At 32.9% G+C, this 57,671-nt stretch carries 50 protein-coding genes, 1 other RNA gene and 1 pseudogene (1 of these 52 running past the window's edge); 33 read left to right on the plus strand and 19 right to left on the minus strand.

Annotation, left to right across the window (positions count from 1 at the left end):
* Window positions 1–3,653 (minus strand): annotated as a pseudogene (locus tag I3217_RS13555) (hypothetical protein); the annotation flags it as partial.
* Between the two features lie 844 nt (window positions 3,654–4,497).
* Between I3217_RS13555 and I3217_RS13560 the strand changes: the two are divergent.
* The 9 genes from I3217_RS13560 (at window position 4,498) to I3217_RS13600 (ending at window position 16,466) form a co-directional block, all read left to right on the plus strand.
* Window positions 4,498–5,490, plus strand: a complete 993-nt coding sequence (locus I3217_RS13560; RefSeq protein WP_435050312.1) for a glycosyltransferase — start codon at window positions 4,498–4,500, stop codon at window positions 5,488–5,490.
* Complete coding sequence (locus I3217_RS13565; protein WP_435050313.1) at window positions 5,483–7,015, plus strand: lipopolysaccharide biosynthesis protein; 1,533 nt, start codon at window positions 5,483–5,485, stop codon at window positions 7,013–7,015. Before I3217_RS13560 ends, I3217_RS13565 begins: the two co-directional genes overlap by 8 nt.
* Window positions 7,012–8,100 (plus strand): glycosyltransferase family 4 protein, encoded by a 1,089-nt coding sequence (locus I3217_RS13570; RefSeq protein ID WP_435050314.1) that lies wholly within the window; start codon window positions 7,012–7,014, stop codon window positions 8,098–8,100. The genes I3217_RS13565 and I3217_RS13570 overlap by 4 nt, the downstream gene beginning before the upstream one ends.
* Before the next feature lie 5 nt (window positions 8,101–8,105).
* On the plus strand, window positions 8,106–9,320 hold the full coding sequence (locus tag I3217_RS13575) for an O-antigen ligase family protein (protein WP_435050315.1): 1,215 nt from the start codon (window positions 8,106–8,108) through the stop codon (window positions 9,318–9,320).
* Between the two features lie 13 nt (window positions 9,321–9,333).
* Complete coding sequence (locus I3217_RS13580) at window positions 9,334–10,851, plus strand: DUF2264 domain-containing protein (protein ID WP_435050316.1); 1,518 nt, start codon at window positions 9,334–9,336, stop codon at window positions 10,849–10,851.
* A 321-nt stretch (window positions 10,852–11,172) separates the two neighbouring features.
* On the plus strand, window positions 11,173–12,276 hold the full coding sequence (locus tag I3217_RS13585; protein WP_435050317.1) for a glycosyltransferase: 1,104 nt from the start codon (window positions 11,173–11,175) through the stop codon (window positions 12,274–12,276).
* Window positions 12,266–13,414: a glycosyltransferase gene (locus I3217_RS13590; protein WP_435050318.1), complete on the plus strand. Its 1,149-nt coding sequence runs from the start codon at window positions 12,266–12,268 to the stop codon at window positions 13,412–13,414. The genes I3217_RS13585 and I3217_RS13590 overlap by 11 nt, the downstream gene beginning before the upstream one ends.
* Window positions 13,415–13,419: 5 nt before the next feature.
* Window positions 13,420–15,321 carry an asparagine synthase (glutamine-hydrolyzing) gene (gene asnB, locus I3217_RS13595; protein ID WP_435050319.1) on the plus strand — a complete coding sequence of 634 codons (1,902 nt, stop codon included), beginning with the start codon at window positions 13,420–13,422 and terminating at the stop codon, window positions 15,319–15,321.
* Between the two features lie 8 nt (window positions 15,322–15,329).
* Window positions 15,330–16,466, plus strand: coding sequence for a glycosyltransferase family 4 protein (locus I3217_RS13600; protein WP_435050320.1), 1,137 nt, complete (start codon window positions 15,330–15,332; stop codon window positions 16,464–16,466).
* 37 nt (window positions 16,467–16,503) lie between these two features.
* Here I3217_RS13600 and I3217_RS13605 read toward each other — a convergent pair whose 3' ends face one another.
* The 3 genes from I3217_RS13605 to I3217_RS13615 all read right to left on the minus strand — a co-directional run bounded on the left by I3217_RS13605 (window position 16,504) and on the right by I3217_RS13615 (window position 19,561).
* Window positions 16,504–18,078 (minus strand): FAD/NAD(P)-binding protein, encoded by a 1,575-nt coding sequence (locus tag I3217_RS13605; protein ID WP_435050321.1) that lies wholly within the window; start codon window positions 18,076–18,078, stop codon window positions 16,504–16,506.
* 203 nt (window positions 18,079–18,281) lie between these two features.
* Window positions 18,282–18,947 (minus strand): NeuD/PglB/VioB family sugar acetyltransferase, encoded by a 666-nt coding sequence (locus I3217_RS13610; protein ID WP_435050322.1) that lies wholly within the window; start codon window positions 18,945–18,947, stop codon window positions 18,282–18,284.
* A gap of 5 nt (window positions 18,948–18,952) precedes the next feature.
* Window positions 18,953–19,561 carry a sugar transferase gene (locus tag I3217_RS13615; RefSeq protein ID WP_435050323.1) on the minus strand — a complete coding sequence of 203 codons (609 nt, stop codon included), beginning with the start codon at window positions 19,559–19,561 and terminating at the stop codon, window positions 18,953–18,955.
* 370 nt (window positions 19,562–19,931) lie between these two features.
* Here I3217_RS13615 and I3217_RS13620 point away from each other — a divergent pair, with 370 nt between their 5' ends.
* From I3217_RS13620 to I3217_RS13635, 4 genes are all read left to right on the plus strand, one after another.
* A complete protein-coding gene (locus I3217_RS13620) occupies window positions 19,932–21,008 on the plus strand; it encodes a GNAT family N-acetyltransferase (RefSeq protein WP_435050324.1) in 1,077 nt (358 codons plus the stop codon).
* A gap of 40 nt (window positions 21,009–21,048) precedes the next feature.
* The gene (locus tag I3217_RS13625) at window positions 21,049–21,663 is read left to right on the plus strand and encodes a sugar transferase (RefSeq protein WP_435050579.1); all 615 of its coding nucleotides are present in this window, start codon (window positions 21,049–21,051) and stop codon (window positions 21,661–21,663) included.
* Window positions 21,664–22,043: 380 nt separating this feature from the next.
* The gene (locus I3217_RS13630; RefSeq protein WP_435050325.1) at window positions 22,044–23,732 is read left to right on the plus strand and encodes a carbamoyltransferase family protein; all 1,689 of its coding nucleotides are present in this window, start codon (window positions 22,044–22,046) and stop codon (window positions 23,730–23,732) included.
* 10 nt (window positions 23,733–23,742) lie between these two features.
* Window positions 23,743–24,468 (plus strand): class I SAM-dependent methyltransferase, encoded by a 726-nt coding sequence (locus I3217_RS13635; protein WP_435050326.1) that lies wholly within the window; start codon window positions 23,743–23,745, stop codon window positions 24,466–24,468.
* 15 nt (window positions 24,469–24,483) lie between these two features.
* Here the strand turns inward: I3217_RS13635 and I3217_RS13640 are convergent, their stop codons facing one another.
* Window positions 24,484–25,089: a sugar transferase gene (locus I3217_RS13640; RefSeq protein WP_435050327.1), complete on the minus strand. Its 606-nt coding sequence runs from the start codon at window positions 25,087–25,089 to the stop codon at window positions 24,484–24,486.
* A 358-nt stretch (window positions 25,090–25,447) separates the two neighbouring features.
* Between I3217_RS13640 and I3217_RS13645 the strand changes: the two genes are divergently transcribed.
* The 10 genes from I3217_RS13645 (at window position 25,448) to I3217_RS13690 (ending at window position 38,441) form a co-directional block, all read left to right on the plus strand.
* Window positions 25,448–26,569, plus strand: a complete 1,122-nt coding sequence (locus tag I3217_RS13645) for a DegT/DnrJ/EryC1/StrS family aminotransferase (RefSeq protein WP_435050328.1) — start codon at window positions 25,448–25,450, stop codon at window positions 26,567–26,569.
* Window positions 26,562–28,472 (plus strand): polysaccharide biosynthesis protein, encoded by a 1,911-nt coding sequence (locus tag I3217_RS13650; RefSeq protein WP_435050329.1) that lies wholly within the window; start codon window positions 26,562–26,564, stop codon window positions 28,470–28,472. Before I3217_RS13645 ends, I3217_RS13650 begins: the two co-directional genes overlap by 8 nt.
* A 7-nt stretch (window positions 28,473–28,479) precedes the next feature.
* The gene (locus I3217_RS13655) at window positions 28,480–29,271 is read left to right on the plus strand and encodes a polysaccharide biosynthesis/export family protein (RefSeq protein WP_435050330.1); all 792 of its coding nucleotides are present in this window, start codon (window positions 28,480–28,482) and stop codon (window positions 29,269–29,271) included.
* Window position 29,272: 1 nt separating this feature from the next.
* Window positions 29,273–31,636 (plus strand): GumC family protein, encoded by a 2,364-nt coding sequence (locus tag I3217_RS13660; protein WP_435050331.1) that lies wholly within the window; start codon window positions 29,273–29,275, stop codon window positions 31,634–31,636.
* 267 nt (window positions 31,637–31,903) lie between these two features.
* Window positions 31,904–32,575: a Crp/Fnr family transcriptional regulator gene (locus I3217_RS13665; protein WP_435050580.1), complete on the plus strand. Its 672-nt coding sequence runs from the start codon at window positions 31,904–31,906 to the stop codon at window positions 32,573–32,575.
* A 308-nt stretch (window positions 32,576–32,883) separates the two neighbouring features.
* A complete protein-coding gene (locus tag I3217_RS13670; RefSeq protein ID WP_435050332.1) occupies window positions 32,884–34,278 on the plus strand; it encodes a CmpA/NrtA family ABC transporter substrate-binding protein in 1,395 nt (464 codons plus the stop codon).
* Between the two features lie 27 nt (window positions 34,279–34,305).
* Window positions 34,306–35,403, plus strand: coding sequence for an ABC transporter permease (locus tag I3217_RS13675; protein ID WP_435050333.1), 1,098 nt, complete (start codon window positions 34,306–34,308; stop codon window positions 35,401–35,403).
* Window positions 35,404–35,423: 20 nt separating this feature from the next.
* Complete coding sequence (locus I3217_RS13680; protein WP_435050334.1) at window positions 35,424–36,269, plus strand: ABC transporter ATP-binding protein; 846 nt, start codon at window positions 35,424–35,426, stop codon at window positions 36,267–36,269.
* 9 nt (window positions 36,270–36,278) lie between these two features.
* A complete protein-coding gene (locus I3217_RS13685; protein WP_435050335.1) occupies window positions 36,279–37,103 on the plus strand; it encodes an ABC transporter ATP-binding protein in 825 nt (274 codons plus the stop codon).
* Window positions 37,104–37,133: 30 nt separating this feature from the next.
* The gene (locus I3217_RS13690; RefSeq protein ID WP_435050336.1) at window positions 37,134–38,441 is read left to right on the plus strand and encodes an alginate export family protein; all 1,308 of its coding nucleotides are present in this window, start codon (window positions 37,134–37,136) and stop codon (window positions 38,439–38,441) included.
* Between the two features lie 73 nt (window positions 38,442–38,514).
* Here the strand turns inward: I3217_RS13690 and fsa are convergent, their stop codons facing one another.
* The 3 genes from fsa to ffs all read right to left on the minus strand — a co-directional run bounded on the left by fsa (window position 38,515) and on the right by ffs (window position 40,268).
* Window positions 38,515–39,168 carry a fructose-6-phosphate aldolase gene (gene fsa, locus I3217_RS13695; protein WP_435050337.1) on the minus strand — a complete coding sequence of 218 codons (654 nt, stop codon included), beginning with the start codon at window positions 39,166–39,168 and terminating at the stop codon, window positions 38,515–38,517.
* 113 nt (window positions 39,169–39,281) lie between these two features.
* Window positions 39,282–40,085: an SDR family oxidoreductase gene (locus I3217_RS13700; protein ID WP_435050338.1), complete on the minus strand. Its 804-nt coding sequence runs from the start codon at window positions 40,083–40,085 to the stop codon at window positions 39,282–39,284.
* Window positions 40,086–40,169: 84 nt separating this feature from the next.
* An RNA gene (gene ffs / locus I3217_RS13705) (signal recognition particle sRNA small type) lies at window positions 40,170–40,268 on the minus strand.
* A gap of 87 nt (window positions 40,269–40,355) precedes the next feature.
* Between ffs and I3217_RS13710 the strand changes: the two genes are divergently transcribed.
* The 3 genes from I3217_RS13710 (at window position 40,356) to I3217_RS13720 (ending at window position 43,422) form a co-directional block, all read left to right on the plus strand.
* On the plus strand, window positions 40,356–41,393 hold the full coding sequence (locus I3217_RS13710; protein WP_435050339.1) for a glutaminyl-peptide cyclotransferase: 1,038 nt from the start codon (window positions 40,356–40,358) through the stop codon (window positions 41,391–41,393).
* A gap of 3 nt (window positions 41,394–41,396) precedes the next feature.
* The gene (locus I3217_RS13715) at window positions 41,397–41,786 is read left to right on the plus strand and encodes an acyl-CoA thioesterase (RefSeq protein ID WP_435050340.1); all 390 of its coding nucleotides are present in this window, start codon (window positions 41,397–41,399) and stop codon (window positions 41,784–41,786) included.
* Window positions 41,787–41,865: 79 nt separating this feature from the next.
* Window positions 41,866–43,422, plus strand: coding sequence for a hypothetical protein (locus I3217_RS13720; protein WP_435050341.1), 1,557 nt, complete (start codon window positions 41,866–41,868; stop codon window positions 43,420–43,422).
* 4 nt (window positions 43,423–43,426) lie between these two features.
* Here I3217_RS13720 and I3217_RS13725 read toward each other — a convergent pair whose 3' ends face one another.
* Together I3217_RS13725 and I3217_RS13730 are read right to left on the minus strand one after the other, a co-directional pair.
* The gene (locus I3217_RS13725) at window positions 43,427–44,122 is read right to left on the minus strand and encodes an ATP-binding protein (RefSeq protein WP_435050342.1); all 696 of its coding nucleotides are present in this window, start codon (window positions 44,120–44,122) and stop codon (window positions 43,427–43,429) included.
* Between the two features lie 3 nt (window positions 44,123–44,125).
* The gene (locus I3217_RS13730) at window positions 44,126–45,610 is read right to left on the minus strand and encodes a S41 family peptidase (protein ID WP_435050343.1); all 1,485 of its coding nucleotides are present in this window, start codon (window positions 45,608–45,610) and stop codon (window positions 44,126–44,128) included.
* A 125-nt stretch (window positions 45,611–45,735) separates the two neighbouring features.
* On the opposite strand from I3217_RS13730, the gene I3217_RS13735 reads away from it, so the two are divergent.
* From I3217_RS13735 to I3217_RS13750, 4 genes are read left to right on the plus strand one after another with little or no spacing between them, the layout of a single operon-like run.
* Window positions 45,736–46,245 carry an RNA polymerase sigma factor gene (locus I3217_RS13735; protein ID WP_435050344.1) on the plus strand — a complete coding sequence of 170 codons (510 nt, stop codon included), beginning with the start codon at window positions 45,736–45,738 and terminating at the stop codon, window positions 46,243–46,245.
* The gene (locus tag I3217_RS13740; RefSeq protein ID WP_435050345.1) at window positions 46,232–46,720 is read left to right on the plus strand and encodes a hypothetical protein; all 489 of its coding nucleotides are present in this window, start codon (window positions 46,232–46,234) and stop codon (window positions 46,718–46,720) included. The genes I3217_RS13735 and I3217_RS13740 overlap by 14 nt, the downstream gene beginning before the upstream one ends.
* Before the next feature lie 6 nt (window positions 46,721–46,726).
* The gene (locus I3217_RS13745; protein WP_435050346.1) at window positions 46,727–47,326 is read left to right on the plus strand and encodes a DUF4252 domain-containing protein; all 600 of its coding nucleotides are present in this window, start codon (window positions 46,727–46,729) and stop codon (window positions 47,324–47,326) included.
* Window positions 47,327–47,384: 58 nt separating this feature from the next.
* Window positions 47,385–47,945 (plus strand): DUF4252 domain-containing protein, encoded by a 561-nt coding sequence (locus tag I3217_RS13750; RefSeq protein ID WP_435050347.1) that lies wholly within the window; start codon window positions 47,385–47,387, stop codon window positions 47,943–47,945.
* A 77-nt stretch (window positions 47,946–48,022) separates the two neighbouring features.
* Here the strand turns inward: I3217_RS13750 and yajC are convergent, their stop codons facing one another.
* From yajC to I3217_RS13770, 4 genes are all read right to left on the minus strand, one after another.
* Window positions 48,023–48,325, minus strand: coding sequence for a preprotein translocase subunit YajC (gene yajC, locus I3217_RS13755; protein WP_435050348.1), 303 nt, complete (start codon window positions 48,323–48,325; stop codon window positions 48,023–48,025).
* 2 nt (window positions 48,326–48,327) lie between these two features.
* Complete coding sequence (locus tag I3217_RS13760; RefSeq protein ID WP_435050349.1) at window positions 48,328–48,825, minus strand: DUF1573 domain-containing protein; 498 nt, start codon at window positions 48,823–48,825, stop codon at window positions 48,328–48,330.
* A gap of 42 nt (window positions 48,826–48,867) precedes the next feature.
* Window positions 48,868–49,812: a transcription antitermination factor NusB gene (gene nusB, locus I3217_RS13765; protein ID WP_435050350.1), complete on the minus strand. Its 945-nt coding sequence runs from the start codon at window positions 49,810–49,812 to the stop codon at window positions 48,868–48,870.
* Between the two features lie 132 nt (window positions 49,813–49,944).
* The gene (locus I3217_RS13770; RefSeq protein WP_435050351.1) at window positions 49,945–51,048 is read right to left on the minus strand and encodes a Glu/Leu/Phe/Val family dehydrogenase; all 1,104 of its coding nucleotides are present in this window, start codon (window positions 51,046–51,048) and stop codon (window positions 49,945–49,947) included.
* Between the two features lie 139 nt (window positions 51,049–51,187).
* Here I3217_RS13770 and I3217_RS13775 point away from each other — a divergent pair, with 139 nt between their 5' ends.
* Together I3217_RS13775 and I3217_RS13780 are read left to right on the plus strand one after the other, a co-directional pair.
* A complete protein-coding gene (locus tag I3217_RS13775) occupies window positions 51,188–52,948 on the plus strand; it encodes an ABC transporter ATP-binding protein (protein ID WP_435050352.1) in 1,761 nt (586 codons plus the stop codon).
* A gap of 117 nt (window positions 52,949–53,065) precedes the next feature.
* Window positions 53,066–53,455: a PUR family DNA/RNA-binding protein gene (locus tag I3217_RS13780; protein ID WP_435050353.1), complete on the plus strand. Its 390-nt coding sequence runs from the start codon at window positions 53,066–53,068 to the stop codon at window positions 53,453–53,455.
* An 80-nt stretch (window positions 53,456–53,535) separates the two neighbouring features.
* On the opposite strand, the gene I3217_RS13785 is transcribed toward I3217_RS13780, so the two are convergent.
* From I3217_RS13785 to I3217_RS13795, 3 genes are read right to left on the minus strand one after another with little or no spacing between them, the layout of a single operon-like run.
* Window positions 53,536–54,576 carry a 1-acyl-sn-glycerol-3-phosphate acyltransferase gene (locus tag I3217_RS13785; RefSeq protein ID WP_435050354.1) on the minus strand — a complete coding sequence of 347 codons (1,041 nt, stop codon included), beginning with the start codon at window positions 54,574–54,576 and terminating at the stop codon, window positions 53,536–53,538.
* A gap of 4 nt (window positions 54,577–54,580) precedes the next feature.
* Complete coding sequence (locus tag I3217_RS13790) at window positions 54,581–55,477, minus strand: bile acid:sodium symporter family protein (protein ID WP_435050355.1); 897 nt, start codon at window positions 55,475–55,477, stop codon at window positions 54,581–54,583.
* A 6-nt stretch (window positions 55,478–55,483) separates the two neighbouring features.
* Window positions 55,484–55,819, minus strand: a complete 336-nt coding sequence (locus I3217_RS13795; protein WP_435050356.1) for a tRNA-binding protein — start codon at window positions 55,817–55,819, stop codon at window positions 55,484–55,486.
* 48 nt (window positions 55,820–55,867) lie between these two features.
* Between I3217_RS13795 and I3217_RS13800 the strand changes: the two genes are divergently transcribed.
* Entirely contained in the window at window positions 55,868–56,428 is a 561-nt protein-coding gene (locus tag I3217_RS13800) for a thioredoxin family protein (protein ID WP_435050357.1), read from the plus strand.
* On the opposite strand, the gene I3217_RS13805 is transcribed toward I3217_RS13800, so the two are convergent.
* A complete protein-coding gene (locus I3217_RS13805; protein ID WP_435050358.1) occupies window positions 56,418–56,975 on the minus strand; it encodes a YfiT family bacillithiol transferase in 558 nt (185 codons plus the stop codon). The genes I3217_RS13800 and I3217_RS13805 overlap by 11 nt on opposite strands.
* Before the next feature lie 21 nt (window positions 56,976–56,996).
* Window positions 56,997–57,671, minus strand: the 3' portion of a protein-coding gene (locus tag I3217_RS13810; RefSeq protein WP_435050359.1) for a hypothetical protein. The gene runs 555 nt beyond the window's last position; 675 of the gene's 1,230 nt are visible here — the last part of the coding sequence; its start codon lies off the right edge, out of view — the gene reads right to left on this strand; its stop codon occupies window positions 56,997–56,999.

Raw genomic sequence — 57,671 nt, forward strand, 5'->3', positions numbered from 1 at the left:
ATAGTCTGATTGGTTCCTGCATCGGCCACTGGTAAGGCAGTTACGTTTACTGTTACAGCATCAGTTGCACTTACATCACCTTCGGAAACTGTTACTGTATACGTCGTCGTTTCTGATGGACTTACCGTGATACTTTCTGTCGTTTCTCCGTTGCTCCAAACATATGCTGAACCTCCAGTCGCTGTTAAGGTTACGCTCTCGCCTGCACAGATCGTCTGATCGGCTCCGGCATCGGCTTCTACTTCTACTGTTGGGATGTTTACTGTTACTCTTACCTGAGCACTATCCGAACAACCACCGTCATTGAATACTTCAACGGTATAGGTTCTGGTTTGATTTGGTGTTACTGTGATACTGGCTGTAGTCTCACCTGTGTTCCACTTATAAGATGTTCCTCCGGTTGCGGTTAAGGTTACGCTCTCACCTTGTTCTATGGTCTGATTGGTTCCTGCATCGGCCACTGGTAAAGCGGTTACATTTACTGTTACATCATCCGTTGCACTGACATCACCTTCGGAAACTGTTACTGTATACGTCGTTGTTTCTGATGGACTTACCGTGATACTTTCTGTTGTTTCTCCGTTGCTCCAAACATAAGCTGAACCTCCGGTTGCGGTTAAAGTCACGCTCTCGCCTGCACAGATCGTCTGATCGTCTCCGGCATCGGCTTCAACTTCTACTGTTGGGATATTTACTGTTACTCTTACCTGAGCACTATCCGAACAACCGCCGTCATTGAATACTTCAACGGTATAAGTTCTTGTCTGATTTGGTGTTACCGTAATACTGGCTGTAGTCTCGCCTGTGTTCCACTTATAAGATGTTCCTCCGGTTGCGGTTAAGGTTACACTCTCGCCTTGTTCTATAGTCTGATTGGTTCCTGCATCGGCCACTGGTAAGGCAGTTACGTTTACTGTTACAGCATCAGTTGCACTTACATCACCTTCGGAAACTGTTACTGTATAAGTCGTCGTTTCTGATGGGCTTACTGTGATACTTTCCGTGGTTTCTCCGTTGCTCCAAACATAGTCTGAACCTCCGCTTGCGGTTAGTGTCACGCTCTCGCCTGCACAGATCGTCTGATCGGCTCCGGCATCGGCTTCTACTTCTACTGTTGGGATGTTTACTGTTACTCTTACCTGAGCTGTATCTGAACAACCGCCGTCATTGAATACTTCAACGGTATACGTTCTGGTCTGATTTGGTGTTACTGTGATACTGGCTGTAGTCTCGCCTGTATTCCACTTATAAGATGTTCCTCCTGTTGCCGTTAAGGTTACGCTCTCACCTTGCTCTATGGTCTGATTGGTTCCGGCATCGGCTACTGGTAAGGCGGTTACAATTACTGTTACAGCATCCGTTGCACTTACATCCCCTTCAGAAACTGTTACTGTATACGTCGTCGTTTCTGATGGACTTACCGTGATACTTTCTGTCGTTTCTCCGTTGCTCCAAACATAAGCTGAACCTCCGCTTGCGCTTAGTGTCACACTCTCGCCTGCACAGATCGTCTGATCGTCTCCGGCATCAGCTTCAACTTCTACTGTTGGGATATTTACTGTTACTCTTACCTGAGCCTGATAATCACACCCATTGTGAGATACATTTACTGTATATGTAGTAGTTTGAGATGGGGAAACGGTAATTTCGCGCGTAGTTTCCCCTGTACTCCATTTAAAGGATCCCGTTCCGGATACTGACAAGCTTGTGCTTTCTCCTAAATCTATGGTAACATCACTGCCGGCGTTTATCGTTTGCCTGGGAGACACGGTGACGACGACTTCATCGGAATCTGAACATGATCCGTTTGTCCCCGTAACCGTATATGTTGTAGTTTCAGTTGGGTTTACTGTTATGGATTTTGTGGTTGCTCCTGTACTCCACTTATAACTTGAAGCGTTTCCTGTTGCCGTTAATACTACCGAAGCATCTTCACAGGTGGTAACATTATCTCCCGCATTTACCTGAGGAGCTTCATTAACAGTAACTGTAACTTCATCAGTATCTGAGTTTCCTGAACTGTCTTTACCTGTTACTGTATAAGTTGTAGTTTCAGTTGGTGTTACAGTTATACTTTGGGTTGTTGCACCCGTGCTCCACTCATAAGTAGCAGTTCCGCTAGCTTTTAAAGTCACACTTTCTCCAACACATATAGATTGATCTTCTCCGGCGTTTACCGTTACTGAAGGGGTAGTTGTAGATGTATTACCGTCAACACCGTTTAAAAATTCTTCCAAATCAGTATATCCATCTCCATCATAATCTCCTTTGCCATCACGACTTAAATCTCCAAATGTATTTCTTTCCCATTCATCTGCCATACCATCCTTGTCCGTATCATAATTTGATGGACGAGACTTCGATGAAAACGAGGGTACAATATACTCACTTGTACTTAATCTATTTGTATATTTTCCATTTCTAACATTACCTAGCCATTCACTATCTAAAACATCAACGTTACTACTTTTTGACCCATCAGCATTTAAACGAGCATTACAACCGACATCCATTTTTACATCATTAAATGCAGCATCTGATGACTGAATGTTTATTTTAGCTCCTAATAAACTAAATTGACTGCTTTTAAAATAATTTGAAGGTAACTGTTCTCCTCTAGCATACCCTCCTGATTCCAAGAAAAACTTCCAAGACAATTTATTATTTGAATTCATTTCAGACACACTATTCGTTAAAGGAGACTGAGTATTTTTAGCTACATATTTATTTCCTGATGTATAAATTTGCGGAACAATTCCACTTTTATACGAAAAACACTGAAGCCTTGTATCCTGAATTCCTTGTTGCCCGTAATCATAGTAATTATTTATATGATTAAGTTTAAAATTTCCATTTCCCCTAACTAATCTATTGGTTACAGTCCAAGCTACGTTGTTTATAATTTCAAAGTTAGCATTATCCCCTGCAATATTTGGGAAACGATGAGAGCCATTATACCATAAATTATTTAAAATTGAAATGTTACCTACATTAGTTACAGTCCCCGATTCACCTCCAAAAATTGAACCATTTTTACTTTCTGCAAATAAAGACCTTTGAACTGTAATATTATTTACAGTACTCCCCGCTTCAGTGGAGTACCAACTCGCAGTTTCATCTGCTCCAAAGGCAAAAGAACAATGGTCGAATATTAAATTAGTCATATTTGATACCGCAGAGAAACTATCATCTCCATAATCAATTCCACCTTTAAATCTTATATGCCTTACAATTATATTGCTAACCCCACTGAAATGAACCTTACTCCCATCTATAGTAATTCCTCCTTCTGGAGCTGTTTGCCCTGCTATAGTAATGTTTTTACCGCTACTTGATCCTAAAGTTAATCTTGATGACAATTTAATTACTCCACTAACATCAAATACTATAGTTCTTGGAACACTATAATCAGTAAGTGCAGATCTTAAAGACCCTGTACCACTATCATTTAAATTTGTTACATGTACAACTAAACCACCACGGCCACCAGAAGTATAGGCACCGGCTCCGTAAGCGGTAGGAAATGCTTTTGTTTGCGCATTAACAATTGTGGTAAACGATAAAATAACTACTAAAAAAAGGGAAACTTTTTTTAATTTATTCCATAAAAGAGAGGCGCCTGTTGAAAAACAGGTAGGTAATAAATAGCTCATTTCTAACAGATTTGGGGTTTGTTATTTTAAACTTTTCTAAAAATAACTGATTAATATTTTTGCGTTTCTATAATTTTAATTAAATCGACGAACAACATACTAATTGTAAGAAAAAACATATTTAATTTACATTTTGTAATACTTTATACTCACTTCGTCGACAAAATCTTTTTATTCAAAAAGAAATTCGAGGTATATACGCAAAGGTTTTAGCTTTGGATTTTTGCCTAAATGTTAAAAGACTAATTTTAAAAAGTTTAAGCTTTAATACACCTATTATTTTAAATCCTGCTCTCAAAACAAACAAGTCAAAAAAAGTGTACAAACAACACTTAAAACCCTGATAAACAAAACAATAATTAAAACACATTTCATTTAAATTCCATCTTGTAAAATTATACCGATTATGTAACAGAAGGCATAACAATAATTTCAACAAAATCAAGATGTAAGAATTACACATCAAATATTAACACAATTATTTCTTACATTCTTGAAAAAGAACTTAAAAACCTTGAAGCATACCAGATATTTTAACAAAAAAAGAGACCTTTTTTATAACGAGCTTCGATAGATCTAAAACTTAAAAATCTCAGAACGTAATTAGGGTTAGATTTTAAATAGTTAAAAATTAATTTCGTTATCTCATTTTAGGTTGATGCTCTCTTTTCTTAATTAAAATTAAGCTCCTTTTATCCTTATTTTTTTTCAAAAAAACTTTATAAGACTTTATAAATCTGTCCTAATTTCTTCACTTTATTTTTTTATATTTATACATATAATCTTTTGCTATTGAATACTTAAGCCCTTAAAACAAGAACTTCATTCTAAACTCTACTTTTATTTGAACCACCTAATAAGCATAGTTGTCCCCGTTTATAATGTTGAATTATACATTGAAAAGTGTATCAATTCAATTATAACTCAAACGCATCAAAATTTAGAAATTATTCTTATTGATGACGGCTCTACAGACAACAGTGGGTACCTTTGTGATTTACTTGAAAAAAAAGATAAACGAATAAAAGTTTACCATATACCTAATGGAGGTTCCAGTATTGCCAGAAACTTTGGATTACAAAAATGTCAAGGTGATTATATTGGTTTTGTTGACAGTGACGATTGGATAAGACCAAATATGTTTGAAGTGCTATTAAAATTTTCCATTGATAATAATTTAAATGTGGTAGAATGCAGCTCTATAGACTCCCGGATGGAACATAAAACCGATTTTAATAAAGATATTTCTAATTGCTCCAAAATAGAAAATAGGAAAACTGCCTTAAAACGTATATTGGAATACAGACGGTTTGCTGTATGGAGAAGGATTTATCACCATTCAATTGTAAAAGACAGATTTTTTATTGAACATATACTTCATCAGGACGTATACTATACTCTTGATATAATAAACGAATCTCCTAAAATAGGTTTCATTGATTTTCCTTTTTATATCTACAATAGAGAAAATACAGATAGTGTAATAAGAAGTAATTACTCAATAAAAAAACTTAATTCTATAAATGCAGGCGCTTATGTTTTAGAAAACACCAAACAATATGATTCCGAAATAAAATCTTTAGCCAAAATTTATCTTTTTAACTTTCTAATATATCATTATAACTCTCTTTTTATGTTTAATGAATTAGACCCTCATTTTTTTCAACGATCAAAAATAAGGCAAATTTTCAAAACCAATTTAAGTCTAAGAACCCTCAATTTTTATAGGTTAATGGTCATCTTTTTACCTCCTAAGATATACGAAAAATTTCTTGCTTTAAATAAGACACGAATTCGTACTCAAGTTAAATTTTTGAAACAGTTAAAAAATGTCTAGAGTAAAAAACGCTATAAAAAACATAAAATTTAGTTTGTTTTTTTACATCCTATTTTTGCTTGTACAGTTCCTGTCTCGGAAAATATTTCTTGAAAATTTAGGAGATGAATTTATGGGGTTAACAGGTACGCTGCAAAGCTTTCTTAAATTTTTAAATTTGGCAGAATTGGGAATAGGAACAGCTGTAGGTTTTAGCTTATACAAGCCTATTTTAGAAAACAATACATCCAAAATAAATGAATTAATTAATCTATTCGGGTATTTATATAAAAAAATTGGTTTTGTAATTATAGGTGCGGGTTTTATATTATCATTATTTTTTCCACTTATTTTCAATACGATATCCTTTTCTTTAATCATAGTTTATTTCGCCTTTTACTCTTTTCTTCTGGGCTCCTGTTTTAATTTTTTTTTTAACTATCATATTTTTTTACTCGAAGCAGACCAAAAGAATTATATAATTACTTCTTATTCGCAAACCTTAAATTTAATTAAGATAATTATACAATGTTTTCTTGTTGTATACTTTAGAAACGTTTATTTATGGATTGCATTAGAATTATCCTATTTCATAATATTCAGTATTTTATTAAGATATAGAGTAGCCAAAGAATATCCTTGGTTAGGATTAAAAAATACAGCTACTAAAAGCATACTAAAAACACATCCCGAATTAATAAAAAAAATCAAACAAATTTCCATTCACAAATTTGGCGCCTTTGTTACCAATGGGACTGATCAAATTTTAGTTTTTGCCTTTATTAGTATAGAAACTGTTGCTTTTTTTGGCAATTACCAATTAATTTTCAATAAACTATTACAACTAATAAACACCTCATTTGCAGGAACAGGTGCTGGTATCGGTAATTTAGTTGCTGAAAACAATAAAATCCAAATTAAAAAAGTTTTCTGGGAAATGATGGCTTTAAGATTTTACATTGCCGGGATTATTTTTATTGTACTTCAATTTTTGGTTGAACCTTTTATTTCATTATGGTTAGGAGATAAATATATTTTAGAACGGAATGTATTATTCCTATTCTTATTAAACACTTTTATTATGCAAATAAGGGTTCCTGTAGATCATTTTAAAGATGCATATGGGCTATTTCAAGACGTATGGGCCCCAGTTATACAAAGTATTATAAATTTAGTTTCATCTATAATTTTATTACAATACTTTGGCCTGGCAGGAATTTTAATGGGTACGCTTACAGCCTTTTCCTTAATTATTCTTATTTGGCGCCCCTATTATTTATATAAGTTTGGTTTTAAAGAAACGATATGGGCATATTGGAAAGAGTTTGTAAAATTAACCCTTACTTTAACCCTTTCATATTTTATAAGCCAATTCTGCTTTAAGTTTATAAATATGTCGTCTCAAAATAATTTCTTTGAGCTTGTTTTATTAGGGACAAAAGTTTGTGTTATCACCTTTATTATTTATACTCCACTAATATATATATCGAATCAAGGATTCAGAAATGTTTCCAAACGCCTCGTTAACCTTTTAACTAAAAAATGATGAAAATACATTTTATTATTTCAACTTTAAAGGGAGGTGGAGCCGAAAGAGTTCTTTCAATTCTTGCTTCAGAATTTGCAAAAATTAACACCTATGAAATTAATGTTATTACATTAAATGAACATAAAGACTTTTACACACTTCACCCCTCTGTAAAAAGGATTTCGATGGACTTTGGTAAAATCCCTAATCACACCGTAAAAGCTTTTTTTAACCTTTCAAAGTATTATTCAAATAAAAAAAACCGACCGGACCTTATTATTTCATTTATGACGTTAATAAATTTAATTACAATACCTATCGCTAAATTCTATTCTATTCCAATAATTGCGGAAGAACACAATAGTCATTTACGGTCCTTCAAAAATCGTGAATTCTTAAGTAAATTGACAAAAAAACACCTATATAAACGTGCGAACTTCCTAACGGTACTTACAAAATTTGATGTCCCTTATTATACCAATTTTGGAGCAAATGTTGTAGTCATGCCAAATCCCTGTAGTTTTCCTCCAATAAAAGCACAAGAAGCTATGGATAGAGATAAAACCATTCTTGCTGTTGGAAACTTAGACAGATATCACCATAAAGGGTTCGATAATCTCATTAAATTTATAGAACCAATTTTAAAATCAAATCCAGAATGGCAATTAAAAATAGTAGGTTCCGGCACTAATGGGTTAACAATTTTAACTGCATTAGTACAAGAACATGAATTATCCAATCAAATCACTTTTACTGGATTTATTTCCGATATATCCAAACTTATGCAATCCTCTTCTATTTTTATTTTATCTTCAAGATTTGAAGGCTTACCCATGGTGCTTTTAGAAGCCATGTCTCAAGGTATGGCTTGCATTGCATACGATTGTAAAACGGGACCATCTGACATTATTACACATAAATACAATGGTATTTTAATATCAAATCAGAACGCAAGTGAAATGCAAAAGGAATTACAAAACTTAATTGATAATAAAAATCTAAGGCTTACAATTGGTTGCAATGGATTAAAATCCTTGAAAAAATATCATATAAATACAATAATTAAAAATTACGAGGAGCTTTTCAATAAAATCCTTAATTAAATACCATGAAGAATAAGTTAATATTTGTTTGCTTTATTTGGCCTTTAATTTGTAGTTGTCTAAACATTCAAAGATTAACTTCTGCATTTATTTCTATTGGATTCTCTCAATTTATAGCCTATACAAATTTAATCTTAATTATATTAGGTTTCTTTTTTATAATTAAAGATCGTGGAGAACTTTCGAAAACTGCCGGTCTTTGGTTTTATTTTTACTTATTATACTACTGTCTAGGTATTATTGCCTCTGGTATTTATGGCTTCGAAAACCCTGAAGTATCATTATTAGCATCTTTAGTGCCTCTGATATATTTTATAGGATTTTATTTCTTTCTAAGCAACCAGGTTTATTTCAGTTTATTTACAAAAGTAATAACCATTTCTTATGTTCTATCTTCCTTTATTACCATCTTGCTTTTTAAAATAAATTACGATTTTGACAAAGGTGGGTTTTATTTATACAAATTAGATCGCGCAGGAGGAGCTTTTGCCGATGCAAACAATGCTTCTTTTGTAAGTATACTCGCTTTTCTATTCTTCCAAAAATTTTATGTCGCAAAAAATACAATTCAAAAGATTTTTAAAATAAGTATACTTTTAGTTATTTTTTACAGCATATTCATAACCCTATCTACGACAGGCCTATTCATTTTTGTTTTGGTATTTATCCTAACAAATTATAAACTCCTTAAGGGCTTTAGAGTTTTGTTGTTTTCAGCCATAGTTGTGCTTTTCTATTTTGGCCTTTTTTTACTAAAGGATAATTACAATCAACTAAACCTATCTGATAATCAAATAAAAAAAGTTGATAACATTGTAAATGTTTTAACATTAAACACGGATAAAATAGATAGTTCAGAGCGAGGAGAACTAGTTCAAAATCTACTTTATTATGTAAATCAAAAACCATTATTAGGGAATGGTATTGGTTTTTCATCATTTATGCGTGGGCACAATACTTACATAGGAGTTTGGGGGGATGCAGGAATAATTACATTTCTATTTTTCTTATTTATGTTGATTATATACCTAGTAAAAACATTACTGTTAAAAAATCACATTAAATTCTTCTGTTTATCCCTATTAACAACAATTTATGTTTTTATGCTAACCCTTCAAACAGTAATAAATCAATCTTATGTAATTGTTGTATTTGCTTTTTTAGGATATATAATAGATAAAAGGGAATTATTAGAAAGTAAAATACAGGTTAATAAATAAAAATAGAATAAAAATGGTAACTCCTCAATCATTAAATAATCCAAGAAGATATTATATCTTATCCATTTTAGCTCTATTATTATCATTAGGAGTTGTCAGTTATATTTATAATAAGTTACAAGAAATACAAATTCCTGGTTGGTCTGAAAATATTCAGGCATTTCCTAATTCAACTTATTACGACAAAGAAATCAAAACTAGTTTCACAAAAGAATTAAACACTCCTATTATAGAAAAATATAATCAATTATTTAAATATTTTGCTCGTGGCGCTTATAATTATAAATCAAAATCTAATGCGCTTATATATTATCCTGGTGCTATAAGTTCTAGAGGAAGAACAACAAATGCTATTGAGGGTTTTGCTAGATTTTTTCCTTTAGCAGCTTCATGGTTATATTCTGAAAACCCTCGTAATATACAATTTAAAACTAGTTCCTATAACCTTATAACATTATTAAAGGCAGGAATATTAGCAGGAACTAATAGGAATCACCCTGAATATTGGGGAGATATTCAGGACAAAGACCAACGTGTAGTTGAAGCTGCTGACATTGCCTTAGGCTTATGGTTAAGTAAATCTTTCATTTGGGAGGAATTTACTTTAAGTGAAAAAAAGCAAATTTACTCTTGGTTGGAACAAGCTATAAATAAAGAAATTGTTGACAATAACTGGAATTTATTTCCTATTATAATTATCAAATCATTAGAAGCATTGGGTTTTAAAAATGACCAAAATTCTCATCATATTAATTCCTTATATAATTCTTATAAAAAAAAACATTATTTAGGAGATGGCTGGTTTGATGACCCCCCTAAAGGGATTGATTATTATAATGCTTGGTCTATACATTACACTTTATTCTGGATAGATCAAATTGACCCGAACTTCGATCATAATTTTATAAAAACAAGTCTATCAGATTTTTTAAAATTTTATAAATATCTTTTCAGTGAGAATGGTTTCCCTATTATGGGTAGAAGCGTTTGTTACCGCATGGCGGCACCTTCACCTATAATTGCCGGGGCTATTTTATTACCCAACGAAATTTCTCCTGGTTTTGCATTAAATACACTAGATGCGACATGGTCATTTTTTATTGCCAAAAATGCACTCAAAAACGGGAAAGTTACCCAAGGTTATTTTGAAGACGACTTAAGTCTTTTGGACTCTTACTCTGGTGCTGGAAGCTGCTTATGGTCTTTACGCTCACTAGTTTTGGCTTTTTATGCGGACAAACACATTAGCCTTTTTAATTCAGAAAAGGAATTACTTCCTGTACAAATATCTGATTTCGTCGTCAACAATAAAACTATAGGTTGGAATATTAGTGGAAATAAGTCTAATCAAAAAATCACTTTAAAAATTCAAAAAAATTTCGAAAACCCTGATTACACAATACTACCCTATGGATTAATTAATAGTATAAAAGAAAAAATATTTAAAAGGCCTTTCCGACCAAATAACAGCAATGCACTTTATAAAAATTACATTTACACAACTGATGTTGAATTTCTAAATAAACCATAAAAGCAATAAAAATTATCGATAATTCATATTATTTCTCCGTGATATAATTTATTTAGACACACTACAACTCGTTTAAATTCAGTTTTTTCATTCTCTTATAGCATTTTAAAAATATAATTCTCAACATCCTATAAACTATTAAATGATGATTAATCCTAACCTTACTGATTATAGCTTTAATTGAACCATTTAAAGATTTTATTTGATTATTACATTTATATGAAACATCTTTAAATGAATTATTTAGAGGATAATTTTACACATTATTACCAATATTTTTTCGCCCCGATATTTAACTGTAAATATTTAAACCGAAAGTAAATGGCAACTTTAAAGAAAATAAAATTAATTTTTATTCTTCCCGATTTAAAGTCTGGTGGTGCAGAAAGAGTTATGTCTTTTATTGCCAATAATATTTCCAAAGAAAAATTTGAAACATCGCTTTGGCTAGCCGGCTCAGATAAATTAACAGCCTATACAATCAACTCTATCGACATAAAATATTTTAACAAAAAAAGGGTATTACATGCTATCCCAAATTTTTTCTTTTCCCTTTTAAAAACAAAACCAGATATTGTTATCGGCTCTATTGCTCATGTAAACACCGCTATAGCATTGCTTTCCCTTCTATTTCCTAAAACAAAATTTATTGGTCGTGAAGCGAACGTCATGAGTGTCGTTAAAAATTATAAACCAACAAAAGCCAGAATGGGAAAACTTATTCCTATAACTTATAGTTACAAGTTTTTAGATTTAATTTTATGCCAATCTCAAGACATGTATCTTGACATGAAGTCCACATTTAATTTTCCGAGCAATAAATTAAGAATAATTAATAACCCTATAACTGACAATTTTAATTTAAAACCTGAAAAAATCAAATTAAATGCACCGGTTCAATTTATTACAGTTGCTCAATTAAAAAAGCAAAAAGGGCACAAGCGTATAATAAAAACACTAGCTAAATTAAACCTGAATTACCATTATACTATTATTGGCAAAGGACCGGAAGAGGACGAAATTTATAAAATGATTAAAACCTTTGATTTAGATGATAAAATAACACATATTCCATTTACAAAAGAAGTTAATAAGTTCCTTGCAAATAGCGATTTCTTTTTGCAAGGGTCATATGTAGAAGGGTTCCCAAATTGTCTCATTGAAAGCTGTGCTGTAGGTACTCCTGTTTTAGCTTATAAAGCCCCAGGCGGATTGGATGAAATTATAGAAGAAGGAATAAATGGCCTAATTGCAACTAATGATGATGAATATTTACAGAATATAATAAAGGCCATTAAAGAAATTAAATGGGAGTCTAAAAAGATTAGAGAATCTGTCTATAAAAAATTCAATAAAGAACATATACTTAAACAATACGAAGATTTATTCTTAGAAGTTTATAATATTAATAAAATTGAGTACTAACAAACCTAATATAAGTATTTTAAGCATTACCCTTGGAAGTGGTGGCGCAGAAAAAGTCATTAGTCTATTACTAAAAGAATTGACTAAAGACTATAATGTTACTCTTGTATTATTTTACAATTTGATTCACTTTCCAATTCCAAAAGGCGTTAAGGTTCATTACTTATCGAATACAACTCCTGAGCGGCCTTTTTATTTAAAATTAGCAGACTTAATACGCTTTACCAAAGCTTATAACTCATTTTTAAAAACTAATAATATTACCATTTCAGTATCCTTCCTCGCCTTTCCAAATTTTGTAAATGGAATTGTTCGTAGTCGAAATAAAAAAGTAAAAACAATTATTAGTGAACGAGGATTTCCTTCAGATAATACTTCCAGCAAATTATCTCTTTATATTTCAAAGATCTTCTATCCTATTTATTACAATAAATGCGATAAATTATTTTCTAATTCAGTTTATATCAATCAGGATTTAAAGAACAACTTTAAAGTTACAATTCCGATGGATGTTATTTATAATCCTATTGAACTACCTGAAAGCACCATAACACCTGAAAGCCTTATTAAGAATTTCGATGTTCTTAAAATAATTACCGCAGGTACATTAAACAAAAGAAAAAACCAAATCATGATTTTTCGTGCTTTACAGAATTCCGAAAACAATTATAACCTCACTGTACTAGGAGATGGACCTCTTAAAGGTTTTTTAAAAAAATCCATAAAAGACTATAAATTAAAAAATAGAGTAAATCTAGTTGGTAGAGTTAAAAACGTAAACCAAAGCTTTATTTCAAACCATTGCTTTGTTTTATCTTCATTTACCGAAGGCTTCCCAAATGCCCTCTTAGAAGCTATGGCTGTTGGTTTACCCTGTATTTCCACAAATTGTTTGTCGGGACCTTTAGAACTACTAAACGCCAATGAAATTCTGAATATCGAAAAAGGGACTTTTTACAAAGCTAAATATGGGTTACTTATTAATAACAACGATCATATAGGATTAAAAAAAGCATTAGACTTTTTAAAGCACAATCCTTCCGAAAGAGTAAACTATAGTAAATTAAGCTTACAAAGAGCTAAAGAATATGAACTTAAAAGTATTTATTCTAAATTCTATCAATTTATAAACAATTAAAGCTTATGTGTGGAATTAATGGAATTATTATAAAGGACGACACAAAAGAAAGAGATATAAAAGCCATTCTTTCTAAAATGAATAATTTAATTATTCACAGAGGCCCAGATGAAGATGGTTTTTTTATAGAGAGTAACAATTCCTGCTCTATAGGAATGGCTATGCGTCGTCTATCTATTATCGATTTAACATCTGGAAAACAGCCTATATATACAGATGATAAACAAATTGTAATCATTTTTAATGGAGAAATTTATAATTATAGAGTCCTAAAATCTAAACTGGAATCTGAAGGAATTAAATTTAAGACCACTAGTGATACGGAGGTTATTTTAAAACTATACGAAAAATATGGAGTAGAATCCTTTCAATGGCTGGATGGTATGTTTGCGTTTAGTATTTACGATAAAATTCAAAATAAAGTATTTATAGCCAGAGATTATTTTGGGGAAAAGCCTTTATATTATACACAAACCGAAACTCAATTCATTTGGGCATCAGAATTAAAGTCAATTATTAACACATTGGACTACTCCCCTAGTATTTCAAAATCAGGATTAAATCTCTACTTTCGTCTTACCTATATCCCTGCACCACATACTATCTATGAAAATATCTATAAACTGGAAGCTAATCATTATATCTCCTACAATTTAATTACAAATAGCTTAGAAATCCATAAAATTAACGAGTCAGCTAAAGCAAAAAAACAAGACATTTCTTTTGCTGCAGCAAAAGCGAAAACAAAAGAGTTGGTTTATAACAGTGTTACCTCCAGATCTATTTCTGATGTGGCCTTGGGTACATTTTTATCAGGAGGTGTTGACTCTTCCATAATTTCACTATGTTTATCACAGGAATCAGATAAGAAAATTGAGACTTTTTCAATTGGATTTAAAAAAGCGACTTACGACGAAACAGATAAATCCAGAGTAATTGCCAAACTTATTAATAGTAACCATCACGAATTCATAATAGATGAAGACGATTTAAAAGATAACATTCACGATATATTAATTAATTTCGATGAACCGTTTTCAGATACAGCATCACTTCCAACCTATCTACTATCCCAAAAAACAAGGCAACATGTAACTGTGGCGCTCACTGGAGACGGTGGCGATGAAGTTTTTGGTGGATACAACAAGTATTACATAGGTAAAATGAATGAAAAATATACCAGAATAATACCAAAAACAATACATAGCTCTGTTCATTTCTGGAGTAAAAAGCTATTAATTAATAAAGATGATAGTAGAGGTAAAAAATTTAAAATCAAAAAATTACTTAATGCTATAAATTATAATGGTAACTTTTATTGGGACATTATTTCCTTAGCGAATACCAAGATTGAATTAACAGAATTATTAAAACCTGAGTTTTTAATTGAGGACATATTTGAAGAGTATAAAAACACTTTAAATATGGAAAAAGCAGAATCTTTAACAGATTTTAGACAAGTAGATAAAATTTTAAGTTTAGAAGGAGGTATGCTCCCTAAAGTAGATCGAACAAGTATGATGAACTCTCTGGAATGTAGAGCTCCCTTTTTAAATAAAGACATTTGGGATTTTACAAATTCTTTACCAGAAAATTATTTAATGCATGGCTGGAACAAAAAATACATTTTAAAAGAAAGTTTTAAAGATCAGTTCCCAGAAAATTTCTTAGAAAAAAGCAAAAGCGGGTTTGGATCTCCTACTGGCGACTGGTTAAGACAGAGCTTGCGCAAAGAACTGGAACATTATATTGAACCTGAGCTACTGAAAAGCCAAAATATATTCAACATAGAAGCCATTACAACATTAGTACGAAACCATTTGGACGGAAAAAAAGACAGCACCTTCAGAGTCTGGTCTTTCTACTGTTTTCAAAAATGGTACACATTTAATTATCTTAAAGATTAAAGGACTAAATGAAATCAAAACGCATACTTATTATTGCTTCGCATCCCGGATCACTAACTCACTTTAGAGGAGATTTTATTTTCAGTTTAATAAAAAAAGGATACTCTGTTTTTACTGCATCACCCTGTAATACGGATGAAATTAAAGATCGATTAAAAAAAATGGGAGCCACTCCTCTGGAATTCAATTTACAACGAACAGGCATAAATCCATTAAAGGATATAAAAGCAATAAAGGAATTACAACAAATATTAAAAGAGAGACAAATTGACCTCGTATTTCCATATACTGTAAAGCCAGTTATTTATGGGTCTTTAGCGGCTAACAGTCTTAACATCCCAGTAATTTCTCTTATAACCGGCTTAGGTTTTACTTTCTCAGGATTGACCCAAAAAGCTAAAATATTACAACGCCTTAATGAAATTTTATATAAAATTTCTATCAGAAAAAATAAAGTAATTGTGTTTCAAAACAAAGATGATTATCAATTATTCTTAGACCGCAATATTTTAACTTCTAAAAATAAGGTAGCCTTTGTAAGTGGTTCTGGTGTCAATTTAAATAAATATAAATATCGAATAAATAACAACGTGATAGATTCTGTTCGGTTTTTATTTGTAGCCCGGTTAATTAAGGAAAAAGGAATAGATCTTTATTTAGCGGCAGCTGAAGCTTTAAAAAACAAATATCCTAAAACCGAATTTCACGTAATTGGTATCCCGGAAACCTCTCCAACAGCAATTAGTATTTCTAAACTTAATGAATTACATGACAAAAACATTATAATATATCACGGTAAACAAAGCAATGTCGCAGAACATTTGCACAATACAGATGTTTTTGTATTACCCACTTATTATCGAGAAGGAATACCTAGATCTATTTTAGAAGCACTCTCTGTAGGCTTACCTATTATAACTACCAATACTCCAGGGTGCAAAGAAACCGTTATAACCGATAAAAACGGTATTTTAATTTCTCCTCAAAATTATAATGAACTCAAGGAGGCTTTAGAATACTTTATTCTTAACAAGGAAAAAATTAAGAATATGGGGATTAATAGTAGAAAATATGCCGAAGATAAATTTGATGTAAACATTATTAATAATGAATTAATACACCTAATCAATGACACTCTTAATTAAATTATAGCATAAGTTAACTTTTTTATGAAGCAGAAATCTATTCTACACGATTACTAACACCCTTTTGATTTTGTACTAAAACGCGACTTAACAAGTTTGAGGTCCAAATTATACGTCCACAATGCTCTAAATGCCAAAGGGCTTTACCATCAATTACATTTCCAGCTAAAAGAGGTCCCATAACATATAGATTCCTTGAAGCTTCAAAATTATTCGTCTTTATTCCTATTTTAGACAAGTTTATTTGTATGTAATTTTTGTCTTTAAGATTCTTTAATAAAGGTGGTAATGTTGAATCTTCAAAATTAATGCTTCCCATACAATTAATAAGTATATCAAATTCTATAGGATACAAATGCTCCTTTTTTAAAGAATCTTCATATACAAGTTTAATTCGTCCTTTTTCTGTTTTCCTAATTTCAGAAAACCGACCAGTTAAATGTGTAAACTTATTGGATTGTTTTAATTCATCCACAACACTAGTATAATGTCCTCCTGCACAACGTTGATGTTTACCAATTTCATTACCGTATTTACATGCAAAATTTTCAAGTTCTATCTCATCTAATTTATCCAGTAAGAATTTAAAAGAATCTGATATAACTCCAACAGTGCTTGCTACTCCAAGCCCCATAGTTTGGGCTTTCTTTATATCTTTAATAGCTGCTTCTCTAATATCTATTGCTTCTATTTGTTTTTTTTTCTGAAGCGCTAATAAATTTGAAGGATTGTATTCATTTTTGATATTTGAATTAATATTTGATTCTGGTAATACCCCGTTAGTAGAAAGCATAACATAATTATTTATTGATTGCCTAGATAAAACACTACTATTCAACTTATACACCGCCTCGAGACCACTGGCATTGGCTCCTATTACTAAAACATTTGTTTCTTTGTCCTTTCTCCTTTTTTTAATAAAATCTTCTATCTTATTAATATTCTCATCTACACCGGGACTATACAAATCATTTATTAGTAACATATCCGAGCTTTCGGAACCAAACTCTATTTCACAGATTTTTTTATAAGGCAGCGAACCAACACATAAAACTGTACTTCTTGCTTGAATAATCTCTCCTGAATCTAAGATCAAATGAGAAATATCTTCTGAATTCTCGTAATCAATGACTTCTGAAGTAATAAAGTTTAGATTTATAATATTACCACTAATTGCCTTTTCTATTGCTTTATTTAAGATTTCTGAGATATAATTTCCAAAAAATGTTCTGGGAACGAACAAATCATCCCATTTATTTTGATTTATTTCATTTTTATTTGCTTCAAACCATCTTTTTGCTTCTCTTCCCCCTTTATCTAAAAAATTTGAAATTAACGATTCCTTATTATCCTTAATCCAGAGAATAAAAGATTTACGCTCGTCTTCAGGTAAAAAGCTTTTTAATGAATTAATAAGTAATACAGTATCTCCTGATCGTTTACCGTATGGTATACCTTTAAAAAAATCGCCGTATTTATCTATTAAGGTAATTTTCAAATTAGGTGAATTACAATCAGAAGACAAGGTTTTAATTATATGTAAAAGAGTAAAACCAGATGCAATTCCTGATCCTACAAATACTATATCTGACACTTCCTTTACACCTTGCATACAAAACTGATTTTCAATTCATTAAACAAAAAAAATAAGTCTGAATATAAAAAAACAGTTTTTAATGATAAATTATATTAGTTAAAAGGAGGAAATTCGAAGATAAAACTCACAAAGTAAACTTATTAAAATAACTTGGAATATTCTTTGAATATAAAGCATATAAAATTATAGAAGTAAACAACTAGATTCATAAGCCAAGCTTAATTAATTATCAGGGGAATAGCAGGGTCCTTATAGCGTAACACTTTAGCAGGATTTCCACATACCACGGCATAATCCGGAACTTCTCTAATTACAACTGAACCCGCTCCTATTAAACACTCTATACCTAGTTTAGATATACCAGTCATTATGGTTGAACCTAGACCTAAAAAAGCCCTTTCCCCAATACTTAAGCTCGCACCTACATGAACACCGGAAGACATAAAAACACTTTTACCAATTTTAGTATGATGTCCTATTGTTGTTCCCATATTAACCATAAAATAATCTCCTATCGTCACATATGGCATTACTGAGTTTCCTGGTAACATATAAATAGCTTCACCTAGAATAACATTAGGGCTAATTATTACTGATGGATGTATATAATTAGGTGTATTATAACCTTCTAACTTTAATGAAGACAAATATTCCTGTCTAATTACATTATTTCCTATTGGACAATAAATATCGGTATAGTTGTCTTTAAACTTTTTGGAAAACAAATCTCCATACTTGCCAATCACTTTCACCCCCCTAATTTCTGTACCCTGAATTTCATCTTTATCATCTATAAAACCATGAATTTCTATACCTGCTTCTTTCAAATAAGCGGTATAAATTTCTCCATGAGTACCTGCTCCTATAATAACTGCCTTTTTCATTATACTTATACCTTATTCCCTTTAAATGGTGCCATATTTAATCCTTCCGATTGATTTACATTTTCCCTCATAACCACTTTCTTGATTGTTAGTAAAATGATTTTTAAATCTGTTCGAAAAGTCACATTATTTACATACCAAACATCTAAATTAAACTTTTCTTCCCAAGACAGTGAATTTCTGCCGTTAACCTGTGCCCATCCCGTTATGCCCGGGCGTTTACTATGCCGTTGCTTTTGATAATCATTATAGTAGACTAGGTATTTTACAAGTAACGGTCTTGGCCCAATTAAACTCATATCTCCCTTTAACACATTAAAAAGTTGCGGTATTTCGTCTAAAGAAACGGCTCTAATAAAAGCACCTATTTTATTAATACGTAAATGATAAGGTAATAGCTCCCCGTTTTCATCTACTTCATCAGTCATTGACTTGAATTTTATAAGATTAAATATCTTTTCATCCTTACCTGGTCGTTTTTGTCTAAAAAAAGGATTTCCTTTAAAAGTTACACTCAATACAACAACTAAAATTAAAAAAACTGGGATTAAGATTATAAGAGCAAAAACTGCAACAACAACATCAATTATCCGTTTAAAAATTTTATCATACATATATGTTGCTGTTATAAATTTTTAAAATCATACATTACATTACATTACATTATTTAAGTCTATTTTTTTCTCAATAAAAAATCACAACATTTTAAGAAAAACTAAATACTTTCAACCGAATAAATATACTAAAATATCACTCCCTCTCAAACTGATTATAAAGGTTTTAAACTAAAAGTTCAACTAAATTCAATTAAAATAAAAATTCACAAAAACAGTCTAGGAGACAATAACATTATTGCTAATAAATTTTATTTTAAAAAAAATAAACATTATAATTAAACCTCTGATTACATTACAATTATTTACCTTTAGCTTATATATACCAATAATATTACTAACAATTGTCCCAATAAACTGAAGTATTAATATGTGCCTATACAAACTAGAACATCTGTTAATATCCAATTCCATAGACATAAATACTTACCAATTAATTTTAGATGAATTTTCATCTAAAACCCCATTTTACTCCCTTGAATATTTAGATCATAATAAATCCGGAAACTTAAGTTATTTTGTTTTTAAAAAACATAATAAACCTTTAGCATTACTTCCTATTTATTTAAATCCCTCACCCAATAAATTCAATGACATACAATATTACGATGCCATATCTCCCTATGGTTATAGTGGCCCTCTGTATCAGGATGTCATTTCAGAGAATGAAATAACCCTATTTTGGAATTACGTAGACCAATGGTATTTAAAAAATAATGTTATAACAGAATTTATCAGGTTTAGCTTAAATAACAATTATTTAAATTATAGTGGACTTCTTATTCCATCTTTAAAAAATATTACGGGAGAGCTTACCTCCTACAATGAGATCTGGTCTAATTTTAAGCAAAAAGTTAGAAACAATTACCGAAAAGCACTCTCTTCTAAATTAAGCATCAAAATATATTATAAGGAAATTTCTTTAAAACATATTCGGGAATTTTACAATATTTATATAAACACTATGATTAGAAAGGAAGCAACAGATTCTTTTTTTCATGATATAGATTATTTTGTCAACCTCATAAACAACAATAAATCTAATGTTATTTTAGCCATCGTATATAAACAGTCCCTACCTGTTTCTACAGAACTTATTTTAACTGTAAACAAAAAACTCTATTCTTATTTGGGTGGTACTATGGAAACCTTTTTTGATTGCAGACCAAACGATTATTTAAAAAATGAAATTATCAAATGGGCTATTGACAATAATTTTGACTTCTATTGTCTAGGAGGAGGACGAAAAGACCTAGATGGACTTTATCATTACAAAAAATCATTTTTCCCTAAGGATAAAGAAGAAATTTATTATACGGGCCGGAAGGTTATAAATCGTAAAATTTATAATTTACTATTAAGTGAGCACAACCTTAATTACGAGGAATTAGAACATTTAATTACAATTCCTAAAATATATTTCCCCTTTTATAAACCTCAAACATAGACTTAATAACTGGTACACTAATAAACAAAAGCGAATGACCTTGTATAAATCTTTTTTTAAACGATTTATTGACTTTATAATTGCTGTAAGTGGATTCATTACCCTATTACCTGTTTTTATTATACTAACATTAATTCTATTAATTACCAACCAAGGAAAACCATTTTTTACACAAAAACGACCAGGTAAGAATGAAAAAATATTTAAGATTATTAAATTTAAATCAATGACTGATGCGAAAGACAAAAACGGTAATCTTTTACCTGAATCAAAACGGATTACTAAAATTGGAAAATTCATAAGAAAAACTTCTCTTGATGAAATTCCACAACTTATAAATATTATTATCGGGGATATGAGTATAATTGGCCCCAGGCCATTATTAGTCAACTATCTTCAATACTACAATACAATACAAAAACACAGACACGATATTAGACCCGGAATTACTGGGTGGGCTCAGGTTAATGGCAGGAATACTTTAAATTGGGAAGACCGCTTTAATCACGATGTTTGGTATGTTGATAATCTATCTCTAAAACTGGATTTAAAAATTATTTTTCTAACCATAAAAAAAGTTCTTAAAAGAGAGGATATTTACGATTTAGAACAGGTAGAACTTAAAGAATTCAAAGGTACGACAAACAACTTATAACCAAACTTTTAATAATCAAATATCTCGTACCTAATATCTGAAATTTAAATTTAATGCGTACTACAAACCTTTCAAAGGAAATTAACAACCCTTTAAAGAAAATATTTGAAAACCATATTTGAATTCATGATGTTTACTATAAAAATCAATAGCCTTATAAGAAGCCTTATTTTCTAATTTTCACACATAAACAATCAAAAACTTAATAGTTTGACATCGGTCTACTTTTCTATTTCTATGAAATTAACAGTCGAAAACACAAGACTAAATTTAAATCTTTTAAGTTTAAATAGTTTAACGAAAAAGATAAAAAAGCTAAACTAGAGGTCTATATATTAATAACTAAACTATTTTGCATTAACCACCTTTCATTTTAAATTATGGTGATACTGGGCCTCAACTATTATTTTCACGATTCCACTGCTTGTATAATAAAAAACGGAGAATTAATCGTTGCTATTGAAGAAGAACGGTTAAACAGAGACAAGCATACCAGAGTTTTTCCTTCACTAGCCATAGAGCGATGTCTAAAAATTGCTAATCTAGAATATAACGACATAGACCATATAGCTGTATCTATAAAGCCTAATCATAATTTAGGAAAAAAAATCATTCATGGACTTACTCATTTAAAAACAATCAAACCCTTTATCAATCACGAGCTGGTACATGGATACAACAAACAGAAAAGTTTCTGGAACTGGCATAGCTATCATTGGCCCTCTAAAAAACAAGGCCCGAAAGTTCATTTTATTCCACACCATTATTGCCATGCTCCTGGAAGCTTTTTTGTTTCCCCGTACGAAGAGGCTGCCTTATTAAGCATTGACGGATCTGGAGAATGGGCTACTTCCTGGTTAGGGTACGGAAAAGGAAATAACATTACTTGCTTAGGGCAAAGTTTTTTCCCGCATTCTTTAGGATCATTTTATGAAGCTGTTACGCAATTTTGTGGATTTAGAACTAGTTATGACGAAGGAAAAACCATGGGTTTGGCTCCAATGGGAGATTCTTCTGTGTTTTTTAATGAGGTAGATAAAATTATATCCATTAGTAAAGAAGGAGAAATTTCCATAGACTTATCTTATTTTAATTACCAGAACATGAGCTGGAAAAGATGCTCTGAAAAATTTTATAAAATTTTTGGCTCTCCAAGGCAAAAAAATGCCCCGTTTGAAAAACACCATTTGGATATAGCTGCTGCATTTCAACGTGTTTTAGAAAATAAAGTATTAGAAATATGTAATATAATACACTCAAAGACACAAACCGATTATCTTGTTATATCCGGAGGAGTATCTCTTAATAGTGTAATGAACGGAAGGATTGTTAAGGAAAGTCCTTTTAAAGACATTTATGTTATGCCTGCGGCTGGAGACAACGGAACCGCTATCGGCGCAGCCTTTTATTTGTACAATTCTATTTTAAATTACCCCAGATCTTACATTCATTTAAATCCATACATTGGCACAACTTATTCAAATTCCGAAATAGAAATGGTCTTAAAAGGAGCTAAACTAAATTACGAAACCTTTGAAGATATTTGCGAGGAGGCGGCTAAACTTTTAGAAAAAGGCAACATAATAGGATGGTTTCAAGGTCCAATGGAAATTGGTCCACGTGCCCTTGGCAGCCGTAGTATTTTAGCAAACCCAGCTTATCCTAACATGAAAGACAAAATAAATGCTGAAGTAAAATTTAGAGAAGCTTACCGTCCTTTTGCCCCCTCCACCATAGTGGAAGCTAAAAACGATTTCTTCGACTTAGATGTTGAAGCTCCTTTTATGCTAAAAGTATGTAATGTATTAAAAGATAAGCAATCTATGATTCCTGCGGTAACACATGTAGATGGTAGTGCCAGATTACAAACTGTTAGGCGCGAATTACATCCTCTATATTACGATTTGATAAAAAAACTTGGAGAACGCACCGGAGCTCCAGTAGTATTAAATACTAGTTTCAATATTCAAGGAGAACCTGTGGTAGAGTCCCCTCAGGATGCTTTAAGATGCTTTTTTTCCACAGGCTTGGACTATCTTGTAATAGGAAATTATTTAATTTCAAAATAACTATTTTACGATGAATAATTTTTCTAAGACGTTTGAAAGTCATACTTTAAAATACTGGTCAAATCGAAAAAACATAAATAAGGCTGAGCAATATATTTTTTCAAAGTATCTGAAAAACAAAAATAATTCCATTTTAGATGCAGGAACGGGTTCAGGAATACTAGCCTTCTATTTCGAACAGGCACTCGGTTTTAAAAACATTGTAGCTTTCGATATTATTCCTAAAATGATAGATATTGCCAAAGAAAAAGCTTCAATAATAAAATCTAATATAAATTTTCAAGTCGCGGATGCCTCTTCTTTACAAACCTTAAAAGATGAATCTTTTGACTATTTATGCTACCTGCAACAAATTATTTGTATGGTCCCTCAATCGAAATTAAATGATGCGCTAAAAGAAGCCCACAGACTGGGAAAGAAAGATAGTCTCTACTTTTTTAGTTTTTTAAACTGGAATTCCAGATGGTATAACCCTTTTTTAAGCTTCGCTTTAAATTCCACAAGATTTTTAAAAGGTAATCCCTTTCAGAAATACTATCTTCCAGAAGTAAAACTGAAAGGAAAATTAAATTTAGATTTTTTTAAATCAGACCAACATCCTATACTTTGGATTAAGAAGAATGATATAGAAAAACTACTCCATAAAAATGGATTTTCAATAGAATCAATTTTTACAGAATACGAATTAACTAACAAAAAGGGATCTAATATTTATGTTATCTGTTCTAAAAGTTAATCTTATAATCACATATTAAGATCCAACAAAATCTTCAACAAAACCTTGCGTATCATTATAAACACCTTCCTTTGAAAACACGGTGCGTACCGTGCTCAACAGAATCCTACAATCTAACAGAAAACTATAATTTTCAACATACCAAATATCGTGGGTAAATTTTTCTTCCCAACTTAAAGTATTCCTACCATTAACCTGAGCCCACCCTGTTATTCCTGGTTTTACATCATGTCTTTTTCTTTGTTCATTAGAATAATAAGGTAAATATCTGATTAACAACGGCCTTGGTCCTATCAAACTCATTTCCCCTCTTAAAACGTTAATTAGTTGCGGAATTTCATCCAAAGAGTAATCCCTAATAAATTTTCCTATTTTGGTTAACCTGTCTCTTTCCGGTAATAATTTGCCCTTTTTATCTACTTCTTCAGTCATCGATCTAAATTTGATAATTTTAAAAACTTGCTCATTTTTACCTGGACGTTCTTGTATAAAAAAGGGTTTACCTTTATTTATCCAAAACAAAATCACTGTAAGTATTAGCAAAATTGGAGATAAAAAAATTATAACCAAGATGGCTATAACAAAATCTAGAAAGGGTTTAAATAAAAACTTATAGGGCATAAAGAATAACATATAAGTTCTAAATCAATTAGATTTAAACTCAATATGTCAAAATTAACACCTTTTTAAACTTTTCCTAATTATTTCATTGATTTTTGAAATTTAAATTCTATTGATAATTTATTACATAAAATAATTTTCAAGACTTCACTAAACCTATTTTTTTTAAGTAAAATCTTCTAAAATTCTAAACGTAAATATCTGCTATTCATCGGTTTTATTTGTCTAAGTTTAAACATTTTACGGATATTTATATATAACTAATTAATTAAAAGCTCAATCTATCATATCCTTTTTATGTTCCAGATCTTAAGAAAACATAAAAATTGTGGTAATTCATTACGTAACAATTTTGCCTATGAAATCAAAAATATGGTTATCATCTCCTCATATGGGAGGACACGAAATGGAGTTTATTAAAGATGCTTTTAATACGAATTGGATTGCCCCTTTGGGTCCAAATGTTTCCGGATTTGAAAATGATTTAAAAAACTACCTTATTAAAAAAGTCGAAGTTGCAGCTGTAAGTTCTGGCACTGCCGCCTTACATTTAGCCCTTATTTTGTTACAGGTAGGACCTGAAGATGAAGTTATATGTCAATCTAAAACATTTTCTGCTTCTGCGAATCCAATTGTTTACCAAGGTGCTTCTCCTGTTTTTGTAGATAGTGAACGTAAAACCTGGAATATATGTCCGGAATTACTAGAGACAACTATACAGGACCGAATTAAAAAAGGTAAAAAACCAAAAGCCATAATAGCTGTGCATTTATATGGCATGCCTTACCAAACAGAGAAAATTAAAAATATTGGAAAACAATATAACATCCCAGTAATTGAAGATAGTGCCGAAGCTTTAGGTAGTGCTGTAAATAAAGAAAAATGTGGAACATTTGGAGATTTAGCAATATTATCATTTAACGGTAATAAAATAATTACTACCTCTGGAGGTGGTGCCCTTATTTGTAATACTATTACACAAAAAGAAAAAGCTGTTTTCCTATCAACACAAGCAAAAGATCAGGATGTAGCTTATGTACATAGCCAAATTGGATATAATTACAGAATGTCTAACATTATTGCAGGAATTGGGAGAGGACAAATGTTAACTTTAGACAACCACGTTACTAAAAGACGAAACAATTATAAATATTACAAAGAACAACTAAATACAATCCCACAAATTGAATTTTTAAACGAGCCGGAAGGCTATTTTTCAAACCGATGGCTAACTTGTATTTTGCTAGAAAACCAAGCTGATAAAGAGGCTATTAGAATATTATTAGATTCTAATAATATAGAAACCCGGCCACTTTGGAAACCAATGCACCAACAACCTGTTTTTAAAAATGCTCCCAGCTATATTAATGGTGTGTCAGATGATTTGTTTAATAGAGGTTTGTGTTTACCTAGTGGTTCTAATTTAGATAAATCTGATTTAGACAAAGTTATTACTTTAATACAGCAATATTTTGGATAAAATTAATAACATACTATTAAAATTATCGAAACGCTATGCTTCTAAATGGCTGGTCTTATTATTCGATTTATGTTTAGTAGCTATTACATTCTTTTTTGCTTATTTAATTAGATTCAATTTTGAATTATCCTTTGATTTTCTAAAATTTATAAAACAAATCCCTTTTGTTTTACTTGCGGCTGCAATAAGCTTTATCGCCGTTAGCTCTCACAAAGGTGTTGTAAGATTTACAGGGGTAAAAGATGTTATAAACATTATAGTTGGTATTAACCTTTTAGCTACGGTTTTAATAATTACTACACATCTTAGCAGAGAATACAAGTACGATAGTCTTTTTGATATTCCTGGTTCTATTATATATATTCACCTACTGTTAAACATCTTCTTCCTTATTGGGGCCAAGTTCTTTATAAGATCTGTTTACCATAGTATAATCTCAGAACATGCCTTAAATAAAAAAAGAGACAAAGTAATACTTATTTATGGAGCTGGAAATTCGGGTAATATTACATACGATGCCATTACTAATGACCCTAAAAGTAATATAGAAATTTTTGGTTTTATAGATGATAATATCAAAAAAACTGGCAAGAAAATTAATCAACTCGATGTCTATCATCCCTCTAAAATAACCGTCGATTTTATAAAAAAACATAAAATTGATGAGATTATTATTTCCATACAACATATTGCTCCTGAACGATTATTAGATATAACTAAAGACTTTCTCTCTAAATCTATAAAAGTTAAAATAACACCTCCTGTTCAACAATGGATAGATGGTGATTTAACCGTTAGTCAGATTAAAGAAGTTAATATAGAAGATTTATTAGGGAGAGAACCTATTTCTATTGAAAATCCAGTTTTAATAGATGAATACGACAATAAAATTATTTTGATTACAGGGGCAGCAGGGTCTATTGGAAGTGAGATTGCGAGAAAATTAACCAGATTCAATTATAAAAAAATAATACTCTTAGATAATGCAGAATCTCCACTCTATAATTTACAACAAGAATTTATTCAAAAAAATATTAAAAAGTTTGAAATAATTTTGGCTGATGTTAGAAACACCATAAGATTAAACCAAGTTTTCGAGTTATACCGTCCTAACATTGTGTTTCATGCCGCGGCCTATAAACATGTCCCTTTAATGGAACAAAGTCCATTTGAGGCTGTAAGTGTGAATATAAGTGGAACTATAAATATTTCAAATCTATCTATAAAATACGGTTGTCATAAATTTGTTATGGTATCCACAGACAAAGCTGTTAATCCAACCAATGTAATGGGAGCAACAAAACGTATTGCTGAGTTATACATAAGCTGCCTGAATAAAAAAGGGAATACTAAGTTTATCATTACACGATTTGGAAATGTTTTAGGCTCGAACGGCTCTGTAATTCCTTTATTTAAAAAGCAAATTGAAAAAGGCGGTCCTCTAACAGTAACCCACAAAGATATTACCCGCTATTTTATGACGATTCCCGAAGCCTGCTCCTTAGTCTTAGAGGCTGCAGCAATGGGTAGCGGTGGAGAAATTTTTGTTTTTGACATGGGTAAATCAGTTAAAATATTTGATTTAGCTGTAAACATGATAACCTTATCTGGTCTAAAATACCCTGAAGATATTGATATACAAATTACAGGATTACGGCCGGGAGAAAAAATATATGAAGAATTATTGGCTAATGGAGAAAACACCAGACCTACATATCATGAAAAAATAATGATTGCTAAAGCGAGGAAAATTGACACTAAAACCATACTTGAAAAAATCATTGAACTTCATAATTATAACCCTAATTGTCAAGCATTAGAAACTGTATCTAAGATCAAAGAAATTGTTCCTGAATATAAATCGAACAATTCCAAATTTGAAATATTAGATAGTAAATCCTAAACCATTTATGAAATTTTATTGCCAACCTAATCCTATCCAAAACATTACTTTAATAATATTAATCTTAATATTAAGTTCTTGCAGTGCCTCAAGAGAACATTTAGTGTATTTTCAAGATGAACCAGCTTCTGATACAACTGAATTAAATAATTTTGAAATAAAATTTAAAACAGACGATTTATTAACTATTGACGTTTCGGCCTTGGATCCCGAAGCAGCTAGGCCGTTTAATTTACCTGCAGTTTCCTATAACGCTTCTTCTATTTTAGCAGCACAGGGAACCTTAAAAATGCAGACCTACTTAATCGACAATCAGGGTAATATAGAATTTCCTGTATTAGGAACTTTAAAATTAGGAGGCTTAACGAGAAGTGAAGCAAATAACTTTCTAAAAATTAAATTAGAAGAATATTTAAAAGATCCAATAGTAAATATCAGATTAGCCAATTTTACCATTACAGTATTAGGCGAAGTCAACAGACCTGGAACCTATAACGTACAAGACGAAAAGATTTCTTTAAACGAAGCTTTAGGTTTAGCAGGTGATTTAACTATTTACGGTAAAAGAGAAAATGTGTTCTTAATAAGAGAAATAGATGGTCAAAACAGATATTACAAGTTTGACTTAACATCTATCAATGTATTAAACTCTCCTTATTTTTATTTAACCCAGAATGATGTAATTTATGTAGAACCTAATAAATCTAGAATTAGATCTTCCAATTACAATCAAAACAATGTTGTTTTAATTTCTGCAATTGCCACTTTAGCTACCATTACAGCTTTAATCTTTAAATAATATGGACAATCAAAATATAGATAATAACCTTAATCTAAATGACATACTCCACAGGTATGTTTCTCAATGGAAATTCTTTGCTTTATCTGTCTTCCTGTGCTTGTCATTAGCCTTTATTTATTTAAGATATTCAACTAATCAATATAAAAGTTCTGCCATAATTAAAATTAAAGAAGATCAGCAAACCAATAAACTCCCTGAAATATCAGGATTTCAAAATTTCGGAATGTTTGCTGGTGATTTTGGTCAAGTTCAAGATGAATTGGAAATTTTAAAGTCTAAAACTTTAATAGAACAGGTTGTAAAAGATTTAAAATTAAATATCTCGTATTTTGTACAAGGCAGAATAAAGGATAAAGAAAACTATATCGATCCCCCTCTAAGTTTAACTCTTTTTAAAAATGATTCTATTATAAACAAAGTAGATACTACCTTTTATGTTAATATTTTATCTCCATCCGAATTTAAAATCACCAACAAACCATCTACAATTAGTCCTTCAGAAACAGGAACACTTCACCATTTTGGAGATAAAATTAACTCTTCCTTCGGTGGTTTTATTATTACACCAAATTTAGATTCAGATAGTACAGCTCCAGGAACGATAATTGAAGTTAACTTCACTCCCGTAACGAAATTAGTTGAAGGCTATCAAAAAGCATTAGTTTTAGAAAACACAGAAGGTTCTAACATAATAAAACTCTCTTTAAACGGAACCATTAGAGCAAAATCAGAAAACTTTTTAAACAAACTAATTCTTAAATACAATGAGGATGTGGTTAATGATAAAGAAGAAATTATAAAAGTTACTTCTGATTTTATCACTAATCGATTAGATATTGTATCGGAAGAATTAGAAAAAGTTGATTTAACCGCAGAAACATTAAAAAAAGATAATCGTTTATCAGATTTAGCCTCTCAATCCAACATATTCCTTCAATCGGAACGGGAAAACGAATCCAATTTAATAGAGACAACCAATCAGATTCAACTCATTGGGTATATGGAACAGCATTTAAAGGATAATAATGCAAATGGAGATTTACTTCCTGCTAACGTAGGTATTCAAGATCCAACAATAGCACAGGTTACTAGGAGTCATAACGATTTAGTTCTTCAACGCAATCGCATATTAAAAAATTCAAGTGAAAAAAACCCTACGGTTATAAATCTAGACAGCCAAATTAAAGAGTTAAAAGCTAATTTGCAGCAAAGTTTAGCTAATTTAAAATCATCTAGTCAAATTACTCTTAATTCATTAAAAAAAGCAGATTCTAGAATAAACGCTGAAATTTATTCCACACCAACTAAAGAACGTAAATTTAGAGATATTACAAGACAACAAAACATAAAAGAATCTCTCTATCTTTATTTACTTGAGAAACGAGAAGAAACAGCAATTACTTTAGGTATGTCTTCTCCGAATGCAAAAATAATAGATTGGGCTTATAGTTCTAACATTCCAGTAAGTCCCAAAAAAATGATAGTATATCTCGGTGCATTTCTTTTAGGCTTAGGCATTCCTACTGCTCTTATTTACGGAGGAGATTTGCTTGACAACAAAGTTCATTCTAAAAAAGACATAACCAACATTTTAAATATTCCTTATATAGGAGAAATACCTAAATCACCATTAAAGGATGTTCCTGTAAAAAAAGTAGATTACTCCCCAAAAGCAGAATCTTTCAGAATTTTACGTACGAATATTGATTTTATGTTACAAAACATAACTCATAAGTCTAAAATCGTATTTGTTACTTCCACAACCAGTCAGGAAGGTAAATCACACACCTCTGTAAACCTGGCATTATCTCTAGCGCATTCAGAAAAATCTGTATTACTCATCGAAACAGATATCAGAGTACCAAGAGCTTCAAAATATTTAGAAGTTCAAAACAAAACCGGACTTACAGATTTTATAAGTAATAAGAATTTAACACTAGACGATGTCTTAGTTGAGTCTAAAAATAGTCCAAACTTAAAAGTAATTCCTTCAGGAACCATACCGCCTAACCCAGCTGAATTGTTATTAAGCAATAGAGTGGCTGAACTTTTTGAAACAGTGAATAATCAATTTGATTACATTATAGTGGATACAGCCGCTGTAGGTTTAGTTACCGATACCTTATTAATTAGTAAATACGCTGATTTATTTATTTACGTAGTAAAAGCCAATTATTTGGACAAACGAAATTTACACATTGCGCAAACTATGTACAATGAAAAACGTTTACCAAATATGACGATACTTTTAAATAATGCAGATCAGAAAAAAAGTTATGGCTACGGTTATGGTTACGGTTATGGAAAAAATCCAAACAAATTGGAAAAATGGTGGAAAAAATACCTTCCTGCAAAATCATAGATTTAAGCCTAATTAAAAAAATAGTCAATCTTGATTGTAAATTCATTGCTTGATTTTCATTAATCCTATCCTTATTTTTCTGATTAATATTTATTTCTCTATGTAAAATATATTTTTCATAAAAATAATAGCAGCTTAATACACTAAGTATTTTTTACGTATTTTTATTTTCAAAATACTTAAAAACTAATGTCCATTTATAATAAGACATATCAAAACGCTACACCTTTTAAATTAGAGCTTGGATGCCATTCATGTTTAAACACCATGTGTTTGATTAAAAGGAATTTGATATCATTGGAAAGTTGTAACTCTAACATTTCCAAAAGCACTATAAATTGTAAAAAAGGACAACAATTTATTATGGAAGGCGCTCCAGTAAATGGATTATATTTTATCTTAAAAGGCAAAGCCAAAGTATTCCGAACCGGATTAAACGGGAAAGAGCAAATTGTAAGATTTGCAAAAGAAGGTGAAATAATTGGACATCGTGGATTCGGGACCGAAGAATACTACACCATAGGAGCTATAGCATTAGAAAATGCTACATTATGCTATTTTTCAAAACACATACTTCAGGAGATCCTTCATAAAAACCCGGAATTCACCTATGATTTAATGTTATTTTATGCCAACGAGCTTAATAAAAGTGAATCAAAAGTTAAATCCTTATCCCAAATGACTGTTCGGGAACGCCTTGCCGATACCCTACTATATATTCACAGAAAATTTGGCACAGTAAACAGCTATTTGAATCTTCCGCTTAGCCGAAAGGAATATGCCGATTATGCAGGTACATCAGAGGAGCAGGTCATCCGAATATTATCAGCCTTTAAAGCAGAAAACACCATTAAGCTTTTTGGAAAAAAAATAGCTATTCTAGATATTCACAAACTAAAAAGTGAAATAAAAGACCACAACTTCTTTCTTGACAGTTAGAACACAATTTTAGCATACATAATTTCAAACTATCCAGTTCTTCAGGTAATTGAACCTATATATCCATCTATCTTCTAGTTAATTCAATTGTAAAATTTTAGGTAATTATATCTAAAAACACAGAAACCACACTATCACACACGCCAACATAACACCTTGTATTACAAATCAATAACTCAAAAACCTGTGTTATATCATATTTTTTACTATCAAAAAATATAATATATCATGCTATTAGTCATTTACAAACTCAACAACTACTTATAAATTTGAACCATAACTAAGTACTAATACTTAAAAAAATAACTATGAAAGCAATACTAAAACAAATCACTTTAATTTTACCGCTCTCTATTTTACTTTCTGCCTGCGGAGGAAAAGAGAAACAAAACTCTATTGCCGCAAATGTTACTTCAAAACAATCAGCCCCTAATACCTTGTTAATCGAAAAACCCCAACTTACTTTTGGTTTCATTAAACTTACCGATATGGCTCCTTTAGCTATAGCCAAAGAAAAAGGATTTTTTGAAGAAGAAGGCTTATTTGTTTCTATCGAAGCACAATCTAATTGGAAAAATGTTCTTGATCGTGTTATAGACGGGCAACTCGACGGCTCTCATATGTTAGCCGGACAGCCGATTGCTGCAGGTGCTGGATTTGGAAGACAAGCTGAACTTGTAACGCCATTTTCTATGGACTTAAATGGTAATGGTATAACCGTTTCTAATGAAGTTTGGGAAAATATGAAACCAAATATACCTAAGGATTCCGAAGGTAAGCCTGTCCACCCAATAAAAGCAGAAGCGTTAAAACCAGTGATTCAATCTTACAAAAAGCAGGGCAAACCCTTTAAAATGGGTATGGTTTTTCCCGTATCTACACATAACTACGAAATAAGATACTGGCTGGCTGCTGCGGGTATTAATCCTGGGATGTACACTGCGGAAAATGTACAAGGCCAAATAGATGCTGAAGTTCTTCTTTCAGTAACCCCTCCGCCACAAATGCCTGCCACACTTGAAGCTGGGACCATTTATGGATACTGTGTGGGTGAACCGTGGAATCAACAGGCTGTATTTAAAAGTATAGGAGTTCCTGTGGTAACAAATTACGACATATGGAAAAACAACCCTGAAAAAGTGTTTGTTATGACCAAAAAATTTGTAGAAGAAAACCCGAATACCGCTATTGCAGTCACTAAAGCACTAATTAGAGCCGGAAAATGGCTTGATGAACCAGAAAACCGAATGGAAGCAGTCAAAATATTATCCATGTCGCAATATGTTGGAGCTGATGAAGCTGTTTTAGCAAATTCTATGACTGGCACATTTGAATTTGAAAAAGGAGACAAACGCGAAATGCCCGATTTTAATGTGTTTTATAAATATCACGCGACTTACCCTTACTATTCCGACGGTATATGGTTTTTAACTCAAATGCGTCGCTGGGGTCAAATTCCGGAAGCAAAACCTTCAAACTGGTATGAGGAAACTATCAAAAACATATACCGACCAGACATTTGGAAGAAAGCAGCGACTTTGTTAGTTGAAGAAGGTCACATACCAGAATCAGATATCCCTCAAACCGACGGCTACAAACCTGCTACAGCAGATTTTATAGACGGTAAAATTTTCGATGCCAAATCTCCTATTGAATATATTAACAGCTTTAATATTGGAAACAAAGATCTTAGTATACAATAATAATTCCTTTTAAAACACGCATTAGTCATGAAACAAATTATAGCAATAGAGCGCGTTTCCAGATTTATAGGACTAGGTTTTATATTTACGCTAATGGATCGACTTACAGGAAATCTAAAAACACTGGACGTCTCAAAACTGATAAAAAAGACAATAATTCCTTTGGCTTCAATCCTCCTATTTATCGGTTTATGGCACTTAGGCGCAAAAGCCCTTTATAACAGAGAGGCTAACTACAAAATAGAAAAGACTTTGGAAGCACAGGGCATTGAAGCAGCCGAAGCTTTACGAGCATGTATAAACTCAGGAGATATTAGCTGCCAACCCAACAGTTTACCTGCTCCTGGGCAGGTTTGGGATTCTTATAAATCGTTGATAAAAGATCACAATCAAATTTCGGAAGATAAAGCTGCTTTTAAAGTCAAAACCTCAGAAATCAACGCGAAACGCATTGCCAACGGTGAGTCCCCTATTACCTATACAGGAAGACCTTCGTTTATTGACCAGATTATTATGAGCCTGAAAACAGTCTTCGCCGGCTTTCTGCTTGCATTATGTATAGCAGTACCTATAGGTATCTTAATCGGTTTGAGCCCTGTATTAAAAAATGCACTTAACTGGTTCATTCAGATTTTCAAACCTGTTTCCCCCGTTGTGTGGTATTTGTTAGTGTTTATGATTGTAAAAACCATTTTGATAGATTCTTCTGAAGACAGTTCATTCATTATTTCCTTCATAAGTGTTGGTCTCTGTTCTATGTGGGCTACACTGGTTAATACAGCTATGGGTGTAGCATCGGTAGATAAGGACTATCTTAATGTTGCCAAAGTTCTAAAGCTTGGCCCTGTACAAAAGGTTTTTAAAGTTATTTTACCCGCCTCGCTTCCCTTAATTTTCACCGGCTTAAAAATCACCCTTTCCGTTGCCTGGATGGTTTTAATTGCTATCGAATTGTTAGCACAAAGTCCAGGTTTGGGATCTTTTGTTTGGGAAGAATTTCAAAATGGAGCAAATGATTCTAACTCAAAAATCATTGTAGCCATGTTTGTGATAGGCATTATCGGTTTTTTGTTGGACCGCGTTATGCTTACAATTCAAAATTCAGTGTCTTACAACTCCAATTAAACCTTTAAAAATCAAAAACAATGGCATACCTAGAATTAAAACAGGTTTATAAATCTTTCGGTACTAACACTGAAATCTGCAATGTTCTTTCCAACATCAATTTAAGAATTGATGAAGGCGAATTTGTAGCCATAGTTGGCTTTACTGGTAGTGGAAAAACCACTTTGGTAAACCTTATAAATGGTTTAATTTCTCCAACTAAAGGCGAAATTATATTTAAAGGGAAACCCGTTTCAGGTACTAGCCACGAACGCGGTGTAATCTTTCAAAACTACTCGCTTCTTCCTTGGTTAACCGTAGGGCAGAATATTTATATCGCTGTAAAAGAAGTTTTCCCTAAGCTCACTAAAACTCACATACAAACTATAGTAGCTAAGCATGTAGAGATGGTAAATTTAAGCCACGCCATACACAAATATCCTAAAGAACTTTCCGGTGGTATGCGCCAGCGTGTTGCTGTTGCACGAGCATTAGCTATGAAACCTGAAATGATAATAATGGATGAACCCCTTGGAGCCCTGGATGCGCTTACCCGTGGCAACCTTCAAGATGAAATTTTAAATATCTGGGAAAAAGATAAACGCACAGCTTTACTCATTACAAACGATGTAGACGAAGGTATTTACATGGCTGACCGGATTATACCATTATGCCCGGGACCTAACGCAACTCTAGGACCTGAATTTAAAATAAACATAGAACGCCCAAGAGATAAAACCGCTTTAAACGACATACCGGAATTTAAAAACACTCGGAACGAAATTATAGAATTCCTCATGGACATTGGAGACCAAAGAAAATCCAACACTAAAAAGGAATACATATTACCAGATTTACAACCCAGGAATTTTGTTAACCAGTTTTAAAAGATAATTATGAATACAACTTCAATAAAATCAGAATTGGGAGAAAACGGTATTATATATCCCTCAAACAATATTATGCTCGATTTAAAACATTTAAAAAAAGTATACCCAACTCCACAAGGTGATTACACCGTTTTAGAAGATTTAAATCTTCAGATAAAGAGAGAAGAATTTGTCACAATTATTGGCCATTCAGGCTGTGGAAAAACCACCATGCTTTCTATGATTGCCGGACTTAACTCTATATCTGGCGGCAGTATCTCTGTTTTAGGAAACAGCATTAAAGGGCCTGGACCAGATCGCGGGGTAATATTTCAATCACCAAGTTTAATGCCGTGGATGACGGCGTTACAGAATGTATTACTTGGTGTTAACAAAGTCTTTCCTCATGCCACAAAAAACCAGCTAAAAGATATTGCTAAATACTACTTACATAAAGTTGGTCTTGAAGCAGACTTTCATAAAAAAGCATCCTCCTTGTCTCAAGGAATGCAGCAACGTGTTGGTATAGCAAGGGCTTTCGCCATTAAACCAAAAGTTCTATTATTGGATGAACCCTTCGGAATGCTGGATTCATTAACACGCGGAGAATTACAGGACATTCTGATTGAAATCTGGAATAAGGAAAAAATTACCGCGATTATGATTACTCACGATGTGGATGAAGCTATTTTTTTAGCAGACCGCGTAGTAATGATGACAAGTGGACCTAAAGCCAGAATTGGAGATGTTTTAAATATAGATTTTAAAAGGCCCAGAACGCGAAAATCCGTTTTAGAGCATAACAATTATTACAAATACAGAAAACATTTAATAGACTTTTTAGAACACTAAAAACAGAACCAAACCAATAAATCCATAAAAATGAAAAATAAAATTTTAATCACTATCCTGATGATAACGGGATTTCAATTTGCACAGGCCCAGTTTACTTTAGATGGAGAATTCAGGCCAAGAACGGAATATAGACACGGTTTTGGCAGTATAATGCCAGACAATACCGAACCCGGCTTTTCAATTAGTACAAGAGCACGCATTAACGCCGCTTACCAATCCAGTGCTTACACCTTTTACCTTAGTTTTCAAGATGTACTCACCTGGGGGGAAAACAGACAAATAAAACCAGTAGACACCAATAATTCCTTTGCTATTTTTCAAGCCTGGGCTAATATAAAACTCGGTTCAGGATTTTCAACCAAAATCGGACGTCAGGTTATTTCATATGACGATCAACGCATTATGGGCGGCCTGGATTGGGCTCAGCAAGGAAGAAATCATGACGCTGCCCTGGTTCAATATAAAAACGAATCGTTTATGCTAGACTTAGGTTTGGCTTTCAATCAGGATTTCGATGGCATTGCTGGTAATGTCAGCGGATTTGTTAATACAGGGAATGAATATACAGAAGACCCGGGGTTCTTTACTTATAAAGCCATGCAATATCTTTACTTAAAGAAAGAATGGAATACTTTTAAAGCAAGTATATTAGCTTTGAACAATACGTTTCAGGATTTCAGAACCATAGATGGAGAACGCGTTTATGCTGGATACGGCGTTAGTAGCTTACAAACTATTGGTACTCATTTAGAATATACTCCCGGAGCATTTGGAATTACAGGGAATGCCTTTTTACAAACCGGAGACCGGGTAAACGACCTTAGCGTTAAAGGTGCTTATTTATTAGGTCTGGATGCAAGTTACAAAATAACTAAAGGCATTAGTCTGGGCCTTGGATTTGAAATTATTAGCGGTAATGATGCCGATGGCGGTGAAACCGGAGCTTTCTTCCCGCTTTACGGAACTAATCATAAATTCAACGGATTCATGGACTATTTTTATGTTGGAAATCATGCCAACTCCATTGGTTTAGTGGATATCCACGCCAATGCTAATTTTAAATTAAACGAAACTTCTTCTCTATTATTTAAGATTTTACACTTTAGCGGAGAACAGGAATTAGCCAGCGGAGAAAAATCTTTAGGAACAGAATTAGACCTGGTTTACTCAAAATCCTTCAAAGGTTTTGCTCTAAAACTAGGTTACTCCCAGATGTTCGCAGGAGATGGTATGTACGAACTGAAAGGCGTTGCTGAAAACGATGCGGCAAATGCTCAGAACTGGGCCTGGGCCATGTTAATTATGAAACCTAAATTTATAAACGGTACAAATTAAACTGAATATTATTTATAAAAAAACAGGCTGTCTAATTAGACAGCCTGTTTCAATTTATACTAAAAAAAGAAAATTAGTTTCCTTTTTTATAATCTTCTAAGAATTTAGCTAAACCTATGTCTGTTAACGGGTGGTTTAAAAGCCCTTCGATAGAGCTTAATGGACCAGTCATAACATCGGCACCTAATTTAGCACAGTCAATAACGTGCATAGTATGACGAACAGAAGCTGCTAAAATCTGAGTTTCGAATCCATAGTTATCATAGATATGACGGATTTCAGAAATAAGGTTTAATCCATCTGTAGAAATGTCATCTAAACGACCAACAAAAGGAGATACGTAAGTTGCTCCCGCTTTAGCAGCTAAAATAGCCTGACCAGGAGAGAATACTAAAGTTACATTAGTTCTTATTCCTTTTTCAGAAAAATATTTACATGCTTTTACGCCATCTTTAATCATTGGAAGTTTAACAACAATCTGCTCGTGTAATTCAGCTAAAGCTTCTCCTTCTCTAACCATACCTTCGAAATCTGTAGCAATTACCTCTGCACTTACATCACCATCAACAATATTACAGATATCTACATAATGTTTTAAAATGTTGTCATGTCCTGTAATACCTTCTTTGGCCATTAAAGACGGATTAGTTGTAACACCATCTAAAACACCTAATTCCTGTGCTTCTTTAATCTGAGCTAAGTTCGCTGTGTCAATAAAAAATTTCATTATTCTAAGTTTAATTTTAGTTGCAATTTATACACCGCTAATTTACAACTTTAAGACCGCTTTTAATGTGATTTTTAAAAAATTATAACAAAAACTACGAAAACGTTTACGTATTATAACTTATAATGATTTATAAGCAATTTTTCATAAATACGGTCTGGTAAGATGCGTTTTAACACGATGGAAAAAGTCTGCATGAATTCCCCTACCTTATAATGTATTTTAGGTTTTTTAGTATTAATAATATTATAAATAGCCTGAGCCATAACTTTAGGATCTTTACCAGAATCTACATGAGAATCCATTAACTTCAGGGTATTACCATAGGATTGTTTATACGGAGAATCTTCAAGGACTGGAGCATGAAAACGACCGGAGGCAATATTGGTTGCAAAATCGCCCGGTGCAACATTGGTCATTTTAATATTAAAATCTTTAAGCTCCATATTATATGCTTCAGTAACCAACTCTAAAGCCCCCTTACTGGCACTATAAATTCCACGGTAAGGCAATCCCATATAACCCGCTATGGAAGTCACATTTATAATTAAACCTGCACCTTGTTTTCGCATTTGAGGTAAGACGGCTTTAATGACTTCCAGCGGACCAAAGAAATTAGTTTCGAAATTATTTTTAATTTCCGCCATCGGGATTTCTTCTATTGGTCCCGTAATTCCAACTCCAGCATTATTTATTAAAACATCCAGTTTACCTTCTAACTCTAAAAGCGATTGCACACAGGTCTGAATGGTATCGGCATCTCTAACATCAAGTTTTAAAATAGGAAAACTACTGGAAGCATAACGTTCAGGCGATCTGCTGGTACCGTAAACCACAAAACCTTTTTCCTTTAAAAATTCGCCAATAGATTTTCCTATACCAGAAGAACCTCCTGTAATTAAAACAACTTTAGACATAATAATTTGGATTGTTAACGCGCCAAAAATACAATTTTTTAAACCGTAAAAAGAAGTGAATTTTACGAAACAATAAGGCACAAAAAAAGGCAAGCTACCTACATCACACCGCTACGACCATCTACCTTTGCTGCGTTCCCGCCCTGGAGGATTCAACAGGAGCTGGTTGTGTAGGACTTGCCGCTGCAAAGATACATCCTTTTTATTTTTACGCAATGATTTTTTAAACTGATTTTTAATAAATACCTTGCTTTAAATTAAATTTCAAAGATGAAAACAACCAACATACTCACTATCACTTTTTTATATGTTTTATTATTTTCCTGCGGCAGTAGCTCCAACGATAAAAAAAGTGATTTTTCTATAAAAACTAATGCTCCTGGCAACGGGATTTCCTTGCATGAGACCCTAAATGTATCTCTAAAAAATCCGAAAAACATCGCGTTCGACTCGGTTGCTTATTTTTTAAATGATATAAAAATCACCCCTTCCACACCTTTAAATGAACAAAAATTAGGGAAGCAAATTATTAAAGCTACAGTATATTTAAACGGAGAATCGCAAACCGTAACACAACCGCTTTTAATATTAAACGATACACCGCCTACCGTATACAATTTCGAATTATTAAACGAATATCCTCACGATATAACATCATACACTCAAGGCTTAGAATTTTACAATAAAAAATTATACGAAAGTACCGGACAATATAAAGAATCTAAACTGAGACAAGTAGATTTTAAAACCGGGGAAGTATTAAAAAACATAAATCTGGCCAACGAATATTTTGGCGAAGGCCTAACTATTTTAAACGACAATTTATACCAGCTTACCTGGCAAAAAGGAACCGGATTTGTGTACGACGTAAACACGCTTGAAAAGAAATCGACCTTTAAATACAATAATAGTAAAGAAGGCTGGGGACTTTGTAACGATGGCAAAATACTTTACAAAAGCGATGGTACAGAAAAAATCTGGATTCTGGACCCTGAAACTCTAGAAGAAAAAGATTACATTCAGATATATACAAATAAGGGAAAAATTGGTCGTGTAAACGAACTGGAATGGATAGACGGTAAAATTTATGCAAACATTTACCAAAAAGACGGAGTGGCTATAATAAACCCTAAAAACGGTGCTGTAGAAGGTGTTATCGATTTTTCTTCTTTAAAGAAAAAAGTTACGCAACATCAAGGCTTAGATGTTTTAAATGGCATGGCCTTTAATCCGGACACGAAAACCCTGTTTATTACAGGTAAACGCTGGGATAAAATGTTTGAAGTAAAGGTTACACCTAAAAACTAAGGTATGAAATCTTACCAATTAAGCGTTACCGTTACCCAGGACGACCTGGACGATTTAAACCATGTAAACAATGTACGCTATCTGGACTGGGCGCAAGACATCGCTAAAGCACACTGGAAAGCTGCTGCTACCCCAGAAATGCAGGAATTATACATTTGGGTTGTTATAGAACATCATATTTACTATAAAGGAGAAGCGCTTTTAGGCGATAAGCTCATGTTAAAAACTTATATAAAGGAAGCTTCCGGAGTAAAATCCATCCGAATTGTAGAACTGTACAATGAAGCTACAAATAAGCTTTTATTTACAGCAGAAACGCATTGGTGCTTAATCCATACACAAACCAAACGCCCATATCGCATCCCCGAAGATGTTAAAGCTATTTTTCAATAAAACAGCCTTATTTAAAAAATCTTCTTTTTTAAAATTTTAAATTTACCCTTTCCTCAATTCAAAGGAATAACCAAATATTATGAAACGTATCTTCTACTTTTTTTGTTGTCTTATATTTTTATCGCTTTGGAGTTCCTGCCGTAAGGATTTCGATTTTTCACCAAGTAAAGGTCAGCTTAGCTTTTCCAGAGATACCATATATTTAGATACTGTATTTTCAAATATAGGTTCCAGCACATATAATCTAAAAGTATACAACAACAGCAACGAAGATATTGTTATTCCATCGTTACAATTGCAACGAGGAGAAAATTCCGGCTACCGTTTAAATGTTGACGGAATACCGGGAAAATCTTTCGAAAACATAGAAATCCTTGCAAAAGACAGTATGTATGTTTTTATTGAAACCACTATAGATTATAACGATTTTAAAAATACTGAAAACACCTATTTGTATACCGATCAGATTGCATTCGATTCTGGAGCTAATCAGCAAACTATAGAATTGGTAACTTTAGTACAGGACGCTACATTCATTTACCCTTCCAAAGACAATGACGGGCTGATTGAAACTTTGAGTGTAGAAGTTAATGGAGAAGTATTAGAATCTAATATCCAAGGGCGTTATTTAACCGATGAAGAATTAACCTTTACTAACGAAAAACCTTATGTAATCTATGGATATGCTGCCGTAGACAACACCAAAACACTAACAATTAATGCTGGTGCCAGATTACATTTCCATGCCAATTCCGGATTATTTATAGCTGAAGGCGCTTCTATTCATGTAAACGGGACTTATAGTAATGATCAGGAAACCCTTGAAAATGAAGTAATTTTTGAAGGGGATCGTATGGAACCTCTTTTTGCAGATATACCAGGACAATGGGGTACAATCTGGTTATTTAACAATAGTACTAACAATCATTTTAATTATGCCACCATAAAAAATGCGACCATAGGCATTTTAAGTGAAGGGAATCCAAACGAGGAAAAATTAACCTTAACTAACACACAAATCTACAATAGCAGTAATTTTGGTATTTTAGGAAGAAACACCTCTATTACGGCCAATAACCTGGTTATTAACAACAGCGGTCAAACCTCATTCGCTGCTACTTTGGGCGGAAAATACAATGTTACTCATAGTACCATTGCCAATTACTGGAGAAGTAGCTTCAGACAATATCCTGCGCTGTTAATCAATAATTTTGAACTGGATGAAAATGACACTGCCTATTTAGCCGATTTAAACGAAGCTAACTTTAATAACTGTATCATTTTTGGAAATGATAATCCGGAATTTATAATTGATGAACTTGAAGATGATGCCGTAGTATTTAATTTTAAGTTTACCAATTGTCTGGCGCGTTTTCAAAAATCAGCCTCGAATAATTTTGATGGTTCTAATTACGATTTTGAAAACACGGAGCATTATGAAAACATGATTTTAAACGAAGCCCCGGATTTTAAAAACCCGGAGGAAAACGAACTGATTATAGGTGATAATTCAGCTGCCAAAAATGCCGGTTCGACTTTATTTTCGAATCTTGTTCCATTCGATATATTAAACATTAACAGGACTTCCAATCCTGATCTGGGAGCTTACCAACACGTCATTTTCGAAGAAGATTAAACGGTTACAAAGGGAGTAAATCGCAATACCAGAATCCAACAGCCTCTGTTGAATTATCTGGTGCAGGATATTCTCTGTAGGTCTTCTCTCCTATCTTAAAAGGTATGGCTGTATTAAAATTTGGCCCATCGAAACAGAAGGTATGAAACTCACCGTTTTCTCCACAAGGGTCTACACCATCAGGTAAATTATTTATTACCTCCTCGGTTAACACAGTCCCTACAAAATTTTCAGAAAAATATTTAGCATTGGCGGTAACAACTATAGCTTTAAATCCTAAATTCAAAAAGTCGGTCATAAGTTGTCTCGTATCGCGCTTCCACAAAGGGAAAACACCTGTCAATCCTACTTCCAGCAATTGCATTTCCCGATAAAATTTTAAATCTTCCAAAAAAATATCACCAAAAGCAGCATGCGTAAAACCGTCTGCTTTTAACTGATTGGTCGCATTGGTCATTATAGTACTGTAATCTTCCATATTAGGCGCTTCAGGTAAGGCAATATACTGCACCGGGAGCCCAATCGCATCTGTTTGCTGTTTTACAAGTTCTTCCCGTAATCCGTGCATAGACACCCGTTTGTAATGCGAGTTAATTGTAGTAACTAATTTTTTAACATCGTAGGTTTTATCCTGTTGTAATTCGAATAAAGCCAGAGCAGAATCTTTGCCTGTACTCCAGTTAAAATAAGTATTATGCATAAATTATTCGTTTAAATACATGGCATTGGGTAATGGTAGTAATCCCTTACTATCGCTTAAATAGGTATATTCAAAATTATCTGATTGAAAAGCCGCTCTGTCCGTACCGGTAATCTGAGCTAAAGCAATCTGTAATAAAGGCTCTGTTATGCTTCCCAGTTCGCCTAAATTACCATAATGTTCCCTTATCGCTATATCAGGTGTTAATCCGTCATAATAATCAGTTACTCCTTCTGCATTTAAAGATTTGAAAATTAAAGGTTGCATAGCATAAGTATGAGTTGGATTTACACCGCTTTTACTAAAATCGGGAGAATCGTAAAGCGTTCTGGAAGCCTGATATTTTCCTGTTGTTACATCACCTATCTGAATTACTTCTATATAAGGTTTTAATCCATTAATTATAAGCTCACTTGCAGAAGCAGTACTTTGTGTAGTCAATACATAAACCCTACTTAATTGTAAACTATTAATTGTTTCTTTAAAGGTTGTACTGTTATTGGAATTCTGTTTTTCCATAACATCAACAAAAGGAATAAGTAAAGCTTCCGGATTCTGGTTTTCGAAATAGCTCTGCCAGTCGCTGTTCCATTGTTCTTTTACAAATACATCTCCCGTAAATTGCCCTGTAATCATTGAAGCCAGCCAGGTTGCTGTTCTTACAGAACCACCCGGATTATACCGTAAATCTAACACTAAATCTGTTACACCTGCACTTTTAAACGCACCAAAAACACTGTTTAACTGCGAATCGAAAGCATCGGTTCCTGTAAACCCATTGTACATGAGGTAAGCGACTTTTTGATTGTTCAACGCTATTACCTTATTGATGTAAACAGGATTTTCGGTATACTCAGATTTCACAAGTGCTATTTCTTCATCTATAGACTCTATACTATCATCACTGGTGCTAGTGGTGCCCTGATTGTTATATCCAGCAAGACCGATACTGTAAGCAGATCCCGACATTAAACCAATATTAGTATCAGAAGACGAATTATAATACAAATATTCTCCGTCTACTCTATTAAACAAATATCCACGCTCTACCCCTTTAATATCGGCATCGGTATTAGGTAAAACATAACGCACATAACCAAATACCGCATTACTATTTGCAAACTTTACTAAGCCATATTCCATTCCATGGGTAGTACTCTGTCCGCTAAATTGTTGTTCTAAGGCGATATAATCATCGGTAATCCAGCTGAATCTGTCTTCGGTGTTTCGATTATATAATAGACTGTAAAACAAATCTTCCGGCTCGGTATAAGAGGACAAATATTTTAAATAATCAGAATCGGAAGTAAATCTGTTGTCGGCTAAATTCGGTACTTCGTCCTTATAGAGGTAAAACGTGTTTAAACCTTTCCAAACAAAATCATTGATATCCTGAGAAGCGACTGGGTTGTCGTCCTGATCTTTAAAACAAGACGTAAAAGTTAAAGCTATAAAACTGAGTAAGAGCAATCGATAAAATCGGGGCATAAAACATATTTTAAAAGGTTAAATTTACTCGAATTTTAAGTGGCTAAAAAATAAATTGTAACAAATTAACTTGTCATTCGTCGTAATTACAAATAACCACAAGTAGATTATTAATCAATCAAAAAATGAACCAATCGGAATTTTTAAACATAGTGATGCCTTTTAAAGATAAGGTATATCGTTTGGCTAAACGTTTACTGATTTCTAATGAAGAAGCCGAAGATGCAACTCAGGAAATTCTGATTAAACTATGGAATAATAAAAAGAAAATGTCGAGTTATAAAAACATAGAAGCATTTTCCATGACCATGACAAAAAACCTGTGTTACGATAAGTTAAAGTCGAAACAGGCACAAAATTTAAAAATAGTACATAGTAATTACGAAGACCACCAGACCAGTTTACAAAAGCAAGTGGAAACAGAAGATAGTTTAAGCTGGGTTGGAAAAATAATTGAAGGTTTGCCAGAACAACAGCGTTTAATTATTCAACTGAGAGATATAGAGCAATACGATTTAGATGAAATTGCAAAAATGCTGGACATGAATAACACAGCAGTAAGAGTCGCTTTATCGCGTGCCAGAAAAACAATTCGAGAAAAATTAACTAATACGCATAATTATGGTATTAAATAATATAGAAAAACTAATAGAAAAGTACGAGAACGGAGAAACCTCAATTAAAGAAGAGGCGTACTTAAGAACATATTTTCAAAATGAGACTATTCCCCCTCATTTAGAAATGTACAAACCTTTGTTTGCGTATTTTAAAACAAGTCAGCAGGAGCGGTTTACCAAAGACATTCCATTACAACCTAAAAAAAGACACATTTATTCGTGGTTATCTGTCGCAGCTGTATCGGTACTCATGTTAGGCTTCTATTTAAAAAGCACGCAAAGTTTTACGACCCAGGACGATTTAGGAACAATACAGGATCCACAGTTAGCCTATAACGAAGTGGTAAAATCTTTAGAATTAATTTCTAAATCCCTAAATAAAGGGACTTCTACAGTTAACTATTTAAACAGTTATAACAAAGGAGTTTCTACTTTAAATTATATAGACGAACTCGAACAATCCTCTAACATCATTTTTAAAACAAAAAAATAATATATCATGAAAACGCTAATATATCCTAATTTAAAAACAATGAATAAAAAGTTAATCTTGTTATTATTGGCCATTTTTATCCTTCCTGCAAGTGTAATGGCACAAACTATTTTCGAAAAATACAGCGAAAATCCGAATGTTACCTATGTTAACATTAAACCTAAAATGTTTAAAATGCTGGCTAAGCTGGACATAAGTACAGATGACCCTGAATCGCAGGCTTATTTAAACATGGTAAATAGTATAACCAGTTTTAAAACCATCATTACCGATGACAAAGCCATTGCCACAGACATTTCCGGTTGGATGAAATCCAAAAAGGGAGGTCTTGAAGAGTTAATGGAAGTTAAAGACGATGGATCGGAAGTAAAATTCTATGTTAAAGAAGGACGCGACGAAGATCACGTAAAAGAACTCCTGATTTTTGTTAACGGTATCGGCGATTTAACCAAAGATGCCAATATAGAAGTCAATGGTAAAAAACGAGAAATAGAAACTGTAATCGCTTTATTAACCGGCGATATAGACTTAAATGAAATCTCTAAACTTACCAGTAAAATGAATATCCCTGGAGGAGAACATTTAGACAAGGAAAAAAACAAATAAAAACATATACCCTCTGCATAATAAAACATGCAGAGGGTACATTAAAATCAATCAGAATATGAAATCCTTACATTATATATTTTACATCTGTTTTTTAAGCTTACTTATCACAAGTTGCAAATCGGAACCTACCCTGCAAACTTACTTTGTAGATCATCAGGAAGCTGAAAATTTTACTACAATAGATTTACCAGTGTCTATGTTAAGCCTCGATGAATCCAAATTAACCGAAGACCAGAAACAAACAGTAAAATCGATTAAACACTTAAATTTTTTAGGATACAAAAAAAGTGATATGCAACTAGAAGCTTATAATACAGAACTGGCTAAGGTTGGCGAAATTCTTAAAAACAAATCGTATAACGACCTGATGGATGCCCATAGTAAACACGGAAAATTCACCTTAAAATACTTAGGAGATGATGAAGCCTCTATAGACGAACTTATCGTTTTTGGAAGCTCTGACGAACTAGGGTTTGGCGTATTACGTGTTTTAGGCGACAATATGAAACCATCACAAATAATCAAATTAGGAAAAGCACTGGAAGCCGGAGACTTTGACTCATCGCAATTAAATGATGTTGTTAAGTTCTTTCATGCCGATTCCGTTCAGAAATAATTACCCTTACAATTTACTAATAAAAAAGGCTTCCCATTGGAAGCCTTTTTTAGTTCAATATTTTAAACGAATACCCCTTATTTTTTAGAGGGTGTATCAGTTGACTTGTTTAAAGGTTCGCTCATTTCCATAGAAATGGATGAACGTTCAAACTTAATTTTACCCGCTAAGGTTTCAATAACACAACTGTTATCTTTATCGTTTAAATCTACAATTTTACCGTGCATACCACTCTTGGTAACAACACGATCGCCACGCTTTAATTCAGCAGCGAATTTCTTTTCCTTTTTTTGACGTTTCATTTGTGGTGCAATCATGAAAAAATACACGACTACAAACATTAAAATAAACGGCAAAAAAGAACTTATTCCTTCTCCCATGATTACGATTGCATTTGAGGTGCCTTAGTCTTTTGAATCTGGCTTGTTGCGTTAGCATCAGGCTTAACAAAAGCTTTAATCTTTACTAAATCTTTACCGGTTTCGGTATTAGAAGATACAGTAATAGTTTTCGTTACATTATTAGCTCCAGACCCGTTGAATTTTACAGTAAATTGTCCAGTAGCCCCAGGTGCTAAAGGTTCTTTACTCCAGTCTTTAGGTACAGTACAACCACAAGATGTAGCAATATTAGTAATTACTAAAGGAGCATCTCCTGTATTAGTATATTTAAAAACTGTTTCTACGGCAGTTTTTGACTCAATTTCACCAAAATCGTGCTCGGTTTCTTCGAAAGTAATTACCGGAAACTTAGAAGCATTTGCATCGCGTTCTGCTGCTTCTGCTACATTTTCATCACTGATTTTTTTTGAGGCATCGTCTTTACAAGACGTAAAAGCGATTAAGCATAATGTACTTAATCCTAGTATTATTTTTTTCATGATAATGTTTTTTGAGGTCATAAAAGTAATAATTATTTCCTTTTACATCAACCCTCGCCCTACTTTATTTAAAGTACCCTTCTCCTGATACTCTTTTACAAGCTTATCTAAAATACCATTTATAAAAATGCTGCTCTTTGGAGTAGAGTATTCTTTTGCGATTTCAAGGTATTCGTTAATCGATACTTTTACCGGAATGGAAGGAAAGTTTTGAATTTCGCACACTGCCATTTGCATAAGAATATAATCTATTTGAGCTATACGTTCTGCTTCCCAGTTTTTCGCCTTCTGGTCTATGGCTTCATTAAGTTTAGACTGGTTTAATATGGTTTTCTTAAACAGTTTAATTGCAAACTCCTTATCGTCTAAATCTTTAAATAACTTTGGCGTAAAATAATTATCAGCAACTGTAGGCTTTACTTTTCTAAGTAACTTTAAAATGTTGGTGTTTACTGTTGGTAAATCGTCTAACCAGGTTAAGTTTTTATCTTCGAGATAATCGTACAACTTTTCGTTAGGCGCAACTATTTCTTTAAAAACATCAACTACAAAATGCTTGTCTTCCTTAAAATCGGAAGTTCGAGTTTGCATATACTCCTTATAAATATCGCTGGCTAGAATGGCCTTGTAAATAACCTCTACATACTCATCGTCCAGATCCCAGTTCTTAACACCATACTGCTCTATAGCATCTTTTAATGCACGGTTATTCTTTAGAAGTTGCAATACTTCATTATTTACAAATTTTCGATTTGGATTTTTATCCTCTGCTGTAGGTAAATGCTTTAAAGAAGACTTATCTAAAACATCTTCTGCTTTTTTCTGAACTTCAATAAGTAAAGATAATTGCAGTAAATACAAATTGTACATGTCTTCCAGACTCTGCACTAAGAATTTTTGATCTTTACTAAAATCATCACTTTCACCGCCATTAAAGGCATAAATGGTCTGCATTACTTTTACACGAATATGTCTTCTGTTAAGCATGGTTACAAAGAACTTTTAAACATCTTTTACAAGATGATATGAATAATTAGTCTAACTGACTCTTAATAAATTAAAAAGGCGAAAGTTGATTAACTTTCGCCTTGCAAAAATAAGCTTTTTAAGCTAAATAAATTATTTATTGTTCTCTTTTTTTCGAGTCTCAATTCTTTCTTTAGCAACATGTAATGCAGCAAGGTTTGTTGTAATATTATTTACTTCTGCATTGGTCAATATCTCTAAAGTTGTATTATAGATATTTTCAGTTTTGCGCATAATCTCCTGCTTGCCATACCCTTCCAACTCGGCATAAACATTAATAATACCACCGGCATTAATTAAGAAATCCGGAGCATAAACTATACCGCGTTCCTGTAAAATTGCGCCATGTACCTGCTCGTTAGCTAACTGGTTGTTAGCGGCTCCAGCAATAATCTGTACATTTAGTTTATTAATTGTTTCGTCGTTAATAGTGGCTCCTAAAGCACAAGGTGCGTAAATATCTACAGCTTCAGTATATAAATCCTGACCGCGATAAATTTGTGCTCCATACGCTTTACTTACAGCTTCAAGACGGTCTTCGTTAATATCGCTGATGATAACTTTAGCACCTTCGTTAGCCAGATGCTCTACCAAAGACTCACCAACGTGACCAATACCCTGAACTAAAACTGATTTACCTTCTAAATTATCGTTACCAAACTTAAATTTAGCAGCAGCTTTCATCCCCATAAACACGCCAAAAGCAGTAATTGGAGACGGATTTCCTGCACCTCCTTTAGATTCTGAAATTCCCGTTACATAAGGTGTTACTTCACGAACTAAATCCATATCGGCAGTTTCCATACCAACGTCTTCAGCCGTAATATACTTCCCGCTTAAAGAATGTACAAACTCACCGAATTTTTTCATTAATTCCGGTGTCTTTTGCGTTTTAGCATCCCCTATAATTACAGCTTTACCACCTCCTAAATTCAAACCGGTAACTGCTGACTTGTAAGTCATTCCACGAGATAAACGCAATACATCGTTTAAAGCTTCCCATTCGTTATTATAATTCCACATTCTAGTTCCTCCCAACGCAGGTCCTAATACTGTGTTATGAATACCAATAATTGCTTTTAAACCTGTATCTTTGTCGTTGCAAAATACTATTTGCTCATGATTATTAAAAGATACCTGACCAAACACAGGATCTACTTTATGAAGATCTTTTGCACTAATAACGTCTGAAATCATTTTTAGTTATTTTTAAGTTAATGTTGTTTTTTATTAAATTATCTCTAAAAACATTGGTCAAATTTAAATCTAAATTATCATATCCGCAAACGTTTTCGCGTTAAAACCTTCTTTTAACATATTTTTTCACAATACCTTAATGAAAGAACTTCAACATTTAAATAAATATTTCTTTAAGTATAAATATCACTTATTATTAGGAATTATTATTACCATAGTAGCTCGTATTTTTCTGCTATTCACTCCTCGTTTTGTAAGAGAAATCTTTAAAGTGGTCGAAGATTACAAGGCTGGAAAAATTTCAGAGATAGCCATAGTAAAATCAGAGCTTTTAGAAGATATTTTTTATATCATTGGTGCTGCTGTTATCGCAGGTATTTTCACCTTTTTAATGCGTCAGACTATTATAAATATGTCTCGGTATATTGAATACGATTTAAAAAATGAAATTTACCAGCAGTATCAAAGACTCTCTTTAAACTTTTACAAAAAAAACCGAACGGGCGATTTAATGAATCGCATCAGTGAAGATGTTGGTCGGGTTCGTATGTATGCCGGACCTGCCATTATGTATAGCATCAATACAATTACATTATTCATAATTGCCTTGGTATACATGTACAGCGAAGCCCCTAAACTTACGTTATACACGGTTATCCCCTTACCTATTCTATCTGTAGCTATTTATAAACTGAGTAAAGAAATCCATAAACGAAGTACTACGGTTCAGGTCTATTTATCTAAATTATCGACCTTTACTCAAGAGAGTTTTAGTGGCATTTCGGTAATAAAAGCCTACGGCATAGAACCACAAACCTCTAAGAATTTTGAATCTTTATCTGAAGGTAGTAAAGACAAGCAATTAGCTTTAGTAAGAATTCAGGCCTTATTTTTTCCTATGATGGTATTACTTATTGGTATTAGTAACCTTATCGTGATTTACATTGGAGGCATGCAATATATTAATGGCGAAATTGAAAGTCTGGGAACCATTGCCGAATTTATTATATATGTTAATATGCTTACATGGCCGGTAGCTACTGTTGGCTGGGTAACCTCAATCATTCAACAGGCGGAAGCCTCTCAAAAACGTATTAATGAATTTTTAGATATTCAGCCGGAAATTAAAAATACGGTTGAAACACCTTCACATATTACCGGAGATATCGCCTTTAAAAATGTATCCTTTACCTACGACGACACCAATATTGAAGCCTTAAAAAACGTAACTTTTGACATTAAACACGGAGAAACTCTGGCTATTATAGGAAAAACAGGATCTGGAAAATCGACTATACTTGACTTAATCGGGCGTTTATATGACTGTAATTCCGGTGAAATTTCTATAGATAACACTGCCATCAACAAATTGAATTTATACAGTTTAAGAGATAGTATTGGCTATGTTCCGCAGGATGCCTTTTTATTCTCAGACTCTATAAAGAACAACATCATGTTTGGTAAGGAAGATGCAACCGAAGAAGAAGTTATTCAGGCAGCTAAACAAGCACAAGTACATAAAAATATTGTAAAATTTGCTCAGGGCTATAATACTGTTCTGGGTGAACGCGGAATTACCCTGTCCGGCGGACAAAAACAACGGGTATCAATAGCCCGAGCTATTATTAAAGATCCTAAAATTTTACTTTTCGACGACTGTCTTTCTGCAGTCGACACCGAAACCGAAGAGAAAATCTTATCTAATTTATACAAAATTGCTAACGGAAAAACCACTATTATAGTGAGTCACAGGGTGTCTTCGGCTAAAAATGCTGACAAAATTATAGTATTAGACAATGGTAAAATCATTCAGGAGGGTACACATAACTCCCTAATTAACAAAGAGGGATACTACAAAACCCTATATTTAAAGCAACTTAGTGAAAAAGAAATATCATAATTTGTTGGTTGGTAACTCTTTTTTTTAGATTTTTGAAAGCAAATTGCTTTTCATTTCAACAAATTAATAGCAACATAAATTAAACATTTATAAATCTTATTAATAGCAAAAATGACTATGAATAATAATGACATGATGGAGAAAGAGGAGATTTTTTCTAAAGTATTACGAGCTGGAAGACGAACATATTTCTTTGATGTTAGAGCTACAAAAGCAGGAGATTATTACCTAACGGTTACCGAAAGTAAAAAGTTTACTAACGACGATGGGTCGTACCACTACAAAAAACATAAAATATATCTTTACAAAGAAGACTTTTCTGAATTTAGAGAGATTTTAGAAGAAATGACGGATTACATTATTAATGAAAAAGGAGATGAAGTTATAAGCGAGCGTCATCAGAAAGATTTCAAAAAAGATTATCTGGATGAAGTAGTTGCTGAAAACGTGGAAGTAGTTCATAATTCTGCCGATAAGTTTACAGACATCGATTTTGACGATATATAATAAATATCCACATAACAAAACGTATAAAAAAAGCCATTTTCGAATGGCTTTTTTTATACTATAAATTGAGAATAAACGGCTTATAATTTAACTGCAAGCAATTGCAACAACAATACAGTTAGCAACCAGCTTACTCCTGCTGTCCAGCCTAATACACTACCTAAAACCAAACCAACGATTAGCAGCCACACAGGAACCAGAGTAATAGCTAAAGCAAATCGAAACGTAGAAATAAATTCAATTTCCTTTATTTTAGGACGAAATACTTTTGTCCATAACAAATACGCTGGGAAAACAGCAAGCTTAACAAGAATATTAAAAAACTGCTTTAATTCTTTTAAAGCCGATTTTTGCCTGATAAATCCTTTTAATTGTTCCTTATGTTCCAGGTAATGATTTACAGTTTCGGGCTCTAAAAAATTAGCTTCTAAGGTTTCAAGTTCCTTTTCTTTTTCATGATAAGTATCATCCGCAATATGCGTGGTAAGGCGCTGTAATTTATGCTGTACCGTTTCTCTTAATAACTTCACCTCATTTTTACTATCGGTTTTAGTAAAACCACTGGCAGAAACAGGTGTTCCCACATTCAACAGAACCTCGTTACCGTAATCTAAAGCATCCTCATAATTAATACCCACAGGAACTAATTGTAAATCTAATTCCGGATATTTCGCTTTAAAATCAAATACAATCCGTGTAAAGCCTTTGCTTAACGGTCTTACCTTTCGCACCCAGGCGTGACTTCCTTCCGGAAAGATTACAATAGTCTTATTTAAACTCAGTATATCTGTACAGGAATCAAAAATTTCATTATTATTAGAAATGGAATTCCAACCATCTCTCACTCTGTAAACAGGCAACATATTAAGTCCCCTTAAAAACTTTGCAATAACAGGCTTTTTAAACACGCTGGCACGAGTTAAATAATAACAAAACTGTCCGGACTTTGTCGCCAGCAACAAAGCATCTAACAAGGCATTCTGATGGTTTGCCAATAGTAATACCGGTCCTTTTTCAGGAATATTTTCCCGATTTTTCACTGTAATTCTTCTATAATAAAAGAAAAGTCCTAAACCGATGTAAGCCCGTAAAAAGTGCAAACCTGTCTGACGTTTTCTCATGAATTTAAATTGATTTTTTGGACCAGTAATACGCAATTAGTAAGCCCGAAATTATATGCCACACACCCCAGAAAGCAGCTATTATAGCCATACCTCCCAGGCCATTAAAAAATGTAAAAATTAAAAGTAAACCCAGTCCCGAATTCTGAATTCCGGTTTCTATAGCTATGGTTTTTTGATTTTTAAATGAAAGGCCAAAGACTTTGGCAATAAATAATCCTAAAGCTATGGCCATAAGGTTATGAACAATCCCCAAAACCAAAACCGAATGAATATAAGCGTTAAAAACATCCAGGTTCTGGAATAATGCCACAATTACAATACCAATAAAAACAACAATAGAAAGTGGTTTGAGTATATTGGATATTCTAAGCGCTAAAGTTTCTTTATAACGTCTTAGTACCATTCCTACACCTAATGGAAGCCCTAATATTAGAATGATAACCTTAAACAAATCCAGAGGCTGCAAGGCTATATGCTGTAACAATTGAGATGTAGGAGAATACAGGTTACCATAAAACTGAAAATTTAAAGGAGTCATAAACAAGGCCAAACCAGTAGACAAGGCCGTTAAGCTTACGGACAAGGCTGTATTTCCTTTCGCCAGATGACTTATAAAATTTGAAATATTACCTCCCGGACACGCAGCCACCATCATCATTCCGAGAGCAATACTCGGTTTCGGATGTATAATTATAACTACTAAATATGTCAGTAAAGGCAAGAGGAAAAACTGAGATAAAATCCCTACTGCTACCACTTTTGGCTGTTTGAATAAAGTTTTAAAATCTTGTTTGGTTATAGTTAACGCTACCCCGAACATTACAACAGCAAGAGCTGCATTTAAAACCCACACTCCATTGCTGTTAAAATAAATTTTAACCAGATCTATGTCCTGCATAAGCTATTATAGTACCGGTGTACCGTTTTCTACTTTAACTTCTGGGTGCAACAACATAACATCTTTATGCTTTACAGCTCCTAATACCAGACATTCACTCATAAATTTTGCAATCTGCTTTTTTGGAAAATTAACCACTGCCACAATCTGACGATTTACTAGTTCCTCCTTTTTGTATAACGCAGTAATCTGAGCAGACGTCTTTTTAACGCCTAAATCCCCAAAATCGATATGTAACTGATAGGCAGGGTTTCTGGCTTCGGGAAAATCATGAACGTCTATTATGGTGCCTACACGTAAATCAACGGCAGAAAAATTTTCAAAATTTATGGTCTCTTTCATTTTTTAAAAGTACAAATTATTGCGAACTTTGATTCAAACTTTACACTTATGGCCAATACTCCATCTAATATGATGCCCTTACAAACCGAGGCTCCAGACTTTACGCTTTGGGATACAATTTCAGATAAAATCTATAGCTTACAAGATTTAAAGGGGTCGCAAGGTACGGTAATCTTTTTTATATGTAACCATTGCCCTTTTGTAAAACATGTAAATAAAGCCTTAGTACAATTAACAAACGATTATAAAGAAAAAGGGTTTGGTTTTATGGGCATTTCAAGCAATGATATTGAAAATTATCCTCAGGACGCGCCCGATAAAATGAAAGAACACGCAAAAATTGAAAGCTATAATTTCCCGTATTTATTTGATGAGACTCAGGAAGTTGCAAAGGCTTATGACGCTGCCTGCACGCCAGATTTTTATGTTTTCGATACCAATTTAAAACTACAATATCGCGGACAATTAGACGATTCCAGACCGGGAAATAACATACCTGTTACCGGTGAAGATATTCGACACGCCTTAGATTGTATACTGTCCGGAACACCAAACTCAAAAGTTCAGAAACCCAGTATTGGCTGCAATATAAAATGGTTTAAAGAGTAATCCAGCCTTTTTGTTCCAGAGCCTTTACTATATGAGCATAGTGATGCTGGCTATGCCAGGCATAAATACCAATATTCTCTTTTAAATAGACTTTTCGGTTTGTTTCCGGATGAACAAAATACCTGTTAAGATCGGATTCTTCTAAATTGCGGATCAGGCAGACTAGCTTTTTGTGGATTGCCTCTAAATGTAAAAGCGAAGCACTGATATGGGAATGTTTGGCATCTTCAAGATCGGCCCACTTATCCTGATTATATGCTTTAATTAATGGCGCATCTTCTGTTAACGTCCATTTAAATCGTGTATAGCTATGATGGTGACTATCGGCCAGATGGTGAATAACCTGTCTTACTGTCCAGCCTCCCGGCCTGTATTCGCAGTTTAACTGGTGATCTGTCAATGGTTTTACCAGAGCGTTTAAATGTTTCGGAAAACGCTCCAATACCTCTGTCCACGACTTGATATGCTGTTTGGATATAGGATCCGGACATATAAACTGCCCTATGGGAAATTTTAATTCCTCTAAATCTTTATCTGTAGTTTCCATAACTGCCCTTTCCCGTTTATTCTAAAAATTATACATGAAACCAAAACTTATACGCATGGCATCCCGACTTTTGTCTATAGAACGATTTATATCGTTTACACTACCGTCCACTTCAATGGTCTTTATACCATAATCCAGTTCCAAACCTATAGTCATGCGTTCGTAGGCATCATACATCACATTAAAAATACCATAATAATGCTTATGAATAAAATCGCCTTCAACGAATACCGTAGCATCTTCCAAGGCTTCATGAATTAAAAGCCGTTCAGAATTATCTAACTGAAACCTCGTCGCTCCAAACACCACATTAGGATGTAATTTTTTTGTGATATAATAACTGTAAGAAATCCATCCTCCAAATGCCGGTGTAGCCTTAACATCGTTTACCCCTACCGGATACCCGTCAAAACCTCCTCCAGAGACTGTGGTTAGATAGGCTGAAATACCCTTACCTCCAACCAGTTGAAACTGAAGATTATTTAATTTTGGTTGATAATTTCCGCTAAAACTTACACCATATCCCAAAAATTTATCAAGATCATCATCTATTTTATAACGAATACTTCGTAAAATTGACGACAATCTTAAATGCCCCCAATCCCTTTTATATTTTACTGCAAAAGTAATATCCGGCATAAACTGGTCTGCTTCTTCCAGTAAAGGCTGATATTCGGCATAAATAAAATTTGTATC

Source organism: Formosa sp. S-31 (assembly GCF_051172795.1).
Lineage (GTDB): Bacteria > Bacteroidota > Bacteroidia > Flavobacteriales > Flavobacteriaceae > Formosa.

Bases quoted from the DNA above. Each gene is read 5' to 3' on its own strand.
- I3217_RS13565 (WP_435050313.1), top strand. From the start codon at position 5,483: ATGTCTAGAGTAAAAAACGCTATAAAAAACATAAAATTTAGTTTGTTT.
- I3217_RS13570 (WP_435050314.1), top strand. From the start codon at position 7,012: ATGATGAAAATACATTTTATTATTTCAACTTTAAAGGGAGGTGGAGCC.
- I3217_RS13575 (WP_435050315.1), top strand. From the start codon at position 8,106: ATGAAGAATAAGTTAATATTTGTTTGCTTTATTTGGCCTTTAATTTGT.
- I3217_RS13580 (WP_435050316.1), top strand. From the start codon at position 9,334: ATGGTAACTCCTCAATCATTAAATAATCCAAGAAGATATTATATCTTA.
- I3217_RS13585 (WP_435050317.1), top strand. From the start codon at position 11,173: ATGGCAACTTTAAAGAAAATAAAATTAATTTTTATTCTTCCCGATTTA.
- asnB (WP_435050319.1), top strand. From the start codon at position 13,420: ATGTGTGGAATTAATGGAATTATTATAAAGGACGACACAAAAGAAAGA.
- I3217_RS13600 (WP_435050320.1), top strand. From the start codon at position 15,330: ATGAAATCAAAACGCATACTTATTATTGCTTCGCATCCCGGATCACTA.
- I3217_RS13605 (WP_435050321.1), bottom strand. From the start codon at position 18,078: ATGCAAGGTGTAAAGGAAGTGTCAGATATAGTATTTGTAGGATCAGGA.
- I3217_RS13610 (WP_435050322.1), bottom strand. From the start codon at position 18,947: ATGAAAAAGGCAGTTATTATAGGAGCAGGTACTCATGGAGAAATTTAT.
- I3217_RS13615 (WP_435050323.1), bottom strand. From the start codon at position 19,561: ATGTATGATAAAATTTTTAAACGGATAATTGATGTTGTTGTTGCAGTT.
- I3217_RS13620 (WP_435050324.1), top strand. From the start codon at position 19,932: ATGTGCCTATACAAACTAGAACATCTGTTAATATCCAATTCCATAGAC.
- I3217_RS13630 (WP_435050325.1), top strand. From the start codon at position 22,044: ATGGTGATACTGGGCCTCAACTATTATTTTCACGATTCCACTGCTTGT.
- I3217_RS13635 (WP_435050326.1), top strand. From the start codon at position 23,743: ATGAATAATTTTTCTAAGACGTTTGAAAGTCATACTTTAAAATACTGG.
- I3217_RS13640 (WP_435050327.1), bottom strand. From the start codon at position 25,089: ATGCCCTATAAGTTTTTATTTAAACCCTTTCTAGATTTTGTTATAGCC.
- I3217_RS13645 (WP_435050328.1), top strand. From the start codon at position 25,448: ATGAAATCAAAAATATGGTTATCATCTCCTCATATGGGAGGACACGAA.
- I3217_RS13655 (WP_435050330.1), top strand. From the start codon at position 28,480: ATGAAATTTTATTGCCAACCTAATCCTATCCAAAACATTACTTTAATA.
- I3217_RS13660 (WP_435050331.1), top strand. From the start codon at position 29,273: ATGGACAATCAAAATATAGATAATAACCTTAATCTAAATGACATACTC.
- I3217_RS13665 (WP_435050580.1), top strand. From the start codon at position 31,904: ATGTGTTTGATTAAAAGGAATTTGATATCATTGGAAAGTTGTAACTCT.
- I3217_RS13670 (WP_435050332.1), top strand. From the start codon at position 32,884: ATGAAAGCAATACTAAAACAAATCACTTTAATTTTACCGCTCTCTATT.
- I3217_RS13675 (WP_435050333.1), top strand. From the start codon at position 34,306: ATGAAACAAATTATAGCAATAGAGCGCGTTTCCAGATTTATAGGACTA.
- I3217_RS13680 (WP_435050334.1), top strand. From the start codon at position 35,424: ATGGCATACCTAGAATTAAAACAGGTTTATAAATCTTTCGGTACTAAC.
- I3217_RS13685 (WP_435050335.1), top strand. From the start codon at position 36,279: ATGAATACAACTTCAATAAAATCAGAATTGGGAGAAAACGGTATTATA.
- I3217_RS13690 (WP_435050336.1), top strand. From the start codon at position 37,134: ATGAAAAATAAAATTTTAATCACTATCCTGATGATAACGGGATTTCAA.
- fsa (WP_435050337.1), bottom strand. From the start codon at position 39,168: ATGAAATTTTTTATTGACACAGCGAACTTAGCTCAGATTAAAGAAGCA.
- I3217_RS13700 (WP_435050338.1), bottom strand. From the start codon at position 40,085: ATGTCTAAAGTTGTTTTAATTACAGGAGGTTCTTCTGGTATAGGAAAA.
- I3217_RS13710 (WP_435050339.1), top strand. From the start codon at position 40,356: ATGAAAACAACCAACATACTCACTATCACTTTTTTATATGTTTTATTA.
- I3217_RS13715 (WP_435050340.1), top strand. From the start codon at position 41,397: ATGAAATCTTACCAATTAAGCGTTACCGTTACCCAGGACGACCTGGAC.
- I3217_RS13720 (WP_435050341.1), top strand. From the start codon at position 41,866: ATGAAACGTATCTTCTACTTTTTTTGTTGTCTTATATTTTTATCGCTT.
- I3217_RS13725 (WP_435050342.1), bottom strand. From the start codon at position 44,122: ATGCATAATACTTATTTTAACTGGAGTACAGGCAAAGATTCTGCTCTG.
- I3217_RS13730 (WP_435050343.1), bottom strand. From the start codon at position 45,610: ATGCCCCGATTTTATCGATTGCTCTTACTCAGTTTTATAGCTTTAACT.
- I3217_RS13735 (WP_435050344.1), top strand. From the start codon at position 45,736: ATGAACCAATCGGAATTTTTAAACATAGTGATGCCTTTTAAAGATAAG.
- I3217_RS13740 (WP_435050345.1), top strand. From the start codon at position 46,232: ATGGTATTAAATAATATAGAAAAACTAATAGAAAAGTACGAGAACGGA.
- I3217_RS13745 (WP_435050346.1), top strand. From the start codon at position 46,727: ATGAAAACGCTAATATATCCTAATTTAAAAACAATGAATAAAAAGTTA.
- I3217_RS13750 (WP_435050347.1), top strand. From the start codon at position 47,385: ATGAAATCCTTACATTATATATTTTACATCTGTTTTTTAAGCTTACTT.
- yajC (WP_435050348.1), bottom strand. From the start codon at position 48,325: ATGGGAGAAGGAATAAGTTCTTTTTTGCCGTTTATTTTAATGTTTGTA.
- I3217_RS13760 (WP_435050349.1), bottom strand. From the start codon at position 48,825: ATGAAAAAAATAATACTAGGATTAAGTACATTATGCTTAATCGCTTTT.
- nusB (WP_435050350.1), bottom strand. From the start codon at position 49,812: ATGCTTAACAGAAGACATATTCGTGTAAAAGTAATGCAGACCATTTAT.
- I3217_RS13770 (WP_435050351.1), bottom strand. From the start codon at position 51,048: ATGATTTCAGACGTTATTAGTGCAAAAGATCTTCATAAAGTAGATCCT.
- I3217_RS13775 (WP_435050352.1), top strand. From the start codon at position 51,188: ATGAAAGAACTTCAACATTTAAATAAATATTTCTTTAAGTATAAATAT.
- I3217_RS13780 (WP_435050353.1), top strand. From the start codon at position 53,066: ATGAATAATAATGACATGATGGAGAAAGAGGAGATTTTTTCTAAAGTA.
- I3217_RS13785 (WP_435050354.1), bottom strand. From the start codon at position 54,576: ATGAGAAAACGTCAGACAGGTTTGCACTTTTTACGGGCTTACATCGGT.
- I3217_RS13790 (WP_435050355.1), bottom strand. From the start codon at position 55,477: ATGCAGGACATAGATCTGGTTAAAATTTATTTTAACAGCAATGGAGTG.
- I3217_RS13795 (WP_435050356.1), bottom strand. From the start codon at position 55,819: ATGAAAGAGACCATAAATTTTGAAAATTTTTCTGCCGTTGATTTACGT.
- I3217_RS13800 (WP_435050357.1), top strand. From the start codon at position 55,868: ATGGCCAATACTCCATCTAATATGATGCCCTTACAAACCGAGGCTCCA.
- I3217_RS13805 (WP_435050358.1), bottom strand. From the start codon at position 56,975: ATGGAAACTACAGATAAAGATTTAGAGGAATTAAAATTTCCCATAGGG.